39 protein-coding genes and 1 pseudogene (2 of these 40 only partly in view) are annotated in these 57,671 nt (G+C 59.9%); 19 read left to right on the top strand and 21 right to left on the bottom strand.

The features are described from left to right. Positions 1-771 carry the 3' portion of a glucosaminyl phosphatidylglycerol flippase gene (locus tag L6D82_RS21115; protein ID WP_085745217.1) on the top strand. It extends 228 nt beyond the left edge of the window, so 771 of the gene's 999 nt are visible here — the last part of the coding sequence; its start codon lies off the left edge, out of view; its stop codon occupies positions 769-771. Here the strand turns inward: L6D82_RS21115 and L6D82_RS21110 are convergent. After that, the gene (locus L6D82_RS21110; protein ID WP_165369538.1) at positions 755-931 is read right to left on the bottom strand and encodes a hypothetical protein; all 177 of its coding nucleotides are present in this window, start codon (positions 929-931) and stop codon (positions 755-757) included. The two genes, L6D82_RS21115 and L6D82_RS21110, sit on opposite strands and share 17 nt — an antisense overlap. A gap of 133 nt (positions 932-1,064) precedes the next feature. Further along, positions 1,065-1,913, bottom strand: a complete 849-nt coding sequence (gene purU, locus L6D82_RS21105; protein ID WP_011335666.1) for a formyltetrahydrofolate deformylase — start codon at positions 1,911-1,913, stop codon at positions 1,065-1,067. 339 nt (positions 1,914-2,252) lie between these two features. On the opposite strand from purU, the gene mvaT reads away from it, so the two are divergent. Further along, positions 2,253-2,630 (top strand): histone-like nucleoid-structuring protein MvaT, encoded by a 378-nt coding sequence (gene mvaT / locus L6D82_RS21100; RefSeq protein ID WP_007951234.1) that lies wholly within the window; start codon positions 2,253-2,255, stop codon positions 2,628-2,630. A 101-nt stretch (positions 2,631-2,731) separates the two neighbouring features. On the opposite strand, the gene sbcB is transcribed toward mvaT, so the two are convergent. Then, on the bottom strand, positions 2,732-4,162 hold the full coding sequence (gene sbcB / locus L6D82_RS21095; protein WP_102687244.1) for an exodeoxyribonuclease I: 1,431 nt from the start codon (positions 4,160-4,162) through the stop codon (positions 2,732-2,734). A gap of 180 nt (positions 4,163-4,342) precedes the next feature. Here sbcB and L6D82_RS21090 point away from each other — a divergent pair, with 180 nt between their 5' ends. The 6 genes from L6D82_RS21090 to L6D82_RS21065 are packed head-to-tail and all read left to right on the top strand — an operon-like array spanning position 4,343 to position 11,062. Continuing rightward, complete coding sequence (locus L6D82_RS21090) at positions 4,343-5,068, top strand: RDD family protein (RefSeq protein ID WP_236191448.1); 726 nt, start codon at positions 4,343-4,345, stop codon at positions 5,066-5,068. Next, positions 5,065-6,042, top strand: a complete 978-nt coding sequence (locus L6D82_RS21085) for a stage II sporulation protein M (RefSeq protein WP_236191446.1) — start codon at positions 5,065-5,067, stop codon at positions 6,040-6,042. The genes L6D82_RS21090 and L6D82_RS21085 overlap by 4 nt, the downstream gene beginning before the upstream one ends. Then, positions 6,029-7,573, top strand: a complete 1,545-nt coding sequence (locus L6D82_RS21080) for a DUF4129 domain-containing protein (protein ID WP_236191445.1) — start codon at positions 6,029-6,031, stop codon at positions 7,571-7,573. Before L6D82_RS21085 ends, L6D82_RS21080 begins: the two co-directional genes overlap by 14 nt. Beyond that, complete coding sequence (locus tag L6D82_RS21075) at positions 7,570-8,736, top strand: DUF4350 domain-containing protein (protein ID WP_102687240.1); 1,167 nt, start codon at positions 7,570-7,572, stop codon at positions 8,734-8,736. The genes L6D82_RS21080 and L6D82_RS21075 overlap by 4 nt, the downstream gene beginning before the upstream one ends. Then, positions 8,733-9,734, top strand: a complete 1,002-nt coding sequence (locus L6D82_RS21070; protein ID WP_102687239.1) for an AAA family ATPase — start codon at positions 8,733-8,735, stop codon at positions 9,732-9,734. The genes L6D82_RS21075 and L6D82_RS21070 overlap by 4 nt, the downstream gene beginning before the upstream one ends. Continuing rightward, a complete protein-coding gene (locus L6D82_RS21065; protein ID WP_236191444.1) occupies positions 9,731-11,062 on the top strand; it encodes a DUF58 domain-containing protein in 1,332 nt (443 codons plus the stop codon). Before L6D82_RS21070 ends, L6D82_RS21065 begins: the two co-directional genes overlap by 4 nt. 8 nt (positions 11,063-11,070) lie before the next feature. On the opposite strand, the gene L6D82_RS21060 is transcribed toward L6D82_RS21065, so the two are convergent. The 4 genes from L6D82_RS21060 to L6D82_RS21045 form a co-directional block, all read right to left on the bottom strand. Beyond that, a complete protein-coding gene (locus L6D82_RS21060; protein ID WP_236191443.1) occupies positions 11,071-15,396 on the bottom strand; it encodes an alpha-2-macroglobulin family protein in 4,326 nt (1,441 codons plus the stop codon). Then, a complete protein-coding gene (locus L6D82_RS21055; protein ID WP_236191442.1) occupies positions 15,393-19,499 on the bottom strand; it encodes a Tc toxin subunit A-related protein in 4,107 nt (1,368 codons plus the stop codon). The genes L6D82_RS21060 and L6D82_RS21055 overlap by 4 nt, the downstream gene beginning before the upstream one ends. A gap of 12 nt (positions 19,500-19,511) precedes the next feature. After that, positions 19,512-23,135, bottom strand: a complete 3,624-nt coding sequence (locus L6D82_RS21050) for a Tc toxin subunit A (protein WP_236191441.1) — start codon at positions 23,133-23,135, stop codon at positions 19,512-19,514. Positions 23,136-23,270: 135 nt separating this feature from the next. Continuing rightward, positions 23,271-26,465: an Ig-like domain-containing protein gene (locus L6D82_RS21045; RefSeq protein WP_236191438.1), complete on the bottom strand. Its 3,195-nt coding sequence runs from the start codon at positions 26,463-26,465 to the stop codon at positions 23,271-23,273. A 470-nt stretch (positions 26,466-26,935) separates the two neighbouring features. Here L6D82_RS21045 and L6D82_RS21040 point away from each other — a divergent pair, with 470 nt between their 5' ends. Continuing rightward, a complete protein-coding gene (locus tag L6D82_RS21040; protein ID WP_085745230.1) occupies positions 26,936-27,340 on the top strand; it encodes a DUF6124 family protein in 405 nt (134 codons plus the stop codon). Between the two features lie 45 nt (positions 27,341-27,385). Here L6D82_RS21040 and L6D82_RS21035 read toward each other — a convergent pair whose 3' ends face one another. Further along, positions 27,386-27,745, bottom strand: a complete 360-nt coding sequence (locus tag L6D82_RS21035; RefSeq protein WP_007951248.1) for a PilZ domain-containing protein — start codon at positions 27,743-27,745, stop codon at positions 27,386-27,388. A gap of 218 nt (positions 27,746-27,963) precedes the next feature. Continuing rightward, positions 27,964-28,350 (bottom strand): tetratricopeptide repeat protein, encoded by a 387-nt coding sequence (locus L6D82_RS21030; protein WP_011335675.1) that lies wholly within the window; start codon positions 28,348-28,350, stop codon positions 27,964-27,966. 175 nt (positions 28,351-28,525) lie between these two features. On the opposite strand from L6D82_RS21030, the gene pyk reads away from it, so the two are divergent. Further along, entirely contained in the window at positions 28,526-29,977 is a 1,452-nt protein-coding gene (gene pyk / locus L6D82_RS21025; RefSeq protein ID WP_007951250.1) for a pyruvate kinase, read from the top strand. 219 nt (positions 29,978-30,196) lie between these two features. On the opposite strand, the pseudogene L6D82_RS21020 reads toward pyk, so the two are convergent. From L6D82_RS21020 to L6D82_RS21010, 3 genes and pseudogenes are all read right to left on the bottom strand, one after another. Next, positions 30,197-30,934: pseudogene (locus L6D82_RS21020) on the bottom strand (enoyl-CoA hydratase-related protein); the annotation flags it as partial. Positions 30,935-30,963: 29 nt separating this feature from the next. Further along, positions 30,964-31,899: an iron-sulfur-binding ferredoxin reductase gene (locus L6D82_RS21015; RefSeq protein WP_102717246.1), complete on the bottom strand. Its 936-nt coding sequence runs from the start codon at positions 31,897-31,899 to the stop codon at positions 30,964-30,966. Further along, entirely contained in the window at positions 31,892-32,998 is a 1,107-nt protein-coding gene (locus L6D82_RS21010) for a GGDEF domain-containing protein (protein ID WP_085745233.1), read from the bottom strand. The genes L6D82_RS21015 and L6D82_RS21010 overlap by 8 nt, the downstream gene beginning before the upstream one ends. Before the next feature lie 311 nt (positions 32,999-33,309). Here L6D82_RS21010 and L6D82_RS21005 point away from each other — a divergent pair, with 311 nt between their 5' ends. The 6 genes from L6D82_RS21005 to L6D82_RS20980 all read left to right on the top strand — a co-directional run bounded on the left by L6D82_RS21005 (position 33,310) and on the right by L6D82_RS20980 (position 47,251). Continuing rightward, a complete protein-coding gene (locus tag L6D82_RS21005) occupies positions 33,310-34,833 on the top strand; it encodes a fumarate hydratase (protein WP_007960181.1) in 1,524 nt (507 codons plus the stop codon). A gap of 163 nt (positions 34,834-34,996) precedes the next feature. Continuing rightward, positions 34,997-39,451: a SpvB/TcaC N-terminal domain-containing protein gene (locus L6D82_RS21000; RefSeq protein WP_236191436.1), complete on the top strand. Its 4,455-nt coding sequence runs from the start codon at positions 34,997-34,999 to the stop codon at positions 39,449-39,451. Further along, positions 39,448-42,198 carry an RHS repeat-associated core domain-containing protein gene (locus L6D82_RS20995; protein ID WP_236191435.1) on the top strand — a complete coding sequence of 917 codons (2,751 nt, stop codon included), beginning with the start codon at positions 39,448-39,450 and terminating at the stop codon, positions 42,196-42,198. Before L6D82_RS21000 ends, L6D82_RS20995 begins: the two co-directional genes overlap by 4 nt. Positions 42,199-42,441: 243 nt before the next feature. Beyond that, positions 42,442-44,202, top strand: a complete 1,761-nt coding sequence (locus L6D82_RS20990) for a sensor histidine kinase (RefSeq protein ID WP_236191433.1) — start codon at positions 42,442-42,444, stop codon at positions 44,200-44,202. Continuing rightward, positions 44,202-45,530: a sigma-54-dependent transcriptional regulator gene (locus L6D82_RS20985; protein WP_236191431.1), complete on the top strand. Its 1,329-nt coding sequence runs from the start codon at positions 44,202-44,204 to the stop codon at positions 45,528-45,530. The genes L6D82_RS20990 and L6D82_RS20985 overlap by 1 nt, the downstream gene beginning before the upstream one ends. 401 nt (positions 45,531-45,931) lie before the next feature. Further along, complete coding sequence (locus tag L6D82_RS20980) at positions 45,932-47,251, top strand: MFS transporter (protein WP_236191429.1); 1,320 nt, start codon at positions 45,932-45,934, stop codon at positions 47,249-47,251. A gap of 62 nt (positions 47,252-47,313) precedes the next feature. Here the strand turns inward: L6D82_RS20980 and L6D82_RS20975 are convergent, their stop codons facing one another. Further along, positions 47,314-48,072: a COG4705 family protein gene (locus L6D82_RS20975; protein WP_236191428.1), complete on the bottom strand. Its 759-nt coding sequence runs from the start codon at positions 48,070-48,072 to the stop codon at positions 47,314-47,316. Positions 48,073-48,419: 347 nt separating this feature from the next. On the opposite strand from L6D82_RS20975, the gene L6D82_RS20970 reads away from it, so the two are divergent. Next, a complete protein-coding gene (locus L6D82_RS20970) occupies positions 48,420-48,737 on the top strand; it encodes a hypothetical protein (RefSeq protein ID WP_085606678.1) in 318 nt (105 codons plus the stop codon). A 128-nt stretch (positions 48,738-48,865) separates the two neighbouring features. Next, positions 48,866-49,495, top strand: a complete 630-nt coding sequence (locus L6D82_RS20965) for a flavin reductase family protein (RefSeq protein ID WP_085606680.1) — start codon at positions 48,866-48,868, stop codon at positions 49,493-49,495. A 4-nt stretch (positions 49,496-49,499) separates the two neighbouring features. On the opposite strand, the gene L6D82_RS20960 is transcribed toward L6D82_RS20965, so the two are convergent. Continuing rightward, complete coding sequence (locus L6D82_RS20960) at positions 49,500-49,742, bottom strand: hypothetical protein (RefSeq protein ID WP_007960172.1); 243 nt, start codon at positions 49,740-49,742, stop codon at positions 49,500-49,502. Between the two features lie 43 nt (positions 49,743-49,785). Continuing rightward, positions 49,786-50,139: a putative quinol monooxygenase gene (locus tag L6D82_RS20955; RefSeq protein WP_236191426.1), complete on the bottom strand. Its 354-nt coding sequence runs from the start codon at positions 50,137-50,139 to the stop codon at positions 49,786-49,788. 337 nt (positions 50,140-50,476) lie between these two features. On the opposite strand from L6D82_RS20955, the gene L6D82_RS20950 reads away from it, so the two are divergent. Beyond that, positions 50,477-51,406 (top strand): AraC family transcriptional regulator, encoded by a 930-nt coding sequence (locus L6D82_RS20950; protein ID WP_236191416.1) that lies wholly within the window; start codon positions 50,477-50,479, stop codon positions 51,404-51,406. Here the strand turns inward: L6D82_RS20950 and L6D82_RS20945 are convergent, their stop codons facing one another. From L6D82_RS20945 to L6D82_RS20920, 6 genes are all read right to left on the bottom strand, one after another. Beyond that, positions 51,407-52,462, bottom strand: coding sequence for an ABC transporter ATP-binding protein (locus tag L6D82_RS20945; protein ID WP_236191414.1), 1,056 nt, complete (start codon positions 52,460-52,462; stop codon positions 51,407-51,409). A gap of 16 nt (positions 52,463-52,478) precedes the next feature. Beyond that, positions 52,479-53,327 (bottom strand): ABC transporter permease, encoded by an 849-nt coding sequence (locus L6D82_RS20940; RefSeq protein ID WP_007960165.1) that lies wholly within the window; start codon positions 53,325-53,327, stop codon positions 52,479-52,481. Beyond that, positions 53,324-54,232 (bottom strand): ABC transporter permease, encoded by a 909-nt coding sequence (locus tag L6D82_RS20935; RefSeq protein ID WP_102718053.1) that lies wholly within the window; start codon positions 54,230-54,232, stop codon positions 53,324-53,326. The genes L6D82_RS20940 and L6D82_RS20935 overlap by 4 nt, the downstream gene beginning before the upstream one ends. A gap of 192 nt (positions 54,233-54,424) precedes the next feature. After that, positions 54,425-55,528: an extracellular solute-binding protein gene (locus tag L6D82_RS20930; protein WP_064599076.1), complete on the bottom strand. Its 1,104-nt coding sequence runs from the start codon at positions 55,526-55,528 to the stop codon at positions 54,425-54,427. A gap of 217 nt (positions 55,529-55,745) precedes the next feature. Beyond that, entirely contained in the window at positions 55,746-57,197 is a 1,452-nt protein-coding gene (locus L6D82_RS20925; RefSeq protein ID WP_102687224.1) for an aldehyde dehydrogenase family protein, read from the bottom strand. Further along, on the bottom strand, positions 57,194-57,671 hold the final stretch of the coding sequence (locus tag L6D82_RS20920; protein WP_236191411.1) for a 5-guanidino-2-oxopentanoate decarboxylase. It continues 1,160 nt past the right edge of the window; 478 of the gene's 1,638 nt are visible here — the last part of the coding sequence; the start codon falls outside the window, past its right edge; the stop codon is at positions 57,194-57,196. Before L6D82_RS20920 ends, L6D82_RS20925 begins: the two co-directional genes overlap by 4 nt.

Genomic DNA, 57,671 nt, shown 5'->3' with positions numbered 1-57,671 from the left:
ATGGCCGCCGAATTTGCCTGGTGCGCCACACCCGGCGGCAGCGGAGGACCGTTGACGATCATGGCGCTGCTGGCGCGCAGCGGCGTGCGTCCGGCCCGGGGCAGCGCCGTGTTTGCGATGGATCAGTTGAGCGATCTGCTGTTCTTTCTCTGCGCCCTGAGCGGAATTCTGATCTACGCGCTGTTCCAGCATCTCAGCGACCGTATGGAATGGCTGCTGATCGTCAGTGCCCTGTCGTTGACCGGCGGCCTGTTCAGTTGCGTGCTGGTCGCGCGTTATCACCGTCGCTTGATTCGCCTGAGCGGGCGCCTGCTGGCCGGGATGAACGTCGAACCGCGTACCCGACGGCGCTGGGCACGGCAGTTGCTGCACTTTCTTGCCGCTTTCACCGATGCGCTGAAATTACCGTGGCAGACATTGATCAAGGTGTTCGTCCTGACCTGCGTGCATTGGTCGCTGCGCTATAGCGTGCTGTATCTGGCGTTGCGCGGGCTGGGGACGGATGTGCAGTGGGCCTGGACGTTTCTGATCCAGATGCTTTCGCTGGGTGCGGGGCAATTCAGCCTGTTGCCGGGCGGTGCCGGTGCAGCGGAATTGACCTCGGCGGCGCTGTTGGCGCCGATGGTCGGCAAATCGACCGCGGCGGCGGCGATCCTGATCTGGCGGGTGGTGACGTATTACTTCTATCTGCTGGTCGGTGGCCCGGTGTTTCTACTGATGCTGGGACGGCCGTTGCTGAAAAAGCTGCTGAGCGTCAGACAGGCTTCTTGAGGTTATCGTCTTCGTCCTTGAGTTGTTCCCACAGTTCGGCAGCGCCGGGAAACTCCGTGCCGTCCTCCGGGCTCAGGTCATCCGGGTCATAGCGGCTGAGGCAGCCCTCGCCGAGCGTGGCGGGCGCCTTGGAAGTGGCTTTGTCCAGTGGATCGCTCATCGGTATGTCCTCAAGGTCCGTGGATCGTTCCCACGCTCTGCGTGGGAACGCAGCCCGGGACGCCCTGCGTCCCAAAGCAGACGCGGAGCGTCTGAAGAGGCATTCCCACGCAGAGCGTGGGAACGATCCTGAATCAGAACACCACGGTCTTGTTGCCGTGCACCAGCACGCGGTCTTCCAGGTGATAACGCAGACCACGGGCCAGCACCATCTTCTCGACGTCACGGCCGAAACGCACCATGTCTTCGATGCTGTCGCTGTGGCTGACACGCACCACGTCCTGCTCGATGATCGGTCCGGCGTCCAGCTCTTCGGTCACGTAGTGGCAGGTCGCACCGATCAGCTTCACGCCGCGCATCGAAGCCTGGTGGTACGGCTTGGCACCGACGAACGACGGCAGGAAGCTGTGGTGAATGTTGATGACCTTATGCGCGTATTCGCGGCACATGTCCGGCGGCAGGATCTGCATATAGCGCGCCAGCACCACCACTTCGGCATCGTGCTGCTTGACCAGGCGCGACACTTCGTCGAAGGCCGGTTGCTTGTCCTGCGGATTGACCGGCACGTGGTAATAAGGAATGCCGTGCCACTCGACCATGCTGCGCAGGTCGTCGTGGTTGGAAATCACGCAGGAAATCTCGCAATCCAGTTCGTCGCTGTGCCAGCGGTGCAGCAGGTCAGCCAGGCAGTGGGATTCGCGGCTGGCCATCAGCACCACGCGTTTTTTCTGCTCGGTGTCGGTGATGCGCCAGTCCATCGAGAACTCTTCGGCGATCGGTGCAAACTTCTCGCGCAACACCTCGATACCGAAAGGCAGGGAATCGGCACGGATTTCGTGACGCATGAAGAACCAGCCGACCTGGTTATCCGAGTGGTGGCTCGCTTCGGTGATCCAGCCATTGTGGGCCGCCAGAAAGTTACTGACTTTGGCAACGATGCCAACGCGGTCCGGGCAAGAAATCACCAGCCGAAAAGTGCGCATGAGGGGGAAACTCCAGAACTTCGCAAAGGCGGCCATTCTAGCGACTGCGCGGAAAAACTGCAGTATTGATGACCCTCGAAGCCTCACGGCAGGCCGCCGCAGCTTTTTTGACGCCCTCAAACGCCAGAATGATGGCGCAGTAATAGCCATGCATGAACAGGCTTGTGTGAATATCTGTGAAGACTCCATCACATTATTTAACTGAACATTCAATTCACGGCTTTTCAACGTAACTAATTCAAATAAAAACCCCGGTTAAATGTTTACTTGATGAAACAGCCTGACTATTATTGCCGCACTGTCCCCTGCCATCGCGCACTCCCACATAAGGTAGTAATCATGTCCTTGATCAACGAATATCGCGCCACCGAAGAAGCTATCAAAGAGCTGCAAGCCCGTTTGAAGAACCTGTCGCAAGACGACAAACTGCAAGCCGAGCTGGAATTCGAAGGCAAACTGCGCACACTGATGGGCGAATATTCCAAATCCCTGCGCGACATCATCGCGCTGCTGGATCCAGAGTCCAAAACCAAAGCACCACGTGGCGGCGCAGCCAAAACTACCGGCACCAAGCGTGCTCGCAAAGTTAAACAATACAAAAACCCGCACAACGGCGAAGTCATCGAAACCAAAGGTGGCAACCACAAAACTCTGAAAGAGTGGAAAGCCAAGTGGGGCGGTGACGTGGTTGAAGGCTGGGCTACCCTGCTGGGCTAAGCCGCAACCCTTGTCGCAGAGCGCTTCTGTGACACAAAAAAACGCCAGCGAATGCTGGCGTTTTTTTATGCCCGGCATTCAAGCGCCGGACATGTTCGATTTCAAAGATCCAAACGTTTGCGCAATGCCTGGACATAGTTCTGCCATTCAACCAACACCTCGGCCTGCATCGGCGCAGCACTAAGCAGCCATTGCTCCATGGCCTCGGCAAAAGATTGCAAGGTATTAGGGGCGCCCCACTCCGGCGCGGACAAGCGTTGCCGGCAAAAGATTTTCCAGCGTTCTTGCTCTTCGAAATTCAACGTATCGGGAAAGTTACGTGCTCGATATCGAAACAACAATTCAGGCAAACGTTCATCATCGAACGGCCATTGCTCTCGCGCCAATTGAGCAGGATCGGTCGTCCTCACTTGCTCACATAAACGACGATCGCGATCACCGATAAATCCGTCGTACAACTGTTGTTCGGGATCTTCACTCGAGGTGAAATCTTCGCTGGCATAAATCGCCGAGACTTTATCTTTCCAAACTTGTTGTGCGTCACTTAGTCGCAATGCACGCGCCTGATACAACGCCATGTCCAGACCCAGACGCTGCTGATCTTCAGCCCTCAGCACCGACAACGGAGCCACCACCGGGCACTTGTTGATGTGAATCAGCTTGAGCGGCACCGGCAACTCGCCTTCGGCCAGATCGTCACGCCGGGTATACAGGCGCTGGCGCAATGTTTCGGCATCCAGGTCGAGCAGGCCCTGCGGGTCCAGATGCAGATCACAGACAATCAGCGCATTCTTGTTGCGCGGATGCCAGGCCAGTGGCAGCACCACGCCGACATAACTGCGCGCAGCGGAGAAACGACCGGAGATGTGCACCATCGGTTGCAACAATCGAATCTGGTCCATGACCTTCTGTTTGCTGCGCAACTGGAACAGCCAGTCATACAACTTCGGCTGCTTCTCGCGGATCAACCGGGCCAGGGCGATGGTGGCGCGCACGTCCGACAAGGCTTCGTGCGCATTGCCGTGATCGATGTTGTTGGCGGCGGTCAAGCGCTCGAGCTTGAGCGTCACCTTGCCTTCGTCATCGGTCGGCCAGACCAGACCATCCGGGCGCAACGCATAGGCGGCGCGCACGACATCGATCAGGTCCCAGCGACTGTTGCCGCCCTGCCATTCACGGGCATAGGGATCGAAAAAGTTGCGGTACAGGCTGTAGCGGGTCATCTCGTCGTCGAAGCGCAGGGTGTTGTAACCCGCGCCGCAGGTGCCGGGAGCCGCGAGCTGGGCGTGAACCCGGGTCATGAAATCGGCTTCGCTCAAGCCCTGTTCGGCGAGGCGGCTCGGGGTGATGCCAGTGATCGCGCATGCCGCCGGGTGCGGAAGGATGTCTTCGCTGGGCTGGCAGTAGAGATTGACCGGCGCGTCGATTTCGTTGAGTTCGTGGTCGGTGCGGATCCCGGCCACCTGCAACGGGCGGTCGCATCGGGGATTGATGCCGGTGGTTTCGTAGTCGTACCAGAAAATGGAAGTCACGGGCGGTTCCTGAACTGAAGATCGGCAAAGTCTAGGCGTTCGACTGCGGTCGCGGCCAGCGCCGCATCATTCAGTCACCTTTGGTTGAACGATGTGTATGACATAGTTATGTCGTTCCCCCCCGAGAGACTGCTAGCATCGAACGCACTTGCATCCCGATCCGGCAACATCAGGTAGCCCATGCTCGAGACCACAGCACCGCCAAGGAAAGCACCGCTGGCCCCACCACTGGACACGCGGCACCAGGTCGAAACGCCGGAAGGCATCGACCTGCCGCTGCGTCCCGCCGGCCTGATGGTGCGTGCTGTGGCGTTCACCCTCGATCTGGGGTTGCGCGGGCTGATTTTGGGCCTGCTGCTCATGGTGCTGGCGTTGCTCGGCAAACTCGGTATCGGCCTGGGCTCACTGCTGCTGTTCGTGGTGAGCTGGTGGTACATGGTGTTGTTCGAGGTGCTGCGTCAGGGCCGCTCGCCGGGTAAACAATGGATGGGCCTGCGGGTGGTGCACGACGACGGCACGCCGGTCGGCTGGTCAGCCTCGCTGTTGCGCAACCTGCTGCGTTTTGTCGACCTGATGCCTTTCGGCTATTTCCTCGGTGCGATCAGTTGTCTGCAACACCCGACCTTCAAACGCCTCGGCGACATCGCTGCCGGCACGCTGGTGATCTACAGCGAACGCCCGCTCAAGCGTCCGCAATTGCCCGATGCCGAACCCCGCCGCTCTCCGATCCCGCTGACCCTGACTGAACAACGCGCCTTGCTCGCTTTCGCCGAACGCCAGGGTGAACTGTCGACGGCGCGGGTCAACGAACTTGCTGCATTGCTCGCTCAGCCACTGCATATCAGTGCGCCGAAAGCCGTCGGCGAACTCAACGGCATCGCGCGCGGCCTGTTGGGTCCGACATGAAGCAAAGCCTTTTCGAATCCCGCCACAAGGCCGAATGGGAGCGTTTCATCCTCGCCCTCGAACGTCTGGAACGCGGCAAGGACACTTCGCAGGTAGCGGAATTTCCCAAGGCTTATCGCCGACTCTGCCAGCATCTGGCGCTGGCGCAGGAACGTGGCTACAGCAGTTTTCTGGTCGACTCCTTGCAACAGCAAGTGCTGCGCGGCCATCAACAGCTTTATCGGCATCGCAGTCAGCTCGGCGCTAACGTGCTGGGTTTCATCCTGGCCGGATTTCCACGGCTGGTGCGCGCCGAATGGCGCTTCGTGCTGGCCGCCGCCCTGCTGTTCTTCGGCAGCCTGGCCGGTTTCGGTTTGCTGGTATTCCTGTTTCCGGAGCTGGTCTACAACCTGATCCCCGCCGATCAGGTGCGCGAGATGCAGAGCATGTACGACCCCGCCGCCGGCCATCTCGGGCGTTCGGCCGAGCGTGCGGCGAGCGAAGACTGGGTGATGTTCGGTTACTACATCATGCACAACATCGGCATCGCCTTTCAGACCTTCGCCAGCGGTTTGCTGCTGGGGGTGGGCAGTGCGTTTTTCCTGTTCTACAACGGGCTGATCATCGGCGCGGTGGCCGGCCATCTCAGCGAGATCGGCTTCGGCCAGACCTTCTGGTCGTTCGTGATCGGGCACGGTGCTTTCGAACTCAGCGCCATCGCCCTGGCCGGTGCGGCAGGACTGAAACTGGGCTGGGCGTTGATCGCGCCGGGACGCCTGACACGAATCGAAGCCCTGCAGATTGCGGCGCGCCAGAGCATCCTGCTGATCAGTGGCGTGATGCTGTTTCTGTTGATCGCCGCGTTTATCGAAGCCTACTGGTCGTCGCGCACCGGGGTTTCGCCGCAGACCAAATACCTGGTCGGCGCCGGGCTCTGGCTCTGCGTGGCGCTCTATCTGCTATTCGCCGGAAGGACCCGTCATGCGCCTGAGTGATGCGACCGTGGCGATCCGTCCGCGCACCACCTGGGAAAGCATGGATCTGGGCGTGCTCATGAGCCAGCAGCACCGGCGCCTGCTGATGACCAGTTGGGCCATCGTCACCCTGCCGCTTTTCGCGGTGCTCAGCCTGTTGTTTTGGGATTCGCCGTCACTCGCCGTGTTCATCTTCTGGTGGCTGAAACCGGCCTACGAACGCTTGCCGCTGTACATCCTGTCCAAGGCACTGTTCGGCGAAACACCCACCTTGAAACAGGCCTTGCGCCAATGGCCGCGCCTGCTAAAGCCGCAACTCCTCGCCAGCCTGACCTGGCGCCGCTTCAGCCTGAGCCGCAGCTTCCTGCTACCCGTGCTGCAACTCGAAGGCCTCGACGGCACCGCCCGCCAGCAGCGTTTACAAGTGCTGTTGCAACGCAATGCCGGCGCCGCGCAGTGGCTGACGATCATCGGCGTGCATCTGGAAACGGCACTGTGGATCGGCCTGATGGTGTTGTTCTACCTGCTTCTGCCGCAACAGGTCGAAACCGATTGGGACTGGCAAAGCCTGATCTTCGCGGCCGACTACGAATGGCGCTGGCTGGAGCATCTGACCAATGCGTTCTATGCGCTGATCCTGGTGATCTGGGAGCCGGTGTATGTCGCCTGCGGGTTCAGCCTGTATCTGAACCGCCGCACCGTCCTCGAAGCCTGGGACATCGAACTGGTGTTCCGCCGCTTGCGCCAGCGTTTGAACAGCAGCGTGATCGGCTTGCTGCTGGTGGCGTGTCTGCTGTTGCCGGTGTTGCCCTCAGCCTGGGCTGCCGACCCCGCCACTGCTCCGGATGCACCGCGCCTCTTGAACCAGCCTTTGACCAGCGAGGCGTCCCGCAACAGCATCAAGGCCTTGCTCGAACAACCGCCGTTCAAGAACAAGGAAACCGTCACCCGTTATCGCTTCGGCGAAGATCCCGCTACTGCCCAAAAACCCAAGGAAGGCGAGGCACCGCAATGGTTGAAAACTCTGCTCGACTGGCTGGACGGCCGACACCTCGACGGTCTGGCCAAGGCGATCGAAGTCGTGCTGTGGGGCGCAGTTATCGCCGGGCTTGGCTGGCTGGTCTGGCGTTATCGGGATTTTCTGCAAGCGTTCGTCGGCCGCCGTCCGCGCCTGCCCGAACAGATCAAAAGGCCCTTGCCGCAACAGGCCTTCGGTCTGGATCTGCAAAAGGAAAGCCTGCCCGATGACATCGCCAGCCACGCGGAGCAACTCTGGCAAACCGAACCGCGTGCGGCACTGGGTCTGCTGTACCGGGCACTGCTCAGTCATCTATTGCACGACTTCAACCTGACCCTCAAACCCGCCGACACCGAAAACGAAGTGCTGGCCCGGATCGAACAATTGCAGCGACCGGACCTGCTCACTTATAGCCGTCATCTCACCGGCCACTGGCAGAACATGGCCTACGGGCACCGCGTACCGGCGGCGCATCTGCAACAGGAATTGTGTGATGGCTGGCGCACCCTGTTCGGCCACGGAGTTGCCCGTTGAGCCGGCGCACGCTCTGGCTTTTGGGTGGCGCGCTGATCGTCGCCCTGCTCGGTGCGCTGGGCATTTATCTGTACCTCAAAGCCACGCCTTACCAGGCCGAGGTCGATCACGGCCCGTCCCCCGCCGCACAAGCCAATCCCTATCTGGCGGCGGAGATGTTTCTGCGTGAACGCGGAATCGACGTCAGTCATGCCGAAAGCCTCGCCGTGTTGCCCGACATCGACCCGCGCCAGCACACGCTGCTGATGTTCAACGACCGCTCGAAAATGACCCCGCGCCAGGTCGATCAGGTTCTGAACTGGGCCCGGGCCGGCGGAAGGCTGGTGTTCGTCGCCGAATCGATCTGGGATGAGAAGACCGGACAGAGCAACGACCTGCTGCTCGACCGCGTGCAACTGCATCAATCCTTCACCAAGGATCTCAAGGGCACGCCACCGGATGCCGCCGAAGATCCTTACCCCAACCTGACCAAGCTCTATCTGGAAGACGAAGACGCGCCCGCCTATGCCGGGTTCGACACCGCGTTCCACCTCGACGACCCGAAAAACCTCGCCCAGGCCTGGGCCAACAGCGCGAAAGCCACGCACATGATGCAACTGGCTTTCGGCCTCGGCACGATCACCGTGGTCACCGATGCCGACCTGTGGAAAACCCCGGCGATTGCACAGCACGACAATGCCTGGCTGCTCTGGTACCTCAGCGCCGACACCGCCGTGACCTTGTTGTACAACACCGAACACGACGGTCTGTTGACCCTGCTCTGGCGCTATTTCCCGCAAGCCATCGTCGCCCTGTTGGCGCTGATCGGCCTGTGGCTGTGGCATGTCGGCGTGCGTCACGGACCGTTGCAAGCGCCGGCTCCGAGTGGTCGCCGGCAGTTGATGGAACACCTGCGCGCCAGTGCCGATTTCATCCTGCGTCACAACGGTCAACAGACCTTGCTGCAAGCGTTGCAGCAGGACGTCCTGCGCCGCGCCCGCCATCGTCATCCCGGTTTCGACCAACTGAACGTCGCCGAACAATGGCTGGTGCTGTCGCGCCTGACCCGCCAGCCGACCCGTGCCATCAGCCAGGCCCTGAGCCCGGCACCGAAGCGGCGTATGTCCAGCGCCGAATTCTGCCGTCAGGTCGCCCACCTGCAAGCCTTGAGGAACACGCTATGACCGAACACATCGAACCCGGCTCGCCCGGCCACGCGGCCCAGCAACGCCAGCGCGCGAGCCAGTTGGCGCAAGCGGTGCGCGGTGAATTGCAGAAGGCGCTGATCGGCCAGAACCCGGTGATCGACGACGTGCTGACCGCGCTGATCGCCGGCGGTCACGTGCTGCTCGAAGGCGTTCCCGGCCTCGGCAAAACCCTGTTGGTACGCGCCCTCGCGAAGTGCTTCGGCGGCGAGTTTGCACGTATCCAGTTCACCCCGGATCTGATGCCCAGCGACGTCACCGGCCACGCGGTCTACGACCTGCAGACCGAGCAGTTCAAACTGCGTAAAGGCCCGTTGTTCACCAACCTGCTGCTGGCCGACGAGATCAACCGCGCCCCGGCCAAGACGCAAGCCGCCCTGCTCGAAGCGATGCAGGAACGTCAGGTCACCCTCGAAGGCCGGGCCCTGCCGATTGCCCAGCCATTCATGGTGCTCGCCACGCAGAACCCGATCGAACAGGAAGGCACTTACCCGCTGCCGGAGGCCGAACTCGACCGTTTCATGCTCAAGGTGCGCATGGACTATCCCGACGCCGATCAGGAGCTGGACATGGTGCGTCAGGTCAGCCGCTCGACCCGCGCCGATATGCTCGACGTGCAACCGCTGCGCACCGTGTTGCAGGCCAAGGATGTGCAAGCCCTGCAACGCATCGCCAGCGATCTGCCGCTGGACGAGCAGGTACTCGATTACGCCGTGCGCCTCGCCCGCAGCACCCGCACCTGGCCGGGGCTGACCCTCGGCGCCGGGCCACGTGCCTCCATTGCACTGGTGCGCTGCGCCCGCGCCCGAGCCCTGTTGCGCGGCGGTGAATTCGTGATTCCCGACGACATCAAGGGCTGCGCACTGGCGGTGTTGCGCCATCGCGTACGCCTTGCGCCGGAGCTGGACATCGAAGGGCTGCAAGTCGATCAAGTCCTTCAGCAACTGCTCGACCAAGTACCGGCGCCGCGCCTGTGAAACCCTCGCGCCTGCTGTTGATCTGGCTGGCGACCCTGCTGGTCATCGGCATTGTGCTGGGCGCGTTGCAGGCGCTGGACGTCGAGGTGCCATCGAGCCTGCTGTCGATCAACTGGGGATTGTTGCTGGCGCTGTTTGCGCTGAGCCTGCTGGACGCGCTGCGCCTCAAGCGCCTGCCCTCGCCCCGCGTGCAACGACAGATGCCCGGCAGCCTGGCCCTCGGTCGCTGGAGCGAAATCCGGCTGGAAGTCGAACACGACCTCGACCCACCACTGGCCATTCAACTCTTCGACCACGTACCCGACGGCCTCAGCCATGAAAACCTGCCGCTCTCCACCGAGCTGCAACCCGGCCAGCGCAGCCTGATCGGCTACCGCCTGCGCCCACTCAAACGTGGCCACTTCACTTTCGAAACCTGCGAACTCAACTTGCCGAGCCCCTTCGGCCTGTGGTCCGGCAAACGCCTGCTGAACATCACCGACCACACCCGCGTCTACCCCGACTTCGCCCGTCTCTACGGCGGCCAATTGCTGGCGGTCAACAACTGGCTCAGCCAGCTCGGCGTACGCCAGCGCCAACGCCGTGGCCAAGGGATGGAATTCCATCAACTGCGAGAATTTCGCGAAGGCGACAGCCTGCGCCAGATCGACTGGAAAGCCACCGCCCGCCACCGCACACCGATTGCCCGGGAATACGAAGACGAACGGGATCAACAGATCATTTTTATGCTCGACTGCGGGCGACAGATGCGCAGTCAGGACGGCGAGCTGTCGCATTTCGATCATGCGTTGAATGCGTGTCTGCTGTTGAGTTATGTGGCGCTGCGGCAGGGGGATGCGGTGGGCTTGTCCACCTTCGCCAGCGATCAGCCTCGGTTTATTGCACCGGTCAAAGGTACGGGGCAGCTCAAGGTGTTGCTCAACGGTGTTTATGATCTGGATAGCACGCGACGTTCGGCGGATTATCCGGCGGCGGTGGATCAGTTGTTGGCCAGGCAGAAGCGTCGGGCGCTGGTGGTGTTGGTGACTAATGTGCGGGATGAGGTTGATGAAGAGCTGCTGACTGCCATGACACAACTGGGCAGGCAACACCGCGTACTCATCGCCAGCCTGTACGAAGAAAGGCTCGAAGACGTGCGGCTGACTCCGGTTCAATCGCTGACGGAAGCGCTGGCCTATTGTGCAACGGTGGATTACTTGAACGGCACGGCAAGACTCCATGAGCAGTTGAGGACTCATGGAGTACCGATCATCAATGCCCGGCCCACCGAACTGGGCGCCGAGTTGGTGGCCCGATATCTGGCCTGGAAAAAAGGCGAGGCCTTGTGACTTCCGAATCAACGCTCCACAACAGGCACAGTCACCCCCTTGCTAACCGAAGTACCGCCGGGGTTTTCCAGGGTGACCCGAAGAGAAACCTGCTCAGAGGTTGAAGTCGGCGACCAGGAGTGCGAGTACTTGCCCTGATTGTCGGTGCTTGATTCCTGGCTTGGCTGTCCATTTCTGGAAACGAAGACTTTCCTGTTCGCCATAGGCTGGCGGGACCGCGTTGCCACAATCAGCGCGGTCATTGTGGTGTACGTGTTAACGAGCACCGGACTGATCGAAGCTGTCACAGACTCGATATCTGCATGGTCAGGAGAATCAAGCGGATCAAGAACCTCATAATTCAAAGTCCCGGATCCGCCAGATGTCTCCTGGACATAGGCAGCCAACTGATGCAAACCAATTTGCGCAGGCATCTCTTGCATCATTGCCAGTCCATTTTCATTGGTCATGGAGGTGCGCGACTGCGAAGTCGGGAAACGCCAAACCACCGGTACGCCTGGTGCAACTCCCCCGTGTCGCTCATAGCGCACTCGGGCCTGTGCTGTCATGGTCTCACCCAGCCAAAATCTGGTTTTGTCACTGGCCAGCTCTGCAACGACCAACTCATCCGGCGGGGCTGACAGTATCAGCGACTTCACATTGTTACCGGCCAGACCGCTTCGAACCGAAGCGATCAATCGGGTTTCACCGGGCACCCTCCAGAACTCGATCGTTGCCTTGCCTTGAGCATCAGTGAATGTCGAAGGCAATATTTGTTCACCCTGCCGCCAGCCCACCTCGATCCCTGACAGCGCCTTCTTGCTAAGAGCCGAAACCACGAAAACATGCGCCGACACTTTTTGCCCGGGATTTCCGCTCGACACATCAACGACCAAATCTTCAATCTGGCACGGTTCGTTCATTGAATAACGAAAGTCGACTGAAGCCGAATCAGCGCCACCGGCAACAGAAGCGGTGACGATACCTGGACCCGCGACTTCGGGAACAAAGCTGATCTGCGCAACCCCCCGATAGTTGGTGGAAGTCACCCGAGACTCCTGCTCCGACAACTCCCACCGGATCGGTAAACCTCTCATGGCCTTTCCGGTCAACACATGGGTTACGGTGACTTCAGCGTTCACTGTTGCTCCCCAATCAACGACCTCAAGAACACTACTGGTCGAGGTAATCCGGGCGACAAGGGCTCGACTTCCCAAAGACAGGGGCTGAACAGGAGAACGTTCCAGCAAGCGAAAGGCAGCCAACTGCAAAGACACACTGGCGTCCTTCACATCTCCATCCTTGAGCTCAAAATCCAGCCCCCGCTCATCCAGCGTGTGGAATTCACCCAACACCCGATTGAATTCGAGCCCGACCTCACTCCGGCCGGGATTAACCAGACCCAGCGCTAACTTTTGATCAAGCAAGGGGCTGCCATCCCTCGCAAAAAGCCGGAAACCGAAGGCCTCACCGCGTCTCGGAAACAACGCGTTGGCTGCCCACACATACCGCTGTGAAGCGCTCACGGAAACATCCGGATCCAGATCCAGATCCAGATCCAGCCAGGGATCCGTTGCCAGGGCAGTGAGCTGCGTCCGGGTTTCCGCCGTTGACCCATCGTAAGGATTCGAAGCAACAGCAGTGATGAAGCTTATACCGGCCTGACTCGGCAGTGCATCGTGCCGCGCCCAGCCATCGGCATCTGTCCGTAAGGAAACCGGCCCGGCACTCCCGGTCTGCACCGCGATTTCTGCCCCCTTGATCGGCTGATCATTGAACGCCGAGCCCAAGCGAAACTCGACCCTGGCACGCTCGCCCTTGCTCATGACGGGATCAATGGCAGGACCGCGCGTGGCCAGAATCTTGAGTTTGTTATGGCCCAACTTCAATTGAGTCTGCGCCGTCAGCGACTCTCCATCGATCATGATGGTAGCGGTCTGAGTCATCTCGACATCGGCTGTGCTGTTGGTGAAATCCAGTTGCCTGCGCGCACCACCCGCCGTCATGACGACACCCTCAGTCAGTGGTGGGTTGACCTCCATTCCCGGTGCCAAGGGTGTGATGGCCATTTTCACAGGCAGCCCATGCAGTGCGCTGATCCCATATGGCATATACATCGACTGGTGAGACGTCCACAGGCAGGGATACAACCTGTCGTTACCCGGTTCAGCTGAAACATGATCAAGCATCGCCCGGACCTCACTGGCGAGATCGGCGGCCAGCAGCCGCAAGGGAAACTCGCACTTTTCCGGCAAATGGGAACTGCTGAACGCCAATGTCGAGAACCCGCTGAGATCGGTGCCCGAGGTGATGTCCCACTCAAGGCCGAAAATAGTCATGACCCGAGGAACATCGACTTGCGGGTCCAGCTGAAACCCCGGTAAAGGGGGCGTATTTGCATTCCAGTGCAGGGCAATCGACTTGCCGATAAAGTTGCTGTTCGCAACGGGATCAATCCGCAGCTTGTGCGCTCTGCCACGCCGACAGACCACACCCTGAATCAGTCGATCAATCGGTTTCCCGTCCAAAGAGAAGTTGACCTGCCCTTTCCATGCGCTGGTGGGCAAAGCTTTGACGGCGAATGAATGTTCATCCACTGGCGCGTCTTCGTGGCGCTGTACCCGCGCGACGATATTCTGGTCACCGGCATTGGCGGGCAAGTAATCCACGCTTGCCCAGCCATCCACGCCCGTGAGGGATGTGACTGTACCCTTCGGTGTTTCAAACTCGACTTTTACGTTACTGACAGGCTGTCTGTCGCCCTTTTGCACATTCACCATGCAGGTGACGATTTCGCTTTCGTCCACCCTCGGCAACTTGTTCGGCCCCCAGGTCTTGCCGATCTCGACTCTGTTGTAAGCCAGCGACAGGGCATTGCCTGGCGATAAATGCTGCAACCTGGAACAACCGAGAACCCAATCAAACAGGCCGTCGCGCTTGTCCTCGAAGGTCGTTGTCCAGAGGACTGTACCGTCAACTACAGGCGCAGGAGCCCCGAAGTTCGGTTGAGCGGTTGCTCCGACGTCCTCTTGTGAATCACCATTTGCCCAGATCAGGAAAAAGTTGGCGGCAATCAGAGGATGCTCCGCAGTAATATCCAGATTGACAGGGAATGACTCACCGCGTTCCGGATAGCGGGTCTTCTCCCCCCAGACGGCCGGTGCCCCACCATCGAACCGAGCCTGTAAGGTTTTGAACGGATCGATAGCAAACGCCCGAACTTCGAAGATATGCGTCGCTTCGCCATCGTCGGACAAAGGGCTGGCAACCGAGGCGGTAACCCTGCTCACCCCCTCCTCGGTTGGCGTGCACAGATAGGTCGCTCGACCTTGAGCATCGGTGGGTGCCCGGTGCAAAACCTTTCCCGCCTTACCCTCTTCCCGCCAGATCACCTCACTCGGTACCGGTGCCTGGGTATAGAAGGATCTGACCTGAACCTGCAGCTCCACCGATTGGTTGTACTCAATGACCGGGTACGTCTCGGCCTGTTTGAGTACGAACAGCTCCAAGAGGTGATGCCCCCAGGAAACCAATAGCGGATACGCTGGCGCCGAGTATTTGCTGTAAATCTTCGCCTCCAGCTCATAAGGTTCTTTGCCTGACGGCTGCGGACAATCCAGCAGCCAGTCCAGACTGATGAGCTGAGATGTTCCCAACTCGGGCTCGGCGGTAATGGCCTCCAGCGGGTTATCTTCAAACCACAGGCAGGCCTCGAGATTTTTCCAGACACTCTGCGGATCAACCGCAAAAAAAACCCTGTGACTCTGATCCCCGATAGCGCCCAGGCAGATCGGCAAGACGTTGCCTGCGTCGAAACCTTTGCCATCATTGAATACGGCCAACAGCCCCAACTCCGGAAGATTCAGCTTTATCTCTATCCCGGTCAGACGAATTTCCACAGAGCTGGGTTCGCCCACACCCCTTGCCGGGCTGCTCAAATTAATCTCCAGCTCATCACCCGCTTGTAAATCCAGGCTGTCCGGCAAATCCTTGCGCATCTCGGTCAGATCAATCGCCAAAGGATCGACATCCTGCAACCCTGTCTTCACCGGCAATTCGATTTCGAACTTTTCGTCACTCCCCCTCTTGTTTACAACCACTAGCCCGGGCGATGACAAATAGGTGGTGTCGTAAAGAAGACGCAGGCCATAACGGACCTCCGCCTGCTGTCCGATCGGCACGATCATCCTTTGCCGAACCGCCGCGCGGTGGGTTAGCGCCATGTACGATACGTTACCGTCGTTCCGGATTTCGACGCCCCCCGGATTGGCCACATCGTCCCAGTGGTCATAGCCCTCAGTCATGTCGCCGTTCATCACGAAATTGTGATCCGTGTCGATGTCGATTTCGATCATGATTGAGTCCCCTTGGCCTCGACCTTGCGCTCAGCTTCGTTCACCAGTTCCTGCACTTTTCTGGAAAAAGCCAGATCCCCGACCTTGGCGGTGTAAAACACCTTGATCACGATATCGGTCAGCGATAACAGCATCGGCTTTTGATTCAAATGCCAGGGAAATACGATCCGCCAGCGCGAAACGACACCGGTGTTTTCGAACGGCAGGGTCATGCCTTCGTCAGCTCTGAGTGAAACCACACCGGTATCATCCAGCCCGGTAGACAGGGAAACCTGCTGCCCACTGCTCAGGTTGATCAGCACATCGACAGGCGCAACGCCTCCACCGGAGTGCAGATATTCCAAAGACTCGATCGACGGTTTTGTAGCGATATAGCTGCCGACCTGTATCAGTTTCACCACCACATTTTCGAAGGGCCCGGTGAGCACCGGCAGACTGACTTCGACACGAGAAATCTGGCGGCAGTAATGATCGTGGTAGTCGCGATCGAACAGTAGCTGGATCAGCTCGAAATCCAGTGCGCCCGTTGCCAGCAAGTGGTCCAGCGCATCAGTCCAGTTGTCAAAACCCTTTGGCCGGGTCGCCGGATCATTGAACAATCGTTGTAGCGAAACGGTCTTGACGATCTCCTGGCGTCGCTCATTGCGTTGCAGATATTCCGACCGCATTCGCAACAAACCGGCCTGCAATGTCGCGCCAGCCGTCAAGCCGCGCCGCTGGTCGCTCCAGACATCGGTGTTCAGTTGATAGGCATCGAACTCACAGGTTTCCGCCCGCAAGGCTGTCTGGGCACTCCGGCACAGAGCAACAGCGGCGTCATACGCCTGAAAGTGCAAGGTCTGCAGTTGCCCCATCAACCACTGGTAAAGCTCCAGATTGGTCGCCCGGGTCTGCAGGAACTCGAACAGTCTGAGCGCCTGGCTATTCGCGGCAAGGGTGTGTTCCAGATTGATCCTTGCTGCATTGATGGCCCGTTCCTGACCTGCAATCTGGGCACTGATCGCATTCTTTTCAGTATTGGCCTGTTTACGCAGCAACCACCAATCCTCTCGGCGACGACGATAGCTTTCGGAGGTGGCCGTCTTGTCGGCACTGGCGCGCTGCACGTCTGCGGCCATCCGAAAACCAAATCCCACGGCACTGACCAGATAAGCCGGCTCATGATTGCCATTGGACAATCCAAAGATTTTGGGGAACGCGTGGATTACCGCTGCCCCCATCTCAAAGCCAGTGGCCAGAGAAGCGAGGCCCGAAGCGGCTTCAACATGCTCCATGACTTTGAACTCATCGGGAGAAATGTGCTTGTCGTACAGATCGGCGTAGTGCAGCTCTCGCTCTTCGGCCATGGTTCTGCTGTGCTGCAACGCCGTAAGGCCCTCGACCTCACGTGCTATGGATTCTTCCTGTGCCCGACGAGCGAATTCGCCAAGCTCAGTCAAATGGCGTTGCTGCAACGTCTCCTGCTGGACACGATCCTGCTGCTCAAGCAGACGCTGTACTTCGTTCCCCAGCTCCTGCAGGTACTGCACCATCTGCAACGCTGCATTGAACAGTACGTCCCAGCGATAGACCGCAACTCGCAACTGTCCACCCATCGGTCGCACCGGTCCCGCCTTACCGGCTGCCAGGCGATTCAACAACTCACTTGGATCCATGGCGGTAAAAAGAGGGATGGATGCAAGCTTGCCGTCGATTGTCCGACCATGGCGAATGTTGTCGATACGCTGATCAGGCAGGTCAAAGAACGTCAGCAAACGCGGGCTGACCGGTATATTGAAAGAACGCGTGCCGTACACACCCAAATGCTGAGTACGCGCAGCCCTGACCGGTAAATCCTCTGTTCGCAGCTGCAATGTCGTTTCAAATTCCGCGAGGGCCGGTCGGGTCTGCATCTCTCCCACAAGTTCACCAAGTTCCTTTGCAACCCAGCGATTGACGCTACGGGTATCCGGCCTGGCTCCCATCAGCGATCGGGCCCGGACATACTGCAGCTTGGCGGCCGTCAGGCTGTCCCGCGTCATCTGGCGATAGAGCCAGTCACCCCAGGCGATGAGGTTGTTCACATACTCGAGGAAAATCACGACCTTGTAATGCCAGGGCGATGAATAGGCGATGGCATCCGGATCCCCCGGTGCGAAGACTTCATAGCAATAGCAGATGTCGGGCTTTTCCACGTCCAGAGGCCGGCAATGCCAGTATTGCGGCCTTGCCGGGGTATCGCCCTGCGCCGGTTTAGCGGGCGACTGCGGCTCGAATATGAAATGCAGCCAGCGCTGGGCCGCCTCAAAACGGTTCTCGTCACGCAGCCGGACGGCAATCAGATGTGGCAGGTGAAAAAACAGCTCCCAGAAAAACAGACCATTGGCACCATCGAACGGACCGTTCGGCTCGACCTGGCTTTCGGGCAAAGGCGGCTCCTTCGGAAACTGCGTCGCCCAGTCCAGCAACACGCCGATCGATACACTGGAGCGCAACACCAGTTCGTGACCGATCAACGTATTGAGCCGGACGTATTTCAACTTCAGAACGTTTGCCGGTTGGTTGAAGGCCAGAAACTGGGCGCCCTGCGCATCGGTGTCATGGATGTACGGTAGAGGTCCATGATCACCGAGCGTGGCGGGGACCGTCAGGACGAGGGTTCGCTCACCGTGGTCTGCGGCGCCTGTCAGTTTCACGGTGAGCGTGCTGCTGTTAAACCCTGTTCGCTTGATCTCCTGCCATTTCGTTGCCCATCCACCGGAACTCGAGTAACTGGCAGTAACTGGGTCCGGGTCACCACCAGTGGTGAATTCGACTTTCAGCGTGAACTCAACGTTCGTGTCACCGCCACGTGAGACATGGGCACAATGCCCCTGAACCCAGAGCGAGTGCTCAGTAGCGCTGTTACGCACGATATAAGCCTTGATCCCCAGGTACTCGGCCAGCGTGCCGGGCCTGGTGATCTCACTGTCAACGGCCGGAAACAGCTTCGGCTGCATCTTTTGCTGAAGCGTACGGCGCTCGACAAACAGGTGATTGGCCAGGTAATCCATGACCGCCGTTTCGTCCTTCACCTTGCGAAACAGCGAGTCACGGGTTTCATAGATAGCGACAGACAGCACTGACGACGTACCGACTTTGGGCTCGGCATTGGTCACATGTACCGCCAGCCTGCCCTTGGGATACGAGGTATCGATCTCGTCGCGCAAAATTACCGCGACCAGCCGGCAACCCTTCGAAACGTCCTTGTCCGTCTGCAGCAGATGCAAGCGAATGGGTGGCGACCAGCTGTCGTCCAGCGCGATGAACGCCACCATGACTTCCAGCTCATGGAGGCTTTGCAGTTGACCCGCGTTATCGAAAACACCCGGGCGCCATTGGACCCAGACCATGCACGCCCGGCCTTCCCAAAAGACCATCCGACAATCCAGCACAGTGTCATCGGTGGGAATGTCGGCAGATTTCCATTCTCGCCAGTCAGTCGGGTTGACCGATGGCGAGTCGAAGGCGAGTTTGATGTTCGCTTCACGCCAGAACCAGCCAAAAGGTGCAACACGTTGCCTGCCCACCAGGTAATAATGCGTCTCCAGCGGATTGGCCCCATCCAGATAACCGGTCTTGACGTTCAGATTGCACGTTTCTTCAAAGCTGCGCAGGTAGCGCTGAGCGCCCTTGAGCACCGAATCGTCAGTGATCGAGGTCTGATTCACATAACTCTCAAGAGCCCTGAACAAACCGGTTTTGCGGATGCGTACATAAGGCGTGATGTAATCCTCAGGTGTGCACAACAGCAGCATGCTTGCCGACCACGACCCGTAACTGCTGGCGAGATCCCACTCTTGCAGAAGGTCAGGATCGAACTCCCGCCCGTCGTACCCCGGTTCAAATTTCTGCAACACCGCAAAAAGGTAGGACTGCAAACAGCTCCTGGCCTCCGCCACCCACGAGGTTTCAATTTCGTCGCTGTCCAGCGGATCGGTGCGCAGCCATTCCCAGAGGTCATCCGCCGATTGGGTATTCATCGGAAAGGGATGACTGGCCTTGTCATGTTTTGCGTGAAGACAGAAATCAATCAACGCATTGCGACGCAGGGCTGACAGCTCACCTGAAGTTTTGTTGAGCATCACCATCTCCTGTCACTGTTTGCGTTGCTTGCGGGGCGCCGGTACTCGCCGGCGCGCGGGAAGGGCTTCGACAAACTTCACATCGCGAAACGTAACGGCCGTCGAATTTTCAGCCGCCGCATTAACCTTCACGGTAAGCGGTTCGGCACTGGTGAATGTCACCTCGGTGCCTCCTTGCCGGTCAGTCACAGTCTTGATCTCACCCTGAGGTAGCGGATCGAGTTTCCAGCTCACCGAGGCGCCTGCGATGGGGTTGTCGTAGTCGTCCAGGACAATGGCGCGGTAGGTCACCGGCGTTCCGATCAGCACGGTGCTGTCGGGCACGGGGAAAGGGTTTTGGGCTCTCAAATGGAGTGTGGCCATATCCGGCCCGATTTCGATCCTCGGTGCGGCCGTCTCCTCACCCAGATCCAGCCTGAAAACGGGAGTGACGCTGCCCATCCGGCTGTCCGGGAAAAACTTCACCGTCGCCGTGCCGTTGACGTCGGTGGTGATCATTGAAGTTTCAAACCGGCCCAGCGTGGTGGCGCAATGAACATTGACGTTCAATCGCGCCTGGCCTTCGCGGTTCTTTACCGTTACGGTAAATTCGGCAAATTCGTCCGGTTTGTTAGCGATCAACCTGACGGGGTCGGGCACCGTCGTCCAGTGCACGATCACGTCCAGCCCCACGGCCATGACGTCGTCAGCGTAATTCGGTTCGGTCGTGGTCGTCAGGCTGGCTCTGACAAGGTCTGCGACGTACTCATAGTCGGCATATTCGCTGTCCGGTGGCAGCTTCCCGAGCTCGAGGAGTGTCCTGGCACTCTGACCGGTCTTTTGGGCAAACAAGCGAATGCGTGTCAGCACATCGAGCTGTTGCAGGGTCACGACCAGGCCTTTCGACGGATTCACATGGGCAGCGCAGATGCGCACCTCATCCACGCTCCAGTTGAACAGCTCGGCGAGCCACTTCGCGGCTCGCTCCTGGACCAGCTCAAGCCCGTGATTGCTCAGGTTGGCCGGCAGCGCGTTAACGCGGCGCAGATAGTCAACCAGCCTCGTTTCCGGCTGATCACTCATGCCCAGGGCACGTTTGTAGACTGTCAGGTAATACAACGCTGAAAGGTCGAATGCGTCGACCGAGTGCAGACCGAACCATTCGCGATACCCGGTCGCGATGAAGTGAGTGAGAAATTCACCGCTGAGTTCCAGCCTCGCGACCACGGCGCTGCGTCTCGAGAACTCGGCCAACACCTGCAGAACAGGATCGCTCGACGGGTCTTCCCGCCGCGGCACAGTAGCGCTGTCCTTGGAGGCTTCCGGCAATCCGAGCACCTGAGCCAATACGAAATGCACATTTGCGCCGGACCAGCCAAGCACCTGCAGAACCAGATCCGGCTTCAGACCGCTATAAGCAGCCAACCCCTCCTGAACCATACTGTTCTGACTGGCGCGGCAACGCAGCACCACCGCCAGAATCAGCGCCACCAGACCTGTATCGAGGCTCCCCGTCTCCAACACCACGGCCCGCTCCGTCATTTCCCGGGCGTGGGCTTCGTAGGTCTGATCCGCTGACTCAACAAAATCACGAATCAGTCCCTGTTCGTCAACCAACGCCCTCAACGCCCGCAGCCACTGGCGATTGTTCGACAAGGGCTCGATACCGGCCATTTTCAGTACATCTTCCGTCACCCGAGCCACCGGGACCTGCCGACGCCATTGATCAAACAACGAGAGTTGTCTTTCATCGGGCCGGTTCGGTGGCCAGGCTGTTGCTTGTTGCACCACCCAGTGCACCGGCAACTGCGCGGTCCGGGCCCATTGCACGCCATCCATCAAGGCATGCATCACACTCAGTACGTCCGGCTTACCCGCTGATTGTTGGTTGTTGATCTGCGGCACGCCGGCCAGTGCGTTCACCCAGACCTGACCTCCCGTCAGATTCAACAACAGGACCGCCTCGATCGGAGTAATCCCCAGTAACCGGGGCAGCCTGACCATGCGATAAAAACCGGACACGATCGGCAAGCTGCACTTGAGTTCAGCCAGGCCGTGAGCGGCGGCAATCAGGTTGGCGAGGTAAAAATAGGTTTCCAGATCAATACCCAGGCCTGCGCACAATTGCTTGACCGTAATCAGGTCGGCAGCGGTCACGGGAATCACCGGGAAGGATCGGTCATCAAGTACCAAAGGACGAGAACCGGTGGCACCACTGTTGAAAACTCGATCGTATTGGGCACGCTCCGTGCCGCGCCCGAAAACGCAAAGCGGCCCGATAAAGGCGGCGAAGTCTTCTGCGGTGCATCCAAAGACCTCCCGCAGTGCCTGGAACAGCCCGATAGCTCGCAGAGTATTGCTTGTGATCCAGTAGCGAGAAGGGGTCGGCGGGGGCACTTCAGCGAGCATTGCCGCAACGATCAGTCGATCGGTTTCGTCACTGGCCAACCGCAACCAGTCAGTCAGTCGCAATATACGATTGGCACGATCAACCCGCTCGGAATGGTCGGGCTCGTCGGGCTCGTCGGGCCTCCCCATATTCTCGAAACGATTGAGAAGGCCCGATTCCGTTTTGACAATGGCAATGGACGGGGTCTTTGCCTCATGTACAAAGACAGACCCATGGTCCTTGCCTGTAACAGGGCCCGTGACGACACCCGGCGCATTTTCGGACAGGAAGGGAGTGAAACCTTCAATCGAAAGCAATGCCTCAAGCGCCGGCGTATCCAGCTTCGTTCTTTCATTGAAAACGTGGACGAGCCTCAGATTACCAATCGAAATTTCCTTGAGACCGAGGTATTTCTGGTAGAACTCGTCGCCCCCGTCTGGAAAATGACTCGCCTCGGTCAGGATTGTCCGCTGTGATGGACTCAACCGTGAAGCTTGAACGAGGGCGTCATCCGACTTGTCGCTCCACGGTGCCGAACGAAGAAAGCACGGATACTGCAAATCGCACAGACGCACCACGCTGCCCACCGATTCGCCATGTCCCTTCAGTACATGATCGAGCGTAACCCAAGGCCAGTGAAAGGGCAGTTCCCGAGGAAAGGCCTTCTGGTTCAACGCCTCATCGAGGTTTTGAATGGGCCCCAGCGTGGCGGTGATGAAGTGCTCCATGATGTGGCTGATCACTTCCACCGACGACACTGCACCATGGACGGCCTTGACATCGATCAGCAGTTTTTCGAGATCCGTACGCCGGCCAACCAGCGGAAGCTCCTTGCCATCGGTTTCCCCCAGCCGATGCAATGCCCAATGCAACAGGGCTGTCAGATACGCCGCAGGCGAGTGAATGGCTTCGATCGCATCCGGCGGGCATAACGCGTCGAAGTTCGGCTTGAACAACAAGGCGTAAGTCGGACCGTTATTGAGCCCCGAACGCGCAACAGCTCTGGCATCTCTGGCAGTCAACTGGTGCTCGATGAACTGCCGCAATACCACGGTCGACAGCACATTGAGGCGCTGCTGGAACTCCCCGGCCTGCTGCCGGTTCAGGCCAAAATCGTGCATCAACCCGTCGACGCCTTTCTGCGCCAGTACGGCAACCGATCCCCCCGCCTTGAAAAAACGTGTCAGAGCCGTCGTGGACGAGCGCTTGGGTTTACCGACCGCTTGAGTGAACATCTTCTGAGCGATCTGAGCGGGAGAGCGGTACATGTGGATGCTCCTGGGTCTGAAACGACTTCCAGTAAAGGAACGGCGCCTTTCGCATGGTGCCTGCAAAGGATTTGGCGTCATCGAGCGGGTGGCGTCTACTGTCAGAACTGACAGTAGACTTGACCTTTGGTCGGATTAAGCCTGACTTGGCGGTTCGTCGGGCGGCGCGACATCGAATCGCTTGCTGTCCGCTGGCATGGAATGTTTTCCACCCACGACCTGTACGGCACAGGCCCATTGCGGGCCAGCAGGCAGATTTCGCTCCGATATTCCGGCCCAACGTCCGCCGTTGGTCACAAGAGACTTGGCATGTTTATCCTCGGAGTCATACCAGGCGACCACATCAACCTTCGGACCCGCCAGAGCACCGCCTGCGAATCTGGGCGTTGCTCCCTCCCACTTGCCCTCCGACGGTTCGTTGAATGAGGGTGGGGGCGCAAGGCGCTGCAGGGGTCTTGCCTCGGACCAACCGGAGTGGAACTCACCCTTGCGCTGCTCGGTGACGAGTGAAAGGTCGGTGCCGGTCCCTGGGATTTCGATCCGGCAAAACCATGTCCCGTCTTGCTGGACCTTGGCCTGCCCCAGCTCCGCACCACCCGGCAAAGCAACCACGACGGTATCTCTTGCGTATCCGAACCCGCAGATCACCGCAGTACGTCCGACAGCCTCACCACTACCTGGCGTTTCAATGTATGCCTTGTCGGGAACGATCGTGACCTGCACATCCTCGCTAAGTGGAGACTCCTGATCCTTGAAATACTGCCTGGCTTTCAGTACGCATGGCCCCACTGGCCGTGTGAAATTCTGTTTGAAATATCCATCGCCAAAATGCGGATAAATACGAAAGGGAACGCCGTCGAGATACACATCGACCTCAGTCCGGACGAATCCTTTCCCTGCTCTGGCATAACCTTCGACCGTGAATGTACGGGGGACCGATGTTCTTGTTGTTGGAAAGTCGATCCTTGGCGCATACAAAACCACTTTGAAAGCGACCGAAGTGCTGGGCAGCGATTGCAAGTCACCCAGCACCTGTATGGCGAAAACGGTTTGGGTCAGGTAGTCGAGTTCCGTGAGCTGTACCGACCAGGCATTCCCTGTTGCGAGCGTCTCTCCCAACCGGTCGAGGGTCACGAAATCGAAAACGCTGATCGTGAAGCCGTCGATCCCGCCGGTGCCGTGCAATACCGGCAAATGATCCGTTTGCCCACCGGGTGGTGGGGTGATCACCGGTACGCTCACCGCTATATCGAAGGACATGGACACCGGATTAGAGGTTTGCCCGCCGAAAGTCTGCGTGACCGTGACCAAGTGCCTGCCGGGGCGAAACGCCGTGGGGCGCTGGAAGTCCCATTGCCCGTTCTTGTCCGTATCCGTAACCGGATAGGGAGTAGTATCGTCGCTGAACTTGATCGTCAGCACCGCTCCCGGCCAGCATTGGCCAGCAACCGTTGCAAACAAGCCGTTCGGGGTCACTTTTTCGATAACGGCAGGGGGGGCGGAGATGACCACCGAAACAGGCGGTTGAACCCTTTCCGATTGCAGCGTTGTGAACCACTGAATGGCCGTAACCTGATACGTACCAGGAGCCCAGCGTGCTGTTGCCGTGCTGGTCCAGGTCGTATCTTCGGAAACGTCGACGATCGGCACGATCGCGGAGCTGGCGCCTTCCAGTCGGACCTCGATTCTGGAGGCCGGTTGACCGGACCAGTTCCTGCCCGTACCGGAAAACGTAGGAATGCCGTCCGGGCTGACGCGCACACTCAATGTTGGACGAGGAACAGGCACCACGACCGTGGTGCCCTCCGATATCCAGTCCGAATAGATCGGCTGCCCTACACCGTCGGGCACACTTTGTCGGCCACCGATCAGCGAAGTACCCGGCAACCAATCGGGAAAGAACACCGACCAGGGAGACGTTGTCACGGTAAAGGAGTGGAGAGGCGTCCCGTTGTTCACGACGTGGAGATAGAACGTCGCACTGATATGTCCGACACCTCCGAGGGTCACCTTGCCTTGGGCATCGACCTGTACCGTCAGTTTGCTCGGTTGCGGGGGTTTTATTTTAAATGGCCGATAATCGCTTCGATCGGAAGGCACTCCCAAAGTCTGCTGGGCAGTAAGGCGGACTTCGCCGGGAGCGATACTGGCCGGGATAACGACCGGTACACTCCAGTCATTCCCTGCTACCGATTGAAGAGAGCCAACCACCGCATCATTCAGATCGAGATGGATCCTCATGATGGCCCCGACCTCGCCCCCGGTGCCGCTGACGGTGAATGAACGGTTCTGTTCTGATTGGGCGGCGGGTTGGGTAATGACAGGCAATCTGGGCAAAACGAAAACAGGCACCTTGTCGGACCATGTCGTTTCCCCGGCATAGTCCTGGCTTACATGAAAAGTGAACCGCCCGATGGGGAGCGGTGTGGTCAGCCGTATGCTCCACTGTCCGCCTTGGGCCGTTCCAGATCCATAGAGAATCACCCCACTATCAGCCTCGTAGACCTTGATTGTCGCTCCCGAATGGCCCTTGCCATTGATCACCGGTTGACGCTCTCGCAGCGAGTCACCGGATTTTGGAGAGTCAATGGTGACAGCAGCCACCACCAGATTCACAGTGACACGGTTGGACTCGTCTGAAACAGAATTCCGGATAGTCTGTTTGGCGTAGAAAGTCAGCGTCTTAAGGCCGGGGGGAAAGGCGACAGAGGCAGTCCACCCTCCATCGGTCGCAATAACCGCAGTAGCGAGTTGAGCACCGCCATTGGCATTATGCAGGGTGATAGTTCCAGCGTTAGGAATGCCTCGCGTGCCGGTAACCGTGAATGGAGTCGTTGCCACATTCCCTGAGGGGCTTGTAATGACGGGCGTGGCGGGCTTGAAGGTGAGGACGATGTCCACATCCATTTCTACGTCACTGGCACCAGATCTGTCATAAATGTATTTGAAGTAAACAGTGGCGCTCCCGCTCGGTGAATTAATCCACCCGGTAGCTTCCAGCGTATTCCACTGGCCGTTTTGGTTACCTATATCATTCCAGGTGAAATCCCATGTGTTCTGACTGCTGGCTCTGACATATAAGTTGCCCTTTGTCCCTCCATTAGCCTTGGCGTTATAACGTGATGTTCTGCACTTGAATTGACTACCGTCCGCAGTAAATTCACTGAAAAATTCCAAACTGCACCAATAGGCAGTGCCTGCAACGGTTTTGTACGCTCTGATCTCTTGTCGTTCCTCCAAAACTTCATCTGACTGGATGAATGATGGCAACGTCGAAATGCTCGTGTCTGGAACATCATTTTCAATGGTGCCTTCTTCATGATCTTCCATAACCTGCTCCTCGACGGGATGTATAGGACACGAGCTGACCGTTCTCATTAATGCCAATTCGGTTATGGCCGACACCTGTAAAATCTGACAGTCCCGACAAACGGTAACTCTTCCCACAGCCCGGTTCGGCAGCGTCCCGCAAGTCGTAACAACGGGCTACGACGGCTTGTGCCATTGCCTACAAATCACTCAGAATCCGCCGGCTTGTGCGCCTTGGCGTTGCCCCGTAACTTGATCCGTGTCGCTGCCAATCAGCGGCCGGGTTTAGTCGCTCGGGCAGGTATTACGAAAGGTGTATAAGCGTCATCAAGTCGGGTACTCCCTATCCCCGCACTCGATGGTGGCTGTACGCAGGGCGCCCTCGGGCGCGCCGGTTTTTCGTAATTCCTCCCGGTCGACTAACCTGCGTTCAGCCGCCACCCCTCGTTTAGTCGCGAGGTGGTGGCAGGCCCACTAGAGGATTTACGTTTATGTTCAAAGCAACTCCAAATCCACCACTGGACACCGACCCAACAGAACCGTCCGATCAACCCGATCCGGTCTCCCCCTACGCCTCCGTCGATTCAAAGAAACTCCACGACGCCGCTCACCGGGCTCTGGATTTCTACCTCAATCCCTCGCCCGAAAAACCGCGCAATTCCGTGGATCGCGGCATGCAGATGTTCAAGGTCGATCCCGAGATCAACCCCGAAGCCATCGCCATCCAGACCTACGAAACCTTTTCGTCAGTCAGCATCCTGCTGCTCGACCTGGCCGACAGCCTGGACGACAAGCCGCGGCATCTGGCGATGGCGATCTATCAGTTGAGTGAGTTGGGGTTGTTGCTGGTGGAGAAGACGCTGGATAACGAGCGGGCGATTGCGATAACCGCATAAGAAAAAAGGCCACAACCTTCGTCAGGTTGTGGCCCTTTTTTGTTTTCAGGCCGAGGCCGGCAACGGCTGAAAACTGAAATACTGCTTCAACGCCTCGACCAGTTGCCCATACTCGGGCGGTGTCCGGTACAGGCTGAAGCCGGCGTCGTAGTGTCGGGGGGTCGCGTCTTCGTGGCACCACAGGCAACAAGCCGTCAGGTCGATAACCTGCTGACAACCCTCGCCCAAGGGGATTTTCAGGCGCAGGTTGAACTCGGCACCGATCATCATCGGCAACTGGCTGATGAGCATCAAACCGTCTTCGGACACGTTGCCCAGAAAGCCGATGGGTTTGTCGGTGACGCTGTTGAACACTCGCAGAAAATACGGCAGCTGATGCCGTTCGATTCGACGGTCGGTAAACATACTCAGTTCGCCATGCAAGGCTCCATCACAGAGCCGCACTCTCGCTTCGGAACGGACCTGTGCGTCAGGTTCGCTCTCCCCGCTCCCGGTGTGGCGCTCGCCACGTGCATCTCATGCCAGTCGCAGGTGTTGCGCCGGTACAGAATTCGATCTGCACCGGTTTCATTCGACTATAGCTCACCCTATACAAGCAGCCAGCTTTTGTATGACAACCGCCATCAGAACCGGGTTGGACGGACCACGGCGGCAGCGCTGCGAGTCGGGTAGTGACCCAGGCTCTGCAGGGTTTCCAGACGCGCGCGGGCGCGGTAGGCGTATTCGCTGTTGGGGTACGAGGCGATGATGAACTGATAGGTCTGCGCCGCATCGACGAACATTTTCTGCCGCTCGAGGCACTGGCCGCGCATCATCGACACTTCCGGCCACACGTAAGGGCGGGCACGGCTGGCGCGTTCGACCTTGGACAGTTCGAGCATCACTTGCTCGCAGTTGCCCCGGTCGTAGGCGCTGTAGGCGTTGTTCAAATGATGGTTCATCGACCAACGGGTGCAGCCCGAAGCGGCGAGGACGCTGAGGGCAAGGGCGGCAATGGGCACGAATCGCATGGGGGGGTTCTCCTGTCTTGTGCTCTGTATCGACCCCTGGTCGGAAATCTTCAGGCGCGTTTGTCCCAAAGTTGCCGTGTTCAATAAAGAAACTATTAAGTAGTGCAAACGAACAATGACTACACCCCAAGAGCATAGTAGCCTTCGCTGGCGCTTGAACTTGAGGAGTCTTTGCATGTCCGTCCGTCGTACCAAAATCGTCGCTACCCTTGGCCCGGCCAGTAACTCGCCGGAAGTTCTCGAACAGCTGATTCTGGCTGGCCTGGACGTCGCCCGTCTGAACTTCTCCCACGGCACCCCCGACGAGCACAAGGCTCGCGCGAAGCTGGTGCGTGACCTCGCTGCCAAGCACGGCCGCTTCGTCGCCCTGCTGGGTGACCTGCAAGGCCCGAAAATCCGTATCGCCAAATTCGCCAACAAGCGCATCGAGCTGAAGATCGGTGACCAGTTCACCTTCTCCACCAGCCATCCGCTGACCGAAGGCAACCAGCAGGTGGTCGGCATCGACTACCCGGACCTGGTCAAGGACTGCGGCGTGGGCGACGAGCTGCTGCTCGACGACGGCCGCGTGGTCATGCGCGTTGAAACCGCCACCGCGACCGAGCTGAACTGCGTCGTGACCATCGGCGGCCCGCTGTCTGACCACAAAGGCATCAACCGTCGCGGTGGTGGCCTGACCGCTCCGGCACTGACTGAAAAAGACAAGGCCGACATCAAGCTCGCCGCTGAAATGGAAGTCGACTACCTCGCCGTGTCCTTCCCGCGTGACGCTGCCGACATGAACTACGCCCGTCAACTGCGCGACGAAGCCGGCGGCACCGCCTGGCTGGTGGCGAAGATCGAACGCGCCGAAGCCGTGGCCGACGACGAAACCCTAGACGGCCTGATCAAGGCTTCCGACGCCGTGATGGTTGCCCGTGGCGACCTGGGTGTGGAAATCGGCGACGCCGAACTGGTGGGCATCCAGAAGAAAATCATTCTGCACGCACGCCGCCACAACAAAGCGGTGATCGTGGCGACCCAGATGATGGAGTCGATGATCCAGAACCCGATGCCGACCCGCGCCGAAGTGTCCGACGTGGCCAACGCCGTGCTCGACTACACCGACGCCGTGATGCTGTCTGCCGAATCCGCTGCCGGCGCTTATCCGCTGGAAGCCGTGCAGGCGATGGCGCGCATCTGCGTCGGCGCTGAAAAGCACCCGACCAGCAAGACCTCCAGCCACCGCATCGGCAAGGAATTCGAGCGCTGCGACGAGAGCATCGCGCTGGCGACCATGTACACCGCCAACCACTTCCCGGGCGTCAAGGCGATCATCGCGCTGACCGAAAGCGGCTACACCCCGCTGATCATGTCGCGTATTCGTTCGTCGGTGCCGATCTACTGCTTCACCCCGCACCGCGAAGCCCAGGCCCGCGCTGCGATGTTCCGTGGCGTGTACACCGTACCGTTCGACCCGGCTTCGCTGGCCCCGAACGAAGTCAGCCAGAAAGCCATCGACGAGCTGGTCAAGCGCGGCGTGGTCGAGAAAGGCGACTGGGTCATCCTGACCAAGGGCGACAGCTACCACACCACCGGCGGCACCAACGGCATGAAGATCCTGCACGTGGGCGACCCGCAGGTCTGAGTGACCGGTTGCTGAAAACGAAAAGCCCCGCCATGTGAATGGCGGGGCTTTTTCATTTCAGATTGATCGTTCCCACGCTCCGCGTGGGAATGCCTCAATGGGCGCTCCGCGTCCGCTTCGGCATGGGACGCGGAGCGTCCCGGGCTGCATTCCCACGCAGAGCGTGGGAACGATCGGTGCACGGAGTGCGGCGGCGGTCGGCGGATATCTCAATGGCGTGATGAACCCGGTCAACACCGCCAACGCCTCCGGCGACCTCAGCCGCTGGGTGAACAGCGCGCCCTCCTCCTCGATCACCTTGCGAATCAACTCGCGATCCGGCGCGCGCATCAACTGTTTGCTGATCCGCACCGCCTCGGCCGGCAGCTCATCAAACCGCAACGCCATCTCCCGCGCCTTGGCCAACGCGGCTTCGCCACTGCCCAGCGCCTCGGTTGCGATGCCCCATTGCGCCGCCTGCTCACCGGTGAAGCCTTCACCCAGCAACAACAGCTCCGATGCCTTGGCCTGCCCGAGCAAGCGCGGCAGGATCAGGCTGGAACCGAACTCCGGGCACAAACCGAGGTTGACGAACGGCATGCGCAACCGCGCATCCCGCGCCACGTACACCAGATCGCAATGCAGCAACAGCGTCGTGCCAATCCCCACCGCCGCCCCGGCCACGGCGGCAATTACCGGTTTGCGGCATTCGAGCAGTTCGAGCATGAAGTGAAACACCGGGCTGTCGAGGTCGCTCGGCGGTTGCTGGATGAAGTCGGCGATGTCGTTGCCGGCGGTGAAGCACTCGGCGCTGCCGGTGATCAGCACGGCGTTGATTTCAGGATCGCTGTCAGCCTGTTTCAGCGCGTCGCCCAACTGGCTGTACATGGCGCGGGTCAGGGCGTTTTTCTTGTCGGGGCGGTTGAGGCGCAGGGTCAGCAAACCGCGTTCGCGGTGCAGCAGGATGGCTTCGGGCATGGCAGGTCTCGCGTCTGAGAATTCAGCGCTCAACCACGGCTCAGGAAGACATCGGCCAGCAGTTGATTGCGCGGCAGTCCGGCCAGGAACAGACGCTTGGCAAACGCGTCGACGCTGGCAGTCGAGCCGCAGACTAAGGCCAGGGTTTGTCGGGAAACAAGGCGCAGTTGCGCCAAAGCGCCCGGCAACTCGGCCGCCGTCCACCCTTCGACGCTGAGGTTTTCCCGCTGCGCAGCCAGTGCTTCAAGGGGTTTGGCCAGGTAATGCCCGTCGGCATCATGGGCCAGATGAATGACGCGGATGGCGCCCCGATGATCGTGACGCAAGGCTTCGCGCAAGACACCGAACAACGGGCCGAGGCCGGTGCCGGCGGCAAGCAGCCACAGCGGCCGGTCATGCCAGTCCGGGTCGTAATGCAACGCACCGCCGCGCAGTTCGCCGAGGCGGATCGGGTCGCCGATCTGTAGGCGGCGCGCGGCATCGCTGAATTCGCCGGGCTGGCGGCAATCGAGGTGGAACTCGAGAAAGCGGTCTTCTTCCGGCAGGCTCGCCAGCGAATAAGGACGCGCAATGTGGCCGGCCCATAGCACCAGATGCTGGCCGGCGCTGTAGCGCAACGGCCGCTGGGGTGTCAGGCGCAATCGCAGCACGCTGTCGCCGAGCCAGTCCAGCGCTTCGACCGTGGCCGAGCGACCATCGGTGACGGGGTCGAAAGTATGCACCTGCAAGTCTTCGATCACCTGGCACTGACAGGCCAGCCGCCAGCCCTGATCACGCTGCTCGGCGCTCAAGGCATCGGGGCGACTGTCGGCGGGCAAGCCCTGCACGCATTGCACCAGACACGCATGGCAACTGCCGGCGCGACAGCTGTAAGGCACCGCCACACCGTTCTGAAGGAGGGCATCGAGCAGGTTGCTGCCCGCTGCCACCGACCACTGTCGTTCACCGACCCGCAGTTCAGGCATCGACGTTCTCCCACGCGGCTGCGCAACGGTTGCGCCCGTCACGCTTGGCCCGGTAGAGCGCCTGATCGGCACGCTGCAAGGCATCGTCCAGATCATCGCCCAGTTCCAGCAGGGTCATGCCGGCGGACAGGCTCAGGTTTTTCACATTCAGGCCCACCAGTTCAACGTCGGTGAAGGCGATGCGCAGCCGTTCGCAACAGGCGGTCAGGCGCTCGGCGTTGCAATCGGGCAGCAGCACCACGAATTCTTCACCACCATAACGCGCCAGCACATCGCCGTCGCGCAGACAGGCCCCGGCCACCCCGGCGAAGGCTTGCAACACCTGATCGCCGGCGGCATGGCCGTGAATATCGTTGATGCGCTTGAAGTGGTCGAGGTCGATCAGCGCCAGGCCATGCACCACGTCGGCCTCCATCGCATTCAGCTCGCGGGTGGCCAGGCGCAGGAAATGCCGGCGATTGAACAGCCCGGTCAATTCGTCGGTGGCCACCAGGTCTTCGAGCTGGCGCATCATCCCGCGCAGGGTGTCCTGATGCGCCTGCAAGGCGAACCGGCGCTGACGCATGCGTTGGCGCGACGTCTGGACGAAACGCGCGTAAATCACCAGCCACGCCAGCACGATCAGCAGAATGCACGCCTGCAACGCGGACAGCGCCGGATCGTGAAGACGCATGTGATAACCGTCCCACAGCGTGATGGCGCAGAAGCTGAAGAACACCAGCATCGCGCAGCGCACGAACGCCCGTTGTGAAAGATGGAACAGGCCGAACAGCAGGATCAGCACATAAAAGACCAGAAACTCGCCCCGAGCCTCCTCCAGATGTGCAATCAGCCACGTCTGCCAGCCGAGGCCAAGCAGCACTTGTGCTTCCGTCAGGCTCGGGTCGGAAAAACGCAGGTTGCAGCCAGAAAAGAATAGGGCAAATAGGGTCGCCTGACTGATTACCACCAGTGCGCTGCCGACGGCGACGCCGGCCAGTGAGTCATTGTAATGACCAGTGAAATACGCCAGCCACAGCAGCAGCAAAGCCAATCCATAGGTGGCTGCAGCGAGGGCGAAGCGTTTGAGCAAAAGACGTTGAATGGCGTTATGGGTCAATCGTTGACTCACCGTGCGATAAGAGGCTGACCGAGTGTCCTACTCTACAGACCGGCTGCCACTTTAGTGGCCCAGTCGATAAATGACCATTGATTTTCGGGCCGGGTATTTGGCGTCAAAAACCTGCAGCCATGCGACCAACGAATGACTCCCGGCAGATGTGCCCGCCACCGAGGCGCGGTATACTGCCGCGCCTTTTTAGCGTCGCGCCAGCAGCCCCGGCGTGCCTTGAAAGGTGTCTGCGACCGACCGATGCACCCAAGCCGCAGGCACCTTATTGAATGTTCCCGTCTTTTAGAGGAGCGCGACTCATGACCGTGATCAAGCAAGACGACCTGATTCAGAGCGTTGCCGACGCCCTGCAGTTCATTTCCTACTACCACCCCGTGGACTTCATCCAGGCGATGCACGAAGCCTACCTGCGCGAAGAATCGCCAGCGGCCCGTGACTCGATGGCGCAGATCCTGATCAACTCGCGCATGTGCGCCACCGGCCACCGGCCGATCTGCCAGGACACCGGCATCGTGACCGTGTTCGTGCGTGTGGGCATGGACGTGCGTTGGGATGGCGCGACCATGAGCCTGGACGACATGATCAACGAAGGCGTGCGCCGCGCCTACAACCTGCCGGAAAACGTCCTGCGTGCTTCGATCCTGGCCGACCCGGCCGGTGCGCGTAAGAACACCAAGGACAACACCCCGGCGGTCATCCACTACTCCATCGTTCCGGGTAACACCGTGGAAGTGGACGTAGCGGCCAAGGGCGGCGGTTCCGAGAACAAGTCGAAAATGGCCATGCTCAACCCGTCCGACTCGATCGTTGACTGGGTACTGAAGACCGTTCCGACCATGGGCGCCGGCTGGTGCCCACCGGGCATGCTGGGCATCGGCATCGGCGGCACTGCCGAGAAAGCCGCGGTGATGGCCAAGGAAGTGTTGATGGAGTCCATCGACATTCACGAGCTCAAGGCCCGTGGCCCGCAGAACCGCATCGAAGAAATGCGTCTGGAGCTGTTCGAGAAGGTCAACCAACTGGGCATCGGCGCCCAGGGCCTCGGTGGCCTGACCACCGTGCTCGACGTGAAGATCATGGATTACCCGACCCACGCCGCCTCTTTGCCGGTGTGCATGATCCCGAACTGCGCCGCCACCCGTCACGCGCACTTCGTGCTCGACGGTTCCGGCCCTGCTTCGCTGGAAGCGCCACCGCTGGACGCCTACCCGGAAATCGTCTGGGAAGCCGGCCCGTCGGCCCGTCGCGTCAACCTCGACACCCTGACCCCGGAAGACGTGCAGAGCTGGAAGCCGGGCGAAACCGTCCTGCTCAACGGCAAGATGCTCACCGGTCGCGACGCCGCGCACAAGCGCATGGTCGAGATGCTGAACAAGGGCGAAACCCTGCCGGTGGACCTCAAAGGTCGCTTCATCTACTACGTCGGCCCGGTTGATCCGGTCGGTGACGAAGTGGTTGGTCCCGCTGGCCCGACCACCGCCACGCGGATGGACAAGTTCACCCGTCAGATCCTCGAGCAGACCGGCCTGTTGGGCATGATCGGCAAGTCCGAGCGTGGCCCGACCGCCATCGACGCGATCAAGGACAACAAGGCCGTGTACCTGATGGCCGTCGGCGGTGCCGCTTACCTGGTGGCGCAAGCGATCAAGAAGTCCAAGGTCCTGGCGTTCGCCGAGCTGGGCATGGAAGCGATCTACGAGTTCGAGGTCAAGGACATGCCGGTCACCGTCGCGGTGGACAGCAAAGGTGAATCGGTACACATCACCGGTCCTGCGATCTGGCAACAGAAGATCAGCGAAAGCCTGGCGGTTGAAGTGCAGTAAGCGCTTCATCCGTCAGTGAAAAGGCCGGGCGGTCAGCAATGACCGCCCGGCCTTTTTTTCGCCTGCCATAAAGTGCAGACAAAGACACCTGTCAGATCTGACAGGTGTCGAAGGAAAAATGCTCTGTTAGCGTGCAATCTCGGCATTCACTGGTTGCGTTGCTATGGTTCCTGATGCAGATGCGCTCGTCACCCCGCCCTCCATTGCCAAAACTGCGTCCATTGCCACCAATGGACGCAGTTGGGGGGAGATCGGTGCGACCGGGCAACGGTCTTACTCATTGACGTTGCCGATCATCGCTGCGCGCTCGCTCAATCCTGACCTGCAACTGGTCTATGACGGCAACGCGGGTAACGGCAAGTGCGGCCTCGGCTGGGACTTGCCGCTGCCAGTCATCTCCCGCAAGACCAGCAAGGGCGTACCGAAATACGCACCCGACGACGTCATGCAGGCGGACGGCACCGAACTGCGACCCGAACTGACAACCCGCGGCAAGATCAAGGCAACCCGGCGCACCCGTGGCAAGGGCAAGAACGCCCGCAAGTTTTCCGTGGTGCGCTACATCCCTCGCCTGGAAAGTACGTTCGACCGCTACGAACGCTGGACCTCTGCCGACGGCAATACCTTCTGGATCGTGTTCCGCGCTGACGGCTCGCAAGATTGCTATGGCAATAACCCGGGCTCACGCATCTACGACCCGGCAGACCCAGGCAATATCGCCACGTGGTTGCTGGTGGAAACCCGGAACGCGGTGGGAGAAAACATCTTTTACGAATACAAGGCCGATGACAAAGTCGCCGACGCTCGTTTTGATTACCAGGCCCAACGTTATTTGCGTCAGGTCTGTTACTGCAACAAGAGCGCCAGCACTGATCTGTATTGCCTTGGTAATGAGCAGCCAGAACTGCTGGACTGGCTGTTCCGGCTGGTCGTCGACTACGGCGAACGCGTCGCTGGCTATGACGACATCCCACCGTACACGGCCGCCAACGAAAACGCCTGGACGGTGCGCTCCGATCCGTTTCGCATGCATCGTTTCGGCTTCGAGGTCGGCACCCGGCGCCTGTGTCGGCAGTTTCTGCTGTTCAACCACACCGGCCCCGCTCCGGCCCTGGTCAATCGCCTGTTACTGGAACACGAAACCACGCCGCAGCAATACAACCAGCTGAAAGCCGCGCATCACATGAGTTATGACGCCGCCGGCCAGGTCAAACACACGCCTCCGATCGAGTATTTCAATCAGGCTCTTGTGCTCAACACACTGCCCCAAGCCTTCCTTGCACTTGATCGCATGCCCGGCCTCGACAACGGCCAGCCCTATCATTGCGTCGATCTCTATGGTGAAGGTTTGCCCGGTTTCCTTTGCCAGTACAACAACGCCTGGTACTACCGCGAACCCTTGCGCGGCACACCCGGGACGGACGAGATCAACTACGACCCATGGTCTTTGCTGCCATTGATCCCCAATGCCGACAGCAGTAAATCAGTGCTGCAGATCCTCACCGATCTTACCGGCAACGGACGTCTGGACTGGGTGGTCGCGCAGCTCGGTGGCAGCGGTTATTACACGCTCAACCCGGATCGAAACTGGTCATTGTTCAAACCTTTCAGCCAGTTCCCTGTGGAATTTTTCCATTATTCAGCGCGAATGGGCGACTTTAGCGGTGACGGGCTGGACTCGATGGCCCTCATCGGCCCGAACAGCGTGCGGGTGTATGCGAACCTGAGGGAAAAGGGCTTCGCTCCCGGCCAGGATGTACCCCATGCCCCGGACAGATTGCCGCTGTTCAGCGATGACAAAAGCGCACTGGTGACCTTCAGCAACATGGGCGCCAGTGGAATGGAGCTATGCCGGATTCGCCACGATGAAATCCGTTGCTGGATCAGCCTCGGCCATGGTCGGTTCGCAGAAGGTTTCAAGTTGAGCGACTTGCCGTTCAACTATGGCGAGTTCGATGCCGACCGGGTGCGTATCGCCGATCTGGACGGCTCCGGTGCCCCGGCCTTCATTTACCTGTCTTCGGATTATTTCGAAATCTGGCTCAACCAGGGCGGCAATGGCCTGGCCGCGACGCCGGTACGCGTCCCATGGCCCAGAGGCGTGCGCTATGACAACCTCTGCCAGGTGACCTTCGCCGATCTGCAAGGCATTGGCTGCGCCAGCCTGCTGCTGACCGTGCCACACATGAAACCGCGGCACTGGGTGTATCACTTTGTCAGTGAGCGGCCGTACCTGCTTACCGGCTGCAATAACAACATGGGCTACAGCGCCACCCTGAGTTATCGCAGCAGCGCACAGTTCTGGCTGGATGAAAAACGCCAGGAGCTGATCGCACGCAGGCGCCCGGTCTGCCATCTGCCGTTCCCGCAGATGGTGCTCGAATGGTTGCGTCAGGATGATGAAGTTACCGGTAATTACCTGATGCAGTTCCACGAGTATTTCGAGGGTTACTACGACGGGCTCGAGCGCGAATTTCGCGGCTTCGGCCGGGTCTGTCAGATCGACAGCGAACTGGAATCGGGCAAGGCCGAGAGCGGCCATACGGCGCCGATGCGGATGACGCACTGGTTTCATACCGGCAAAAGTATCGATCTGACTTTGAACAATATTGGCGACCTCGACGATGAGATACAGCCACTGTGCCCCACTGTCATTTCAGCCTACGACACAAAACTTCGCAAAGAGCGCATTCGCAAGCGCCGCAAGGCCGACGACCCCGAAATTGCCTACGCCCTGGCGGGTCGCCTGCTTCGCACCGAAGTCTGCCAGGCAGACGACCCTGCCCCTGCGCGCCTGTTCTTTCTGAACGAGTCCCGCTATCGGGTGCGGGTCGTCAACGAAAGCCCATCCAGCCTGCTGGTGCTGGAACTGGAAAGCCGCAGCCAACAATACGAACGTTTCATGGACGACCCTAACTGTCAGCACGTGGTCAATCTGGCGTGGAACGAATACGGCCAACTGACTCACAGCCTGACGGTTGCCTGCGCACGCCGTCGAACCGAAACAGACGAACCGCCCTTCGATCAAGAGGATCAGCGGCGCGCCTGGGTGGACAGTCACGATGAGCAACAGCGGCACTTCTATCTGGCGGAAACCCTTGCCGAGCACACGCACCTGATCACTGACGGCCACTGGCTGCTCAATCTGCCCTTGCGCAAGCGCGGCAATGCGCTGATGTTGCCCAAGGGGGCATTGCCGGGTGGATTGACTGCGGACGCAATCAGTTTCGAAAACGTCGTCCTACACAAAGACAGTGCGCAATGGACAGCGGCCCGCGAGCTGACCTCGCTCTCGCAACAAACCTATCTGGAGGCGGCCGGCGAGATTCTGTATCCGCCATTGGCGGGACCAACCGAGCAGGCGGTGTTCGACAAAAAAGCACTGGCAGCCTACGACGACGTCCCAATTGTCATTCGGGACGAGTTGGCAAAAATCGGCTACGCCCCGATGAAGCTGTTCTTCCCGGAAGACCCGGCACAGGATCTGCTGCAAAACCTGTGGTCGGCACGGAGCGGCTTCTTTACTTACGACAATGCCAACGGTTTTTATCACGTCACCGATGTGCAACCGACCGCCAGCCATGGCGCAACCCACATCACCCGGGACGCAGACCATCTGCTGACCATTGCCATAAGACCGCCGGACGGCTGCGTCACGACAGTGACCTACGACATGCACACACTGCTGCCGTGGAGTGTCACCGACCCCAACGAGAATATTCACGAAGTGCTGTACGAAGCGGGGGGGCATCCCATCGCGCACAGTTCTCATGGAACCGAAGGGGGCGTGCGCGCCGGTTTCGAACCTCTGTCCGTTTATCCACCTCAGTCTGATCTGAGCGTCGAGTTTGCCCTCGCCAATCCGAAAACCGTGCTGGCGTCCGCTGCCGGCGTGGTGCGCACCGATCTGTTCAGCTGGATGCCATTGCTCCCAATCAAAACGGCGCGGCTCAAAAGAAAGCAATGGATCGCCAACGGCCTGATCCTGCCCGACGGGCACATACGCGCATCGGCCCTGCGCGGGTTGACCAGGCTGAAAAAACGCACTGCCAGCGAACAGACCCTGCTCAATATCATCCAGACCGCCCTCAGGCAGCCGGTTCACAGCCTCAGCCTGGTTGCCGACCGCTACCACACCGACCCGTTGCAACAGATTCAGATGACCCTTCGCTACGTCGACGGATTCGGCCGGGAACTGCAAAACAAACAGCTAGTGCCGCCGGGCGATGCCTTTGTGGCCACGTCCGATAACGGCCTCGAGACCGGCGCCGACGGCAAGCCGATTGAAATGCCCGCCGCGCGTCGCTGGCGGGTCATGGGACGCATCGAATACAACCACAAGGGCGAACCGATTCGGACCTATCGCCCTTATTTCCTCAACACCCATCGCTGCATCAATGACAGCGCCATGCGTGAGCACGGCTATCACGACCAAATGTTCTACGACGCGTTGGGGCGTCCGGTCCGGACACTCAATGCCTTGGGCGATCTGGCGTTCGAGCTTCTGCATCCGTGGTTCAAACTCAGTTACGACTTCAACGATACCCACGAACCAGCGCCCGCCGGGCCGGCGAAGAAAACCACGCCGGCAAAACCTGCAAAACGGGTCAAGTCATGAACACCGGCGTGCACCATCTCACACCGAAGATGTCGGTAATCGGCCCCCGTGGCGAGGCTGTCAGGCACGTTGACTATCTGCGCACGGTGGCCGGCGGAGAGGTGCGAGCGCTCATCAACCGACTGCAATATGACGTGGCCGGCCACCTGGTTGCACAGCGAGATCCGCGCCTGTCCACACCCAATACAACAACGGTGCACAGACTCGATGGCATGGCGGTCAGAACCCACAACGTCGACGGCGGAGAACACACTGTCCTGCCGGGCCTCGGCAGCGAGCTACTGCAAAGCTGGGATGCAAACGACAATCACCGGGAGATGGGCTACGACCCGCAACTGCGGCTGCGGAGCGTCACGGAAAACGGGGTAACCGGCATCGAAAACTTCAAATACGACGACGCCCTGGCCGACCCGACGCACAACCTGCGCGGTCAGATGACGGCGCTAAGCGATCCATCGGGCACGTTACAAATCAACAGTTTCGCCATGAGCGGCCCGTCACTGGAAGAAACCCGCACCTTCAAGGACGGCAAGATCTGCACCAGCCGCCAGCGCTTCAGCGCCGTCGGTGCGCGGCTGCAAATCACCGACGCCGGCGGGCATGTACAGCAATCGACCTACGACATCGCCGGGCAGCTTATTCAAGTGCAGCTGCAACTCAGAGGACAAAATCTCCAGAATATTTTGAACGGCGCGACTTACAACGCTGCCGGCCAGATCACCGAGCAACGGCTCGGCAACGGCGTGACCAGCCACTGGCACTACCGGCAGGCCGACGGATGCCTGCTTCGCCAATATGCGCAAAAGGCATCAGAACCGGCGGTTCAGGATTTCGAGTATGAGTACGACGCAGCAGGAAACGTCATCCGGATTGTCGCTCCCACCTACAAAACGACGTTTTTCCGCAACCAGAGGGTCGACGGTGAACGTGCATTTGTCTATGACTCGATGTACCGGCTGAAGCACGCCACTGGTTACAGCGACGCCCCGCCCGCAGACAACCCCGGGCGGCCGCAACCCACCGATCCCAATGACCGACTCAACTACGTCGAGTCTTTCGAATACGACGATGGCAACAACCTGAAGAAATTGACCCACGTTCGCGACGGCAACACCTACACCCGCGAGATGTTCATTGACCCTGCGAGCAATCGCGGTGTGCGCTGGAAAACGGGGGACCCGGTCCCTGATTTCGGCGCTCTGTTCGACCCTGCCGGCAATCTCAGGCATCTGCAGGCCGACCAGCCGCTCGACTGGAACAGCCGCAACCAACTGCAATCGCTGACCCTCGTCGAACATGACAGCGGGCCATCGGATCAGGAGCTGTACCAATACAGCCAGGGCACCAGGGTCTACAAACGTCACGAAACCCACACCAGCAAAGTCAGCCACGTGGATGAAGTGCATTACGTGGGAAGTCTGGAAATCCGCACCAAAAGCAGCGGTGAGGAATTGCACCGGATCACTGTCGCAACCGGTATCGGTGAGGTGACTTGCCTGCACTGGGTAGCCGGAAAGCCGCCGGGCATCGATGTTGATCAGGTGCGTTATTCCCATTCCGACCACCTGGGATCGAGCGTGACGGAGATTGATCAACGGGCGCAGATAATCAGCCGCGAAAGCTACTACGCCTTCGGCGGCACCGCGTCGATGGCGGCCCGCTCGCAGATCGAAGCGGACTACAAGTTCATCCGCTACTCAGGCGAGGAAGCGGACGCCACCGGGCTTTATTACTACGGCGCGCGGTATTACGCGCCGTGGTTGTGTCGCTGGGTCAGCAGCGACCCGGCCGGGGATGAGGACGGGCTGAACCGGTACGCATTTGTCGGGAACAACCCGATGACATACGTCGACACTAACGGGCAGACCAGGACACCTGCAGAGCTGAAAAGGCAGGCTGACTACTCGATGAACTTCCTGAGTGCAGCCAACAGGCAAATGGACGTTCTCGAACGACAGATTGACAACCTTTCGAGTCGGAGTCGGTTCCGTACCGTCACCACTGCAAAATTTGTCGTACAAGTCTCGAAGGTTCTTGCCAGTTGGTTCTCCACAAACGATCTCTTCAGTGCGGTGGAAACATTCGCCGGAGGAGATCCTTATTCATCAATGGTGGGTGAACTCAAGGGGCTGACCATCGGCAACTTCACCGCTGATCGTTCCGCTGAACTGGTCGATATGGCCCTTTCAAACTTTCAGGACGTTTCCAACCCTCTGATACCCCGCAAAGCCGATATATCGGCTGAATCAATCTCGCAACAGGCGAGGGGTGTGGAAAGTGGCCCCCTCGATGCTTTCATGCACATCAGATCTTTTGAGCCAAAGGACGCCATCGAAGCCTCGGTCAATGCCATCTCCGCCACCGGGGGATCACAACTCTACGGCGTCGGAGAATTAATAGAACTCGCGAAAGTGGCAGAACAGGGAAGCAGGGCCGAAGAAGGCATGTTTTCACAAGAGATCGACGCGCATCTGAATGCGCTCGACGCATTGCGTGAGAAAGTTGTCAGAGTATCCAATGTCGGCCAAATAGCCTTCAGCGAGCTTGGGGTCAACGAGTTCTACAACTCGGATGTCGATCATCTACTCGATCTGGCGCAAGGGAGAGTCGGCACTCAACAAGCCAGATCAGTCAGACTCGAAAATCTGCACGCACTTACTGAAAAAGCCTTGTACGTTGTCGATGACAGAAAGCAAATGCTCAAGACCTATGGCAGGCGGACCGCGCACAAACAGAAGAACAACTAACAACCGACAGGTGATCAAACCGGGCACGCAAAGGTGAAAATCTGGTCAAGTGGCAATGATGGACACCCAGGGTCATCGGGGGAAAATCACTGACATGCTCCGCGGTCTGGCAAACACGCTTCGACACCACCGGGCCAGACAGAGGGCAGCCCGTGAACACACGGATTTTATAGTGTGATAACACTGCCAGCACCCGGCGACATGCTATCGTGCCCGCCCGTCCTGCCATCCGTTTGCCCCAGCATGCTGCCGACTTCCCGTACCCTGCGTCTGTCGTTGTATACCCTGCTGATCATCGCCGGTGCCGCCCTTGCTGCAACGCTTGCGATCCGCCACGCCGAGCGCCAGGCGCTGGAAGAAGACGCCGCGCGGGCCAATCAACAGCTGGCGCTGTACGCCAACTCGCTGCATACCCTGATCGACCGCTATCGCGCCCTTCCAGCCGTGCTGGCGCTGGACCCGCAATTGCGTGCGGCGCTGGCCGGCCCGGTCGACGCCGAACAGCAAGCGGCGCTCAACCTGAAACTGGAAAAGATCAACGGCGCGGCGCAGTCCTCGACGCTGGAACTGCTCGACCACACGGGCCTTGCGGTGGCAGCCAGCAACTGGCGTCTGCCCAGCAGTTACGTCGGTCACAACTACGGCTTTCGCCCCTATTTCAGTCAGACCCGTACCCAGGGCACCGGGCGTTTCTACGCGGTTGGCGTGACCAGCGGGATTCCCGGTTACTTCCTGTCCAGCGCGGTGCTCGGCGACAACGGCGAGTTCCTCGGGGCGATGGTGGTCAAGCTCGAATTCCCCGAACTCGAACGCGAATGGAGCCAGGGCAGCGACACCCTGCTGGTCAGCGATGCGCGCGGGATCATCTTCATCGCCAACCAGCCCGGCTGGCGCTATCGCCTGCTGCACCCGCTGAGCCCGGCCGATTACCGCGAGATCAAGGCCACCCGCCAATACGACAAACAGTCGCTGGTGCCGCTGACGCATCTGGCGCTGCGCAGCTTCGATGACAACAGTGATCTGCGCCGCGTCGAAGGCCCGCAAGGCACGGCGGATTACCTGTGGGAATCGCTGCCGTTGAGCGCCGAAGGCTGGACCCTGCATCTGCTGCGCCGCCCGCAAATATCTTTCGAGGATCAGCGCAATGCCGGGCTCGCCGCCGCCGGAGTATGGCTGGCGCTGGTGTTCCTGCTGCTGTTCCTCAATCAGCGCTGGCGCCTGGCGAAGATGCGCCAGCGTAGCCGCGAAGAGCTTGAGCAACTGGTCGAGGAACGCACCCGGGATTTGCGCACCGCCCAGGACGGTCTGGTGCAGTCGGCAAAACTGGCGGCACTGGGGCAGATGTCCGCCGCGCTGGCCCACGAAATCAATCAGCCGTTGACCGCCCAGCGCATGCAACTGGCGACCCTGCGTCTGCTGCTAGATCATGGCCGGGTCGATGACGCCTACAAGGCGCTCAAACCGGTGGATGACATGCTCACGCGCATGGCCGCCCTCACCGGCCACCTGAAAACCTTCGCCCGCAAGAGCCCCAGCGGTTTGCGCGAACGGCTGGATCTGGCGACGGTGGTCGATCAGGCCCTGCAATTGCTCGATACGCGTCTGCGCGATGAACAGGTCAGTCTGGTGCTGCACCTGACCCGTCCGGCCTGGGTGCGTGGCGATGCGATCCGTCTGGAGCAGGTGCTGATCAACCTGCTGCGCAATGCCCTCGATGCCATGCAGGGCAAACCCTGCAAGCGTCTGGAAATCCGCCTGGAAGCCGACGAGCAACTGTGGCGCCTGAGCGTCATCGACAACGGCGGCGGCATCGCCGAAGAACATCTGGGTCAGGTGTTCGATCCGTTCTTCACCACCAAACCGGTGGGTGACGGGCTGGGTCTGGGGCTGGCGGTTTCCTTTGCCATCGTCCATGAATCCGGCGGGCGTCTGTGCGCCGAGAATGGCGATAATGGCGCAGTGTTCAGCCTGACCTTGCCGATCGATCTGGAGGCGCACATCTGATGCTCAACTCGGTGATGGTGGTCGATGACGAAAGCAGTATTCGCAGTGCCGTCGAACAGTGGCTGAGCCTGTCCGGGTTCGAGGTGCAGCTGTTCAGCCGCGCCGAGGAATGCCTGGCGGCGCTGCCCGCGCATTATGCCGGGGTGATTGTCAGCGACGTGCGCATGCCCGGGCTCAGCGGTCTTGAACTGCTGGCCGAAGTGCAGCGCCGGGATGCCGACCTGCCGGTGATTCTGCTGACCGGCCACGGCGACGTACCGATGGCGGTCGAAGCGATGCGCGACGGCGCCTACGACTTTCTGGAAAAACCGTTCAGCCCCGAGACCCTGCTCGGCAGCCTGCGCCGGGCGCTGGACAAGCGTCGCTTGGTGCTGGAAAACCGCGCCCTGCACGAACAGGCCGACAACCGCGCCAGGCTGGATGCGACGTTGCTCGGTGTATCCCGCGGCTTGCAGACCTTGCGCCGACAGGTGCTGGATCTGGCAACGCTGCCGGTCAACGTGCTGATCCGTGGAGAAACCGGCAGCGGCAAGGAGCTGGTCGCCCGCTGCCTGCACGACTTCGGCCCGCGCGCCGACAAGCCGTTCGTGGCGCTGAACTGCGCGGCGATCCCCGAGCAGTTGTTCGAAGCCGAGTTGTTCGGGCATGAGAGCGGCGCGTTCACCGGAGCCTCCGGCAAGCGCATCGGCAAGCTGGAATACGCCGATGGCGGCACGTTGTTTCTCGATGAAATCGAAAGCATGCCGCTGGCCCAGCAAGTGAAACTGCTACGGGTGTTGCAAGAGCAGAAGCTGGAGCGGCTGGGGTCGAACCAGAGCATTCGGGTGGACTTGCGGATCGTCGCGGCGACCAAACCCGATTTGCTGGATGAAGCGCGGGCCGGGCGTTTTCGTGAAGACCTGGCGTATCGGCTGAACGTCGCCGAGCTGCGACTGCCGCCGTTGCGTGATCGTCGGGAAGACATTCCGTTGTTGTTCGAATCCTTCGCCCAGAGCGCCGCCCAGCGCTTGGGCCGCACGTTCCCGCCGCTCAGTGGCGCGCAGTTGAGTCACCTGCTGAGTCATGACTGGCCGGGTAATGTGCGGGAGCTGGCGAACGTCGCCGAGCGGCAGGTGCTGGGGCTGGATGAACCGGTGCAGGGGATTGATCCGGGGCAGTCGCTGGCGGCGCAGCAGGAAGCGTTTGAGGCGCAGTGTTTGCGGGCTGCTTTGACCCGGCACAAGGGGGATGTGAAAGCCGTGCTTGAAGAACTGCAACTGCCGCGTCGTACGTTTAATGAAAAGATGCAGCGGCATGGGTTGAGTCGGGAAATGTTTTTGGTTGATTGAGTTCGGCTGGATATTTTTCGCGTGGCTGAAATCCATCCCCCTCACCCCAGCCCTCTCCCCCAGGGGGGCGAGGGGGAAAGGGAGCCGATTTGCGCTGGTTTTCAAACCTGAGTTCGACTCGATATCTCAGGTCGGTGCACCTCGAATAATCTACTCCGTCAGTCCCCTCTCCCTCCGGGCGGTCCGACGTTTCGGGAGGGCTAGGGTGAGGGGGCTTTTGATTCAAGCCCCCATAAGCGGAAATCCGCTCATTCATTCCGGATCATCGGCAAAATCCCGCTCAACTCATCTCCCCAGCCCCTCTAAACCGGCCCTCCCTCCGTTGGCACAGCTCCTGCTACAGCCCTCGCAGGCTGCGTTTCAACGCGCTCCACAAAAACAATTAAACGAAGGATCCTTCAATGGATAACTCCAACGCCCTGCCTCTTGGGTCGGCTGCCGTGCCGGCTAAAGAACGAACCACCGCCAGTCGCATCAAGTCGATCTTCAGCGGTTCCGTCGGCAACATGGTCGAGTGGTACGACTGGTACGTCTATGCCGCCTTCTCGCTGTACTTCGCCAAAGCCTTCTTCCCCAAAGGCGACACCACCGCCCAACTGCTCAACACCGCCGCGATCTTCGCCGTGGGCTTCCTGATGCGCCCGATCGGTGGCTGGCTGATGGGCCTGTACGCCGACAAGGTCGGACGTAAAAAAGCCCTGATGGCCTCGGTTTACCTGATGTGCTTCGGCTCGCTGATCATCGCCCTGAGCCCGGGTTATGAAACCATCGGTGTCGGCGCGCCGATCCTGCTGGTGTTCGCCCGCCTGCTGCAAGGCTTGTCGGTCGGTGGCGAATACGGCACCTCGGCGACTTACCTGTCGGAGATGGCGACCAAGGATCGTCGCGGCTTCTTCTCCAGCTTCCAGTACGTGACTTTGATTTCCGGCCAGCTCATCGCGCTGGGCGTACTGATCGTGCTGCAACAGTTCCTGACCACCGAAGAGCTGTACGCGTGGGGCTGGCGTATTCCGTTCGCCATCGGCGCGCTGTGCGCAATCGTGGCGCTGTACCTGCGTCGTGGCATGGAAGAAACCGAGTCGTTCACCAAGAAAGAGAAGTCCAAGGAAAGCGCGATGCGCACCTTGCTTCGTCATCCAAAGGAACTGCTCACCGTGGTCGGCCTGACCATGGGCGGTACGCTGGCGTTCTACACCTACACCACCTACATGCAGAAATACCTGGTGAACACCGTCGGCATGAGCATCTCCGACTCCACCACCATTTCTGCCGCCACGCTGTTCCTGTTCATGTGCCTGCAACCGATCATCGGCGGCCTGTCCGATAAAATCGGTCGTCGTCCGATCCTGATCGCCTTCGGCGTGCTCGGTACGATCTTCACCGTGCCGATCCTGATGACCCTGCACACCATCCAGACCTGGTGGGGCGCGTTCTTCCTGATCATGGCGGCGCTGATCATCGTCAGCGGCTACACCTCGATCAACGCCGTGGTGAAGGCCGAGCTGTTCCCGACCGAAATCCGCGCCCTGGGCGTCGGCCTGCCGTACGCACTGACCGTGTCGATCTTCGGCGGCACAGCCGAATACATCGCACTGTGGTTCAAGAGCATCGGCATGGAAACCGGTTACTACTGGTACGTGACCGCGTGCATCGCGGTGTCCCTGCTGGTGTACATCACCATGAAAGACACGCAGAAACACTCGCACATCGTCACTGACTGACCGCAAAAAAACGCGCGAAGGTGCAAGACCTTCGCGCGTTTCTTTTCTGTCCGATTTCCCGATCAGGACAATTCGGCAACGCCCTGTTTGCTGCCATAGCGCTTCTGCGCATACGACGCACCCACGATCATCACCAGCAAAATCCCCGCCAGTACCGCCGACGAACCGATAGTGCCGAAATCCAGTCCGCCCTTCTCATGGGACTTGGTCATCAAGTCACCCAGGGTTGCGCCAAACGGCCGGGTCAGCACGAACGCCACCCAGAACAGCGCCACCGGCGAAATCTTCGTGAAGTACTTGAGCAGCACGACCACACCAATCGCCGAGCCGATCAACAGCGCGCCACCGGCAAAGCCCAGGCCGGAGTCGTCCGCCAGGTAATCGCCGAGTGCGGTGCCCAGGGTGTTGGAGAACAGAATCGCCATCCAGTAGAACATCTCGCCGCGAAAGCTCTGCACCTTGGTGACGTTGAGCGAGTCGCCGCTCAGGCGCCAAGCCGCGAAGATCGCCAGCAGGATCGCGATCAGGATCATGGAACCGGTGGCGTAACCCAGTTCCAGCGTGCGGTCCATGAAGTCGGACATGGTGGTGCCGGCGGTGCTGGTCGACAGGATCACGATCCAGTACAGCAACGGCTTGTAAGTCTTGGACATCAACTGCGCGACCAGCGTCAGGACAAACACGCTGATCAGGATCAGCGAGCTGATGGCGTAGCCGACGTTAAGGGTCATCGACAACAAATCCCCCGCGGTTTCCCCCAGGGTCGTCGCGCAGATTTTCATGACCCAGAAGGCCAGGGTGATTTGAGGCAGTTTGTTCATCGCGGGCAACGCTCCAGTGTGTGACGGCCGGTTTTTGGCTTTATGGCCGTGGCAGACTGGCGTTGCGCGGGTGAAAAACCGGTCGGGAATCCATGAAAAATCTGTCACACACGCAAAAAACGGTGATTAATCACCGGTTAATGCCTCTGCCGCATCCTGCACCTACCTGATCGATTAACTGCGCGACGCTCGCTCCGACGACGAAAGCGAATTGAATGTGTCGCCCTTAATATCAATTTAATCGATTGTTTCTAGCATTATTTTGCGCTTTTTAATCAATTTAGTTGGCGTAGCATGAACCCCATGCGAAACACATCGCCAACGAATTTCGAATCTGGAGAACGACCATGAAAACCAAACTGATCCTCGCCCTGACCCTGTCCGTACTGGCCGCCAACACTTTCGCCGCCGACGGTTCGGACAAAACCAAATCCGCCGACTTCATTTCCGGCGCCAGCGCTGCCATCGAAACCAGCCACACCGGCGCCTACGCTGCCGATGGTTTCGATAAAACCAACGTTGGCAAAGCCGTTGCTGCTGATGGTTTCGATAAAACCGGCACTGCCAACGCCATCGCTGCAGACGGTTTCGATAAAACAGGCACCGCAAACGCCATCGCCGCCGACGGCTTTGATAAAACCGGTACCGCCGCTGCCATCAGCTGATTGCCAGAATGCAGACACCAAAGCCCGGCCATTGCCGGGCTTGTTCATTTCCAAAGGTCGGTATTTGATCTTCGCGGATCGGACTTGCACTATTGGTCGCTTATAGAAGCCTTCAGGATCACCCCGCCATGCCCGATGACATCCATTTCTACGAACCGGCCAACGGCCACGGCCTGCCCCACGATCCGTTCAACGCCATCGTCGGCCCGCGTCCCATCGGCTGGATTTCTTCGCAGGATGCCGAGGGCCGGCTGAACCTGGCGCCCTACAGCTTTTTCAACGCGTTCAACTACATTCCGCCGATCATCGGGTTCTCCAGCGTCGGTCGCAAAGACAGCCTGAACAACATCGAGCAGACCGGCGAATTCGTCTGGAACCTCGCCACCCGACCGCTGGCCGAGCAGATGAACCAGAGCTGCGCGATGGTCGGGCCGCAGGTCAACGAGTTCGAACTCGCAGGGCTGACGCCGGTGGCGTCGAAGGTGATTGCCGTGCCGCGCGTGGCCGAAAGCCCGGTGTCCTTCGAGTGCAAGGTCACCCAGATCATTCAGTTGCAACGCGCCGACGGCGAGACCGTGCCGAGCTGGCTGGTGCTCGGCGAAGTGGTCGCCGTGCATATCGCCAAGTGGCTGTTGAAGGACGGGATCTACGACACGGCCGCCGCCGAACCGATACTGCGGGGCGGCGGGCCGGCGGACTATTTCCAGCTGGGGCCGGAGGCGTTGTTCAAGATGTGGCGCCCGGGGGCAACGAAGTAAGCGCTTACCAGATCAGCTCGGCGTCGTCGGTGACGCCCTTGAGCTTGTCCAGTTCGTTGATCGCGGCTTCATCGGCCGCAATGGCGCCGGGGAAAACCTGATCGTTCAGCAGTTTGTGAAAGCGCGGTGCGCCGCCGTCGACCAGGGCCTTGACGGCGATTGCCGCGTGATAACCCTTGTTGCCGCCCAACTCGACGGGGACTACAGCGGAAACCGCTTCGAAGTGTTCGAACTCTTTACGTGCCATATCGCAGGTCCTGGCTCAATCGGATAAGCCCGACATTAAACATTCAACCGGCGAGTTTGTGTATCGGCGCAGTGCATTGCCCTACGGCCTGTGCGGCCGAGACTTCCTTGAAGGTGTGGAAATCCAGGCTGTTGACCACCAGCTCCTGCACCAGCTCGGCAAAGATTTCCATCGACGGGCTGCTGAAATACGCGGTCATCGATTGCTGGTTGTTCCAGAAGCCGGAGACCAGCCACAAATCCGGATCGCACTGCGAATGCTGCAAGGCAAAGCTCAGGCAACCGGGGGCGGCGCGGGACGGTTCGATCAGGGCGCTCAGGCGCATGCCGAGTTCCGCCGAGCGTCCGGCGCGCGCTCGAACGAAGGCCATATGACTGACGGGAATCTGCTTGGACATGTTCAACCCTCCCAGGGAGTCGCGTGGCAGCCGGGGACGGGCTGCGACAGGATTCAAGGTTAAGGGCCGCCTCCCGTTCGCCGTTAGTCGATTCCTGCCGTCGCGTTGCACAATCCTGCGAGACTGTCGTGCAGACCTGTAACAAGTCGTGAATTGCTGTCACCGTCCTGTCACACCGGTTTCGGGCAACTCTGACGATCTGCGTCCTGCTATGGCTGGACGGGCCAACAACCCAATGCAGGATCAGGCAAGCATTTCGCAGGATGTGTCTACCGCTTGCGCTTGCACAAACTTATGCTCTGCTCCATTCCCACCGACTTTGCCGAGGATGCCGCACGTGACGTCATTCGATCGTTTTCAAGCGCCGCCCGATGCCGACATGGAAAAGCAGCGCGCGGAACTGGCGGCCATCATCCGCCGCAACACGTCCGAAGATGGCAGTTATGCCACTGCCGTCGGCTCGCTGGTCATGTCGCGCCACACCCGGTCCCATGACTTCGCCCCGGTGCTTGCGCAACCGGCGCTGTGCATCATGGCCCAGGGTCGCAAAGAGGTACGGCTGGCGGACGAATTCTTCAATTACGACCCGCTTAATTACCTGGTGGTATCGGTCTCGATGCCGTTGAGCGGTCGGGTGGTGAATGTCTCGCCCGAAGAGCCGATCCTCGCCGTGCGCCTGGACATCGATCCGGCGGAAATCACCGCACTGATCGCCGACGCCGGCCCGATGGGCGTGCCGACCCGTCCGACCGGACGCGGTTTGTATGTGGAGAAGATCGACAGCGCCATGCTCGATGCGGTGCTGCGTCTGGCCCGCCTGCTCGACGCGCCGAAAGACATCGCCATGCTCGCGCCGTTGATCCGCCGGGAGATTCTCTATCGCCTGCTGCGCAGTCCGCAGGGCCATCGGCTGTACGAGATTGCCATCGCCAACAGCCAGAGCCACCGTATCAGCCAGGCGATCAAATGGCTCAACGGCAACTTCGAACAGCCGCTGCGCATTGATGATCTGGCGAAGGAAGTGAACCTCAGCGTCTCGACCCTGCATCACCGTTTCAAGGCGATGACGGCGATGAGTCCGTTGCAGTATCAGAAGCAGCTGCGCCTGCAAGAGGCGCGGCGCCTGATGTTGGCTGAGGGGCTGGAAGCGTCGGCGGCCGGGTATCGGGTGGGGTATGAAAGCCCGTCGCAGTTCAGCCGCGAGTACAGCCGGTTGTTTGGCGCGCCGCCGTTGAGGGATCTGGCGCGCCTGAGATTGAGTGTCTGATCAGGCGCCGAGCACCCGACACGCCTCACTCGGCAACGTCACCGACACCGGATGCCCGATCCCCAACCCGAAGCCCTGACACGGCGTACTCAGCGCCGTAAACGTCACCCCGGAACACTCCACCGTAGTCTCGATGGTCGCGCCGATATCCCGCACAAACGTCACCTTGCCCAGCAGACGATTGCCCGCCGTAGCCTGCGGTGCCGACAGTTGCAGGTCTTCGGGACGAATCAGCATCTTCACTTTCTGCCCGACTACGATGCTGCTGCAGGTCGGCACTTGCAGGGCATCGCCACCCGGCAGCACGATCTTGCCATCGCCCAGTGCGGTGGCCGGGAAAATATTCCCCGAGCCGATAAAGTCCGCGACGAATTCGTTGGCCGGATGCCGATAGATTTCAATCGGCGTGCCCACCTGCTGCACCCGATGCTCACCCAGCACCACCACGATATCGGCCATAGTCATGGCCTCGCGCTGATCGTGGGTCACCATGATCGTGGTGATGTTCAGGCGTTGTTGCAGTTGACGGATTTCCACCTGCATCGACTCGCGCAACTTGGCGTCCAGCGCCGACAGCGGTTCGTCGAGCAGAAGGATTTTCGGGTGCGAGGCAATCGCCCGGGCAATCGCCACTCGCTGACGCTGGCCGCCGGAGAGTTTGGCCACCGGGCGATCAATCATCGGTTGCAGCTGGATCAGCTCCAGCAACTCCACCACCCGCGCCTGTTGATCAGCCTTGCTCACACCGCGCAGTTTCAGCGGATAGGCGATGTTCTCGCCCACGGTCATGTGCGGGAACAGCGCCAGCGACTGAAACACCATGCCGAAGTTGCGCAGGTGCGCCGGGGTGTGGCCGATGTCCTCGCCGTCCAGGCGGATCTCGCCGCCGGTGAGGGTTTCCAGCCCGGCGATCATTCGCAGCAACGTGGTCTTGCCGCAACCCGACGGGCCGAGGAAGCACACCAGTTTGCCCTCGGGCAAATGCAGGTTGACGTCTTTTACCGCGCAGGCCGAGCCGTAGTGTTTCTCGACGTTTTCCAGAATCAGACCAGACATAAATCACCTCAAGAAATCAGAATGAAACGCCGCCTTCACCGACCAGCTTCTCCAGCGCCCAGATCAGGACAAAGTCGATCAGCACGATCAGCACGGCAAACGAGAACACGGTAGGGTCGAGCGATGACACAGTGCGGCTGTACATCCAGATCGGCACGGTCATGACGTCGATGGTGTAGAGGAAATAGGTCACGGTGAATTCGTTGAACGAGACGATGAACGCCAGCAGCATCCCCGCCAGAATCCCCGACTTCATCAACGGCACCACCACATCGACGATGGCGCGCAATGGCGAGGCGCCGAGCATCTGCGCGGCTTCTTCGACTTCGCTGCCGATGGAAAGCATGGCCGCCGTGCAATTCTTCACCACGAACGGCAGCGCCAGAATCACGTGGGCGATCACCAGCCGCGAGGTGGTCATGTGGAACGGCAGGCTGTCGAACACCAGCAGCAACGCCAGCCCCAGCACCACCATCGGGAACACCAGCGGCAGCGACATCAGCTGCAGCGCCACACCCTTGCCACGGAACTCGCAACGGGTCAGCGCGTAGGCCGCCGGCACCGCGATCAGCGTGGCGAAAATCATCGTCAGGCATGACACCAGCAAACTGGTGCCCATGGCCTGGCCGAGGCTCAGCACATCGCTGGCATCGGGCGAAACGAAGGTGTGCCACGCCGCTTTGTACCACTGCAGGCTGTAGCTGCTCGGCGGGAAGTCGAGGTTCGACGCGCCGCTGAACGACATCACGATCATGGTCAGGATCGGCAACACGGCCAGGAACAAAATGATCCCGGAAAGAATGCCGGCGAACTTGCCGGTATCGCCCGGCAACAGCGACTGACGCTTCTTGATCAGGGCACTCATTGCGAAGCCTCCAGCAGACGGCGACGGCGGCCGGTGATGTATTCGGACAAGGTCATGATGGCGAGCGTGGTGACGATCAGCACCACACCGGCGGCGGATGCGGCGGGCCAGTTCATCAGCGGGGCGATCTGGTCATGCACCATCACCGCGAGCATCGGCACGCGCCGACCGCCGAGCAAAAGCGGCACCACGAAGCTGCTGGCGTTGTAGGCGAACACCAGGGTCGCGCCGGTGATGATCCCCGGCAGACTCATCGGCAACACCACCTGACGGAACACTTGAAAGCGGCTGGCACCGAGGGTCGCGGCGGCTTCTTCATAGCTGCGAGCAACACCGCGCATGGCGCTGGCAATCGGCAGCACAGCCAGCGGGAACGCGGTCTGCACCAGGCCCATCAACACGCCGTTCTGGTTGTACAGCAACATGATCGGACGCTTGATCAGACCGAGGCCCATCAGGGTCTGGTTGAGCATGCCGCCAGGGCCGAGGATCACCAGCCAGCCATAGCTTTGCAGCAGCAGGTTGACCAGCAGCGGCAGCAGCACCGCCGCCAGAAAAATCCGTCGCACGAATGGCGAAGTCAGGCGCGACATGGTGTACGCCACCGGGATCGCCAGCACCACGGCGATCACCGCGCTGATCAGCGCCAGACGCAAGGTCAGCAGCAACGATTTGAGGTAGTATGGTTCGAGCAACTGGGCGTAACTGGTCAGGCTGAAACCGGACCACTCCGCACCCTTGGTACCGACACTCATGCGCAGCACCAGCAGGCTGGCGGCAATCAGCACGCCGAGAAACAGCATCGACGGCGTGAGGAAAAACCACGCCCGCGCGGTCGGCGAAACACCGCGCGCCGGGCGCGCGTCACCCGCGCCGACCGGTTGGGTCAGGGATTGATGTTCCATAGCAATGATCTCGTCAATGGAAAAACAACTGACAGACACTGCCTTCAAATCCACCGAGAAATCTGTGGGCGCGAGCTTGCTCGCGATAGCAATCTGTCAGTCGACACTGTCGGTGAATGTCAGTCCGCAATCGCGAGCAAGCTCGCTCCCACAGGTACTTCGGTGTTTGAAGAACCTGCGTCCATCACTCGATCAGGAAGAAAAGATTTCCGTGTAGCGACGAATCCACTGGTCATGCACGGTCGCCAGGAAGGCGTTGTCGTGCATGATCGCCTTCTCCGCGATCTGCTCCGGCGTGAGGATGAACGGGCTCTTGCGCGCTTCGGCGGAGATGATCGCCTTGGCATTGACCGGGCCGTTGAAGATGTCTTCGGCCATCTTGCCCTGCACCAGCGGATCGAGAGAGTGGTCGATGAAGGCGTAAGCCAGGTCGGTGTCGCCCGGACGGTTCTTCGGCATCACCGAAAGCATCAGGTCGGTGTAGAAACCTTCCTTCATGCCGAACGTGGCGCCGAGGCCATAGTTCGGGTCGCGGATCTGCTTGGGGAAAAACGCCGGGGCATACAGGCCGCCCATGTCCAGGGAACCGGTGCGGAACAGCTCGGCGATCTGGTTGGGGTTTTCGCCCAGGGTCACCACGCGGTCTTTCAGCTCGGCGAGTTTCTTGAAGCCCGGCTCGATGTTGTGCTCGTCACCCCCGGCCAGTTTGGCGGCGATGATGATCAGGTCCATGGCCTCGGTCCAGTTCGGCGGCGGCAGGAAAATGTTCGGTGCCAGATCGGCGTCCCACAGTGCCGCGTAACTGTCCGGCGCGGTGGTCTGGGTGCGAGTGCTGTAAACCAGACTGTTGCACCACAGCAGGTAACCGATGCCGTGACCGTTGGCCCCGGTGCGGTATTTTTCCGGGACGTCGACCAGGTTGGGAATGCGGTTGAGATCGGGTTTTTCCAGCAGTCCGGCAGCGGCCAGACCTTCGGCGCCGACGCCAGCCAGGGTGATGATGTCGTACTGCGGGCGGTCACCACCGGCCTTGAGCTTGGCGACCATTTCCGAGGTGCTGCCGGTACGGTCGGCAATCACTTTGGCGCCGGTCTTGGCTTCGAACGTTGCAGCGATGTTGCGCAGTGCGGCGAGGCCCGTGTCATCGGACCAGGTCAACAGGCGCAGGGTCTTGCCGGCAAAGCGGGTGTCGCTGGCACTGGCCCGGATGAAGGGCATGCTCATGGCCGCCGCAGCCACCGAGGCCACACCGACGGTTTTGATGAATTGACGCCTGTTCAGATCGTGCTCGCCCATTTAGGACTCCCATTATTCTTGTAAGTATGAGACTGATCGCAACCCTTGCATCTGCCTGACCGAAATTGCTCAAGCGCCCGGTTTCAAAGGGCTTGAGCGTGGTCTGCGGGTTCATCCTGAGGTCGTGCAAAACACCTGACTATCGATAAAAACTCATTGGAGCCATGACGCCGGCGCATGCCTCGTTGCGAGGCATGCGCTGACCTTTTTCGGGCATTCAGAGCGCGCGAATCACGTGCTTGATTTCCTGAAATGCCGCCAGGCCCCATGGCCCCAATTCGCGGCCGATGCTGCTCTGTTTGTAGCCGCCCCACGCGGTCTGCGGGAAGATCACCTGCGGCGCGTTGAGCCACACCAGCCCCGCCTGCAGGGCGTTGGCGACCCGATCCGCGGTCTCGGCATTGCGCGTGACGACACTGGCGACCAGCCCGAACTGACTGTCGTTGGCCAGGGCAATCGCCTCCGCTTCCGAAGCGAAACTGCGCACGCAGATCACCGGGCCGAAAATCTCTTCACACCACAGCGCACTGTCGAGGGGCACTTCGGTGAAGATCGTCGGCTGCAAGAAATATCCGCGCGGCAGATCGGCCGGACGATTACCGCCACAGATCAGCTTGGCCCCGGCGCTGAGGCCACGGTCGATGTGACCGAGCACACGCTGGTACTGCGCCTGATTGACCAGCGCGCCCATCTCGACTTCAGGATCGAACGGATCGGCCACCCGGATTTTTTCCGCGCGGGCCTTCAGACGAATCAGGAATTCATCGGCAATTTCATCGGCCACCAGCACTCGGCTGGTGGCCGAACACATCTGCCCGGCGTTGAAGAAACCGCCACCGCAGGCCAGTTCCACCGCCAGATCAAGGTCGGCATCTTCCAGAATCAGCAGCGAGGATTTGCCGCCCAGTTCCAGGCTCACGCCCTTCACGGTTTCAGCGGCGCGCTGCATCACCTGCACACCCACGGCGTTACTGCCGGTGAAGGAAATCTTGGCGATGCGCGGGTCCGCCGACAGCGGCGCGCCGACTGCCAGACCGGTGCCGCACACCAGGTTGAACACGCCTTTTGGCAGACCGGATTCGGCAATGATGGTCGCCAGTTCCAGCTCCGGCAGCGGTGTGACTTCCGACGGTTTGAGCACCACGCAGCAACCGGCGGCGAGAGCTGGCGCGAGTTTCCATGCGGTGGTGACCATCGGGAAATTCCACGGCACGATAAGCCCGACAACACCGCACGGCTCGCGGCGCAGACGTGCGCTGAAGTCATCGCTGGGCAGCGGCACATTGCTGTTCTGTTTCGCATCGAGGCCTTCGGCGAGTTCGGCGTAGTACTCGAAGGTGGCGATCACGTCGTCGACATCGATGCCCGCTTCGAACTGCGGTTTGCCGTTGTTGCTCGACTGCAACTTCATCAGATGTTCGCGACCGTTGCGCACGCCATTGGCGATGCTGCGCAGTATCGCGGCGCGCTCGGCACCGGTGGTTTTCGACCAGCCCTTGAAGGCTTCGGTCGCCGCCGCTACCGCCTGGTTGACGGCGCTTTCGTCACCGCCATTGACCGTGGTCAGCAGCGCTTCGGTGGCCGGGTTGATGACGCGCAGATGTTCGCGGCCGGCGGACCATTGGCCGTTGATGTACAGGCCGTCGAGTGTGGTCGGGAAATTGATCATTGGGCCACCGCCTTCATCCATTGGGTCTGGTCGATTTCGATCAGGGTCGGGCCCTGACGATCGGTGGCGGCGCGCAGTGCACCGCGCAAATGTTCGGCCGAGCTGATCGCTTCTGCTGCGCAACCCAGTGCCTTGGCCACACCGATGAAATCCGGGGTATAGATATCCACGCCCACCGGCTCGATGGCGCGGTTGACCATGTATTTCTTGATTTCTTCGTAACCCTGGTTATTCCACAGCAGGATGATCACCGGGGTGCGCGCTTCGACGGCGCTGGCCAGTTCCGGCAGGGTGAATTGCAGACCGCCGTCGCCGATCAGACACACCACCGGCGGACGTGCGCCGTGTTCGAGGTTGCCACCGAGCCACGCGCCGATCGCTGCCGGCAAGGCGTAACCGAGGGTGCCGTAACCGGTGGACGAGTTGAACCAGCGGCGCGGGCGCTCCGGGTTGAACGTCAGGTTGCCGGTGTAC

The organism is Pseudomonas paraglycinae (assembly GCF_021601625.1).
Lineage (GTDB): Bacteria > Pseudomonadota > Gammaproteobacteria > Pseudomonadales > Pseudomonadaceae > Aquipseudomonas > Aquipseudomonas paraglycinae.
This window is presented reverse-complemented; position numbering and strand designations above follow the sequence as displayed.

What these genes read in the sequence shown, in the direction of transcription:
- L6D82_RS21110 (WP_165369538.1), bottom strand. Translation starts at nt 931, where the DNA reads ATGAGCGATCCACTGGACAAAGCCACTTCCAAGGCGCCCGCCACGCTC.
- purU (WP_011335666.1), bottom strand. Translation starts at nt 1,913, where the DNA reads ATGCGCACTTTTCGGCTGGTGATTTCTTGCCCGGACCGCGTTGGCATC.
- mvaT (WP_007951234.1), top strand. Translation starts at nt 2,253, where the DNA reads ATGTCCTTGATCAACGAATATCGCGCCACCGAAGAAGCTATCAAAGAG.
- L6D82_RS21090 (WP_236191448.1), top strand. Translation starts at nt 4,343, where the DNA reads ATGCTCGAGACCACAGCACCGCCAAGGAAAGCACCGCTGGCCCCACCA.
- L6D82_RS21085 (WP_236191446.1), top strand. Translation starts at nt 5,065, where the DNA reads ATGAAGCAAAGCCTTTTCGAATCCCGCCACAAGGCCGAATGGGAGCGT.
- L6D82_RS21080 (WP_236191445.1), top strand. Translation starts at nt 6,029, where the DNA reads ATGCGCCTGAGTGATGCGACCGTGGCGATCCGTCCGCGCACCACCTGG.
- L6D82_RS21070 (WP_102687239.1), top strand. Translation starts at nt 8,733, where the DNA reads ATGACCGAACACATCGAACCCGGCTCGCCCGGCCACGCGGCCCAGCAA.
- L6D82_RS21060 (WP_236191443.1), bottom strand. Translation starts at nt 15,396, where the DNA reads ATGATCGAAATCGACATCGACACGGATCACAATTTCGTGATGAACGGC.
- L6D82_RS21055 (WP_236191442.1), bottom strand. Translation starts at nt 19,499, where the DNA reads ATGCTCAACAAAACTTCAGGTGAGCTGTCAGCCCTGCGTCGCAATGCG.
- L6D82_RS21050 (WP_236191441.1), bottom strand. Translation starts at nt 23,135, where the DNA reads ATGTACCGCTCTCCCGCTCAGATCGCTCAGAAGATGTTCACTCAAGCG.
- L6D82_RS21045 (WP_236191438.1), bottom strand. Translation starts at nt 26,465, where the DNA reads ATGGAAGATCATGAAGAAGGCACCATTGAAAATGATGTTCCAGACACG.
- L6D82_RS21040 (WP_085745230.1), top strand. Translation starts at nt 26,936, where the DNA reads ATGTTCAAAGCAACTCCAAATCCACCACTGGACACCGACCCAACAGAA.
- L6D82_RS21035 (WP_007951248.1), bottom strand. Translation starts at nt 27,745, where the DNA reads ATGTTTACCGACCGTCGAATCGAACGGCATCAGCTGCCGTATTTTCTG.
- L6D82_RS21030 (WP_011335675.1), bottom strand. Translation starts at nt 28,350, where the DNA reads ATGCGATTCGTGCCCATTGCCGCCCTTGCCCTCAGCGTCCTCGCCGCT.
- pyk (WP_007951250.1), top strand. Translation starts at nt 28,526, where the DNA reads ATGTCCGTCCGTCGTACCAAAATCGTCGCTACCCTTGGCCCGGCCAGT.
- L6D82_RS21015 (WP_102717246.1), bottom strand. Translation starts at nt 31,899, where the DNA reads ATGCCTGAACTGCGGGTCGGTGAACGACAGTGGTCGGTGGCAGCGGGC.
- L6D82_RS21005 (WP_007960181.1), top strand. Translation starts at nt 33,310, where the DNA reads ATGACCGTGATCAAGCAAGACGACCTGATTCAGAGCGTTGCCGACGCC.
- L6D82_RS21000 (WP_236191436.1), top strand. Translation starts at nt 34,997, where the DNA reads ATGGTTCCTGATGCAGATGCGCTCGTCACCCCGCCCTCCATTGCCAAA.
- L6D82_RS20995 (WP_236191435.1), top strand. Translation starts at nt 39,448, where the DNA reads ATGAACACCGGCGTGCACCATCTCACACCGAAGATGTCGGTAATCGGC.
- L6D82_RS20990 (WP_236191433.1), top strand. Translation starts at nt 42,442, where the DNA reads ATGCTGCCGACTTCCCGTACCCTGCGTCTGTCGTTGTATACCCTGCTG.
- L6D82_RS20985 (WP_236191431.1), top strand. Translation starts at nt 44,202, where the DNA reads ATGCTCAACTCGGTGATGGTGGTCGATGACGAAAGCAGTATTCGCAGT.
- L6D82_RS20980 (WP_236191429.1), top strand. Translation starts at nt 45,932, where the DNA reads ATGGATAACTCCAACGCCCTGCCTCTTGGGTCGGCTGCCGTGCCGGCT.
- L6D82_RS20975 (WP_236191428.1), bottom strand. Translation starts at nt 48,072, where the DNA reads ATGAACAAACTGCCTCAAATCACCCTGGCCTTCTGGGTCATGAAAATC.
- L6D82_RS20970 (WP_085606678.1), top strand. Translation starts at nt 48,420, where the DNA reads ATGAAAACCAAACTGATCCTCGCCCTGACCCTGTCCGTACTGGCCGCC.
- L6D82_RS20965 (WP_085606680.1), top strand. Translation starts at nt 48,866, where the DNA reads ATGCCCGATGACATCCATTTCTACGAACCGGCCAACGGCCACGGCCTG.
- L6D82_RS20960 (WP_007960172.1), bottom strand. Translation starts at nt 49,742, where the DNA reads ATGGCACGTAAAGAGTTCGAACACTTCGAAGCGGTTTCCGCTGTAGTC.
- L6D82_RS20955 (WP_236191426.1), bottom strand. Translation starts at nt 50,139, where the DNA reads ATGTCCAAGCAGATTCCCGTCAGTCATATGGCCTTCGTTCGAGCGCGC.
- L6D82_RS20945 (WP_236191414.1), bottom strand. Translation starts at nt 52,462, where the DNA reads ATGTCTGGTCTGATTCTGGAAAACGTCGAGAAACACTACGGCTCGGCC.
- L6D82_RS20940 (WP_007960165.1), bottom strand. Translation starts at nt 53,327, where the DNA reads ATGAGTGCCCTGATCAAGAAGCGTCAGTCGCTGTTGCCGGGCGATACC.
- L6D82_RS20935 (WP_102718053.1), bottom strand. Translation starts at nt 54,232, where the DNA reads ATGGAACATCAATCCCTGACCCAACCGGTCGGCGCGGGTGACGCGCGC.
- L6D82_RS20930 (WP_064599076.1), bottom strand. Translation starts at nt 55,528, where the DNA reads ATGGGCGAGCACGATCTGAACAGGCGTCAATTCATCAAAACCGTCGGT.
- L6D82_RS20925 (WP_102687224.1), bottom strand. Translation starts at nt 57,197, where the DNA reads ATGATCAATTTCCCGACCACACTCGACGGCCTGTACATCAACGGCCAA.